55 protein-coding genes, 1 pseudogene and 1 CRISPR repeat array (1 of these 57 cut by a window edge) are annotated in these 54,271 nt (G+C 69.5%); of the genes and pseudogenes, 31 read left to right on the forward strand and 25 right to left on the reverse strand.

What is annotated here, in order from left to right; all coding sequences use genetic code 11:
* Positions 1-139 precede the first annotated feature (139 nt).
* Positions 140-532, reverse strand: a complete 393-nt coding sequence (locus ABZ249_RS22880) for a metalloregulator ArsR/SmtB family transcription factor (RefSeq protein ID WP_355266367.1) — start codon at positions 530-532, stop codon at positions 140-142.
* A 43-nt stretch (positions 533-575) separates the two neighbouring features.
* On the opposite strand from ABZ249_RS22880, the gene ABZ249_RS22885 reads away from it, so the two are divergent.
* Together ABZ249_RS22885 and ABZ249_RS22890 are read left to right on the forward strand one after the other, a co-directional pair.
* Positions 576-1,196, forward strand: a complete 621-nt coding sequence (locus tag ABZ249_RS22885; RefSeq protein WP_355266370.1) for a methyltransferase domain-containing protein — start codon at positions 576-578, stop codon at positions 1,194-1,196.
* Between the two features lie 502 nt (positions 1,197-1,698).
* On the forward strand, positions 1,699-2,172 hold the full coding sequence (locus ABZ249_RS22890) for a hypothetical protein (protein ID WP_355266373.1): 474 nt from the start codon (positions 1,699-1,701) through the stop codon (positions 2,170-2,172).
* A gap of 46 nt (positions 2,173-2,218) precedes the next feature.
* On the opposite strand, the gene ABZ249_RS22895 is transcribed toward ABZ249_RS22890, so the two are convergent.
* The 8 genes from ABZ249_RS22895 to ABZ249_RS22930 all read right to left on the reverse strand — a co-directional run bounded on the left by ABZ249_RS22895 (position 2,219) and on the right by ABZ249_RS22930 (position 9,456).
* A complete protein-coding gene (locus ABZ249_RS22895; protein WP_355266376.1) occupies positions 2,219-3,289 on the reverse strand; it encodes a metalloregulator ArsR/SmtB family transcription factor in 1,071 nt (356 codons plus the stop codon).
* A gap of 47 nt (positions 3,290-3,336) precedes the next feature.
* Complete coding sequence (locus ABZ249_RS22900) at positions 3,337-3,708, reverse strand: metalloregulator ArsR/SmtB family transcription factor (protein ID WP_355266379.1); 372 nt, start codon at positions 3,706-3,708, stop codon at positions 3,337-3,339.
* A 37-nt stretch (positions 3,709-3,745) separates the two neighbouring features.
* The gene (locus ABZ249_RS22905) at positions 3,746-4,420 is read right to left on the reverse strand and encodes a response regulator transcription factor (protein ID WP_355266382.1); all 675 of its coding nucleotides are present in this window, start codon (positions 4,418-4,420) and stop codon (positions 3,746-3,748) included.
* 159 nt (positions 4,421-4,579) lie between these two features.
* Positions 4,580-5,434, reverse strand: coding sequence for a phosphate ABC transporter ATP-binding protein PstB (gene pstB / locus ABZ249_RS22910; protein WP_355266385.1), 855 nt, complete (start codon positions 5,432-5,434; stop codon positions 4,580-4,582).
* Positions 5,435-5,439: 5 nt separating this feature from the next.
* Entirely contained in the window at positions 5,440-6,345 is a 906-nt protein-coding gene (gene pstA / locus ABZ249_RS22915) for a phosphate ABC transporter permease PstA (protein WP_355266388.1), read from the reverse strand.
* Entirely contained in the window at positions 6,342-7,283 is a 942-nt protein-coding gene (pstC, locus tag ABZ249_RS22920) for a phosphate ABC transporter permease subunit PstC (RefSeq protein WP_355266391.1), read from the reverse strand. Before pstC ends, pstA begins: the two co-directional genes overlap by 4 nt.
* On the reverse strand, positions 7,280-8,245 hold the full coding sequence (locus ABZ249_RS22925) for a PstS family phosphate ABC transporter substrate-binding protein (RefSeq protein ID WP_355266394.1): 966 nt from the start codon (positions 8,243-8,245) through the stop codon (positions 7,280-7,282). Before ABZ249_RS22925 ends, pstC begins: the two co-directional genes overlap by 4 nt.
* Before the next feature lie 308 nt (positions 8,246-8,553).
* Positions 8,554-9,456 (reverse strand): metalloregulator ArsR/SmtB family transcription factor, encoded by a 903-nt coding sequence (locus tag ABZ249_RS22930; RefSeq protein ID WP_355266397.1) that lies wholly within the window; start codon positions 9,454-9,456, stop codon positions 8,554-8,556.
* Between the two features lie 93 nt (positions 9,457-9,549).
* Here ABZ249_RS22930 and ABZ249_RS22935 point away from each other — a divergent pair, with 93 nt between their 5' ends.
* The 4 genes from ABZ249_RS22935 (at position 9,550) to ABZ249_RS22950 (ending at position 13,728) form a co-directional block, all read left to right on the forward strand.
* A complete protein-coding gene (locus ABZ249_RS22935) occupies positions 9,550-11,007 on the forward strand; it encodes an NAD(P)-binding domain-containing protein (protein ID WP_355266400.1) in 1,458 nt (485 codons plus the stop codon).
* 38 nt (positions 11,008-11,045) lie between these two features.
* On the forward strand, positions 11,046-12,236 hold the full coding sequence (locus ABZ249_RS22940) for an MFS transporter (protein WP_355266403.1): 1,191 nt from the start codon (positions 11,046-11,048) through the stop codon (positions 12,234-12,236).
* A 72-nt stretch (positions 12,237-12,308) separates the two neighbouring features.
* Positions 12,309-13,406: an NAD(P)/FAD-dependent oxidoreductase gene (locus ABZ249_RS22945; protein ID WP_355266406.1), complete on the forward strand. Its 1,098-nt coding sequence runs from the start codon at positions 12,309-12,311 to the stop codon at positions 13,404-13,406.
* 22 nt (positions 13,407-13,428) lie between these two features.
* Positions 13,429-13,728 carry a hypothetical protein gene (locus tag ABZ249_RS22950; protein ID WP_355266409.1) on the forward strand — a complete coding sequence of 100 codons (300 nt, stop codon included), beginning with the start codon at positions 13,429-13,431 and terminating at the stop codon, positions 13,726-13,728.
* Positions 13,729-13,740: 12 nt separating this feature from the next.
* Here the strand turns inward: ABZ249_RS22950 and ABZ249_RS22955 are convergent, their stop codons facing one another.
* From ABZ249_RS22955 to ABZ249_RS22965, 3 genes are all read right to left on the reverse strand, one after another.
* Entirely contained in the window at positions 13,741-14,829 is a 1,089-nt protein-coding gene (locus tag ABZ249_RS22955; RefSeq protein WP_355266412.1) for an ArsO family NAD(P)H-dependent flavin-containing monooxygenase, read from the reverse strand.
* 85 nt (positions 14,830-14,914) lie between these two features.
* Positions 14,915-15,997 (reverse strand): ACR3 family arsenite efflux transporter, encoded by a 1,083-nt coding sequence (gene arsB / locus ABZ249_RS22960; RefSeq protein ID WP_355266415.1) that lies wholly within the window; start codon positions 15,995-15,997, stop codon positions 14,915-14,917.
* On the reverse strand, positions 15,997-16,281 hold the full coding sequence (locus ABZ249_RS22965) for a metalloregulator ArsR/SmtB family transcription factor (protein WP_355266418.1): 285 nt from the start codon (positions 16,279-16,281) through the stop codon (positions 15,997-15,999). The genes arsB and ABZ249_RS22965 overlap by 1 nt, the downstream gene beginning before the upstream one ends.
* Before the next feature lie 95 nt (positions 16,282-16,376).
* Here ABZ249_RS22965 and ABZ249_RS22970 point away from each other — a divergent pair, with 95 nt between their 5' ends.
* The 4 genes from ABZ249_RS22970 (at position 16,377) to ABZ249_RS22985 (ending at position 19,014) form a co-directional block, all read left to right on the forward strand.
* Positions 16,377-17,030, forward strand: a complete 654-nt coding sequence (locus ABZ249_RS22970) for a three-helix bundle dimerization domain-containing protein (RefSeq protein ID WP_355266421.1) — start codon at positions 16,377-16,379, stop codon at positions 17,028-17,030.
* 11 nt (positions 17,031-17,041) lie between these two features.
* Positions 17,042-17,461, forward strand: coding sequence for an arsenate reductase ArsC (locus tag ABZ249_RS22975; RefSeq protein WP_355266424.1), 420 nt, complete (start codon positions 17,042-17,044; stop codon positions 17,459-17,461).
* Positions 17,462-17,675: 214 nt separating this feature from the next.
* Positions 17,676-18,503 carry a hypothetical protein gene (locus ABZ249_RS22980; RefSeq protein ID WP_355266427.1) on the forward strand — a complete coding sequence of 276 codons (828 nt, stop codon included), beginning with the start codon at positions 17,676-17,678 and terminating at the stop codon, positions 18,501-18,503.
* A complete protein-coding gene (locus ABZ249_RS22985) occupies positions 18,496-19,014 on the forward strand; it encodes a PIN domain-containing protein (protein ID WP_355266430.1) in 519 nt (172 codons plus the stop codon). Before ABZ249_RS22980 ends, ABZ249_RS22985 begins: the two co-directional genes overlap by 8 nt.
* Before the next feature lie 138 nt (positions 19,015-19,152).
* Here the strand turns inward: ABZ249_RS22985 and ABZ249_RS22990 are convergent, their stop codons facing one another.
* Together ABZ249_RS22990 and ABZ249_RS22995 are read right to left on the reverse strand one after the other, a co-directional pair.
* The gene (locus ABZ249_RS22990) at positions 19,153-20,307 is read right to left on the reverse strand and encodes an ABC transporter substrate-binding protein (protein WP_355266433.1); all 1,155 of its coding nucleotides are present in this window, start codon (positions 20,305-20,307) and stop codon (positions 19,153-19,155) included.
* A gap of 204 nt (positions 20,308-20,511) precedes the next feature.
* Positions 20,512-21,054 carry an SAM-dependent methyltransferase gene (locus tag ABZ249_RS22995; protein ID WP_355266639.1) on the reverse strand — a complete coding sequence of 181 codons (543 nt, stop codon included), beginning with the start codon at positions 21,052-21,054 and terminating at the stop codon, positions 20,512-20,514.
* A 14-nt stretch (positions 21,055-21,068) separates the two neighbouring features.
* Between ABZ249_RS22995 and ABZ249_RS23000 the strand changes: the two genes are divergently transcribed.
* Both ABZ249_RS23000 and ABZ249_RS23005 read left to right on the forward strand, forming a co-directional pair.
* Positions 21,069-21,842 (forward strand): DUF2637 domain-containing protein, encoded by a 774-nt coding sequence (locus ABZ249_RS23000; protein WP_083934888.1) that lies wholly within the window; start codon positions 21,069-21,071, stop codon positions 21,840-21,842.
* Positions 21,843-22,263: 421 nt separating this feature from the next.
* Positions 22,264-23,165: a CRISPR direct-repeat array (repeat unit 37 nt; unit sequence GTGGCGGTCGCCCTCCGGGGCGACCGAGGATCGCAAC).
* Positions 23,166-23,386: 221 nt separating this feature from the next.
* Entirely contained in the window at positions 23,387-24,412 is a 1,026-nt protein-coding gene (locus ABZ249_RS23005; RefSeq protein ID WP_106586557.1) for an L-threonylcarbamoyladenylate synthase, read from the forward strand.
* Here the strand turns inward: ABZ249_RS23005 and murF are convergent.
* The 3 genes from murF to ABZ249_RS23020 are packed head-to-tail and all read right to left on the reverse strand — an operon-like array spanning position 24,399 to position 26,226.
* On the reverse strand, positions 24,399-25,787 hold the full coding sequence (murF, locus tag ABZ249_RS23010) for a UDP-N-acetylmuramoyl-tripeptide--D-alanyl-D-alanine ligase (protein ID WP_017568419.1): 1,389 nt from the start codon (positions 25,785-25,787) through the stop codon (positions 24,399-24,401). The genes ABZ249_RS23005 and murF overlap by 14 nt on opposite strands.
* Positions 25,784-25,930 (reverse strand): hypothetical protein, encoded by a 147-nt coding sequence (locus tag ABZ249_RS23015; RefSeq protein WP_017568420.1) that lies wholly within the window; start codon positions 25,928-25,930, stop codon positions 25,784-25,786. Before ABZ249_RS23015 ends, murF begins: the two co-directional genes overlap by 4 nt.
* A complete protein-coding gene (locus ABZ249_RS23020; RefSeq protein ID WP_106586558.1) occupies positions 25,927-26,226 on the reverse strand; it encodes a winged helix-turn-helix domain-containing protein in 300 nt (99 codons plus the stop codon). Before ABZ249_RS23020 ends, ABZ249_RS23015 begins: the two co-directional genes overlap by 4 nt.
* A 161-nt stretch (positions 26,227-26,387) precedes the next feature.
* On the opposite strand from ABZ249_RS23020, the gene ABZ249_RS23025 reads away from it, so the two are divergent.
* Positions 26,388-27,272: a universal stress protein gene (locus ABZ249_RS23025; protein ID WP_017568683.1), complete on the forward strand. Its 885-nt coding sequence runs from the start codon at positions 26,388-26,390 to the stop codon at positions 27,270-27,272.
* A gap of 63 nt (positions 27,273-27,335) precedes the next feature.
* Here the strand turns inward: ABZ249_RS23025 and ABZ249_RS23030 are convergent, their stop codons facing one another.
* The 3 genes from ABZ249_RS23030 to ABZ249_RS23040 all read right to left on the reverse strand — a co-directional run bounded on the left by ABZ249_RS23030 (position 27,336) and on the right by ABZ249_RS23040 (position 29,638).
* A complete protein-coding gene (locus ABZ249_RS23030; RefSeq protein ID WP_355266440.1) occupies positions 27,336-28,355 on the reverse strand; it encodes a TerC/Alx family metal homeostasis membrane protein in 1,020 nt (339 codons plus the stop codon).
* A 105-nt stretch (positions 28,356-28,460) separates the two neighbouring features.
* Positions 28,461-29,333: a DUF6671 family protein gene (locus ABZ249_RS23035; RefSeq protein ID WP_355266443.1), complete on the reverse strand. Its 873-nt coding sequence runs from the start codon at positions 29,331-29,333 to the stop codon at positions 28,461-28,463.
* Positions 29,330-29,638 (reverse strand): winged helix-turn-helix domain-containing protein, encoded by a 309-nt coding sequence (locus tag ABZ249_RS23040; protein ID WP_355266446.1) that lies wholly within the window; start codon positions 29,636-29,638, stop codon positions 29,330-29,332. Before ABZ249_RS23040 ends, ABZ249_RS23035 begins: the two co-directional genes overlap by 4 nt.
* Before the next feature lie 449 nt (positions 29,639-30,087).
* On the opposite strand from ABZ249_RS23040, the gene ABZ249_RS23045 reads away from it, so the two are divergent.
* The 4 genes from ABZ249_RS23045 to ABZ249_RS23060 all read left to right on the forward strand — a co-directional run bounded on the left by ABZ249_RS23045 (position 30,088) and on the right by ABZ249_RS23060 (position 36,548).
* Complete coding sequence (locus ABZ249_RS23045) at positions 30,088-31,662, forward strand: proton-conducting transporter membrane subunit (protein ID WP_017567562.1); 1,575 nt, start codon at positions 30,088-30,090, stop codon at positions 31,660-31,662.
* 148 nt (positions 31,663-31,810) lie between these two features.
* Positions 31,811-34,432 (forward strand): DUF2309 domain-containing protein, encoded by a 2,622-nt coding sequence (locus ABZ249_RS23050; protein WP_017567561.1) that lies wholly within the window; start codon positions 31,811-31,813, stop codon positions 34,430-34,432.
* A 106-nt stretch (positions 34,433-34,538) separates the two neighbouring features.
* On the forward strand, positions 34,539-35,006 hold the full coding sequence (locus ABZ249_RS23055) for a hypothetical protein (RefSeq protein WP_355266449.1): 468 nt from the start codon (positions 34,539-34,541) through the stop codon (positions 35,004-35,006).
* Between the two features lie 96 nt (positions 35,007-35,102).
* Positions 35,103-36,548, forward strand: a complete 1,446-nt coding sequence (locus ABZ249_RS23060; RefSeq protein WP_017567559.1) for an NADP-dependent isocitrate dehydrogenase — start codon at positions 35,103-35,105, stop codon at positions 36,546-36,548.
* 422 nt (positions 36,549-36,970) lie between these two features.
* Here ABZ249_RS23060 and ABZ249_RS23065 read toward each other — a convergent pair whose 3' ends face one another.
* Positions 36,971-38,167: a helix-turn-helix transcriptional regulator gene (locus tag ABZ249_RS23065; protein WP_083934852.1), complete on the reverse strand. Its 1,197-nt coding sequence runs from the start codon at positions 38,165-38,167 to the stop codon at positions 36,971-36,973.
* A gap of 92 nt (positions 38,168-38,259) precedes the next feature.
* Between ABZ249_RS23065 and ABZ249_RS23070 the strand changes: the two genes are divergently transcribed.
* A complete protein-coding gene (locus tag ABZ249_RS23070; RefSeq protein WP_017567556.1) occupies positions 38,260-38,970 on the forward strand; it encodes a haloacid dehalogenase-like hydrolase in 711 nt (236 codons plus the stop codon).
* 319 nt (positions 38,971-39,289) lie between these two features.
* Here the strand turns inward: ABZ249_RS23070 and ABZ249_RS23075 are convergent, their stop codons facing one another.
* Together ABZ249_RS23075 and ABZ249_RS23080 are read right to left on the reverse strand one after the other, a co-directional pair.
* Positions 39,290-39,502 carry a DUF397 domain-containing protein gene (locus ABZ249_RS23075; protein ID WP_017567555.1) on the reverse strand — a complete coding sequence of 71 codons (213 nt, stop codon included), beginning with the start codon at positions 39,500-39,502 and terminating at the stop codon, positions 39,290-39,292.
* 14 nt (positions 39,503-39,516) lie between these two features.
* Positions 39,517-40,392: a helix-turn-helix transcriptional regulator gene (locus ABZ249_RS23080; protein WP_026115261.1), complete on the reverse strand. Its 876-nt coding sequence runs from the start codon at positions 40,390-40,392 to the stop codon at positions 39,517-39,519.
* A 163-nt stretch (positions 40,393-40,555) separates the two neighbouring features.
* Between ABZ249_RS23080 and ABZ249_RS23085 the strand changes: the two genes are divergently transcribed.
* The 8 genes from ABZ249_RS23085 to cofE all read left to right on the forward strand — a co-directional run bounded on the left by ABZ249_RS23085 (position 40,556) and on the right by cofE (position 48,619).
* Positions 40,556-40,843 carry a hypothetical protein gene (locus ABZ249_RS23085; RefSeq protein ID WP_017567553.1) on the forward strand — a complete coding sequence of 96 codons (288 nt, stop codon included), beginning with the start codon at positions 40,556-40,558 and terminating at the stop codon, positions 40,841-40,843.
* A complete protein-coding gene (locus ABZ249_RS23090) occupies positions 40,840-41,256 on the forward strand; it encodes an ATP-binding protein (RefSeq protein WP_355266643.1) in 417 nt (138 codons plus the stop codon). Before ABZ249_RS23085 ends, ABZ249_RS23090 begins: the two co-directional genes overlap by 4 nt.
* 228 nt (positions 41,257-41,484) lie before the next feature.
* The gene (locus tag ABZ249_RS23095; RefSeq protein ID WP_017567551.1) at positions 41,485-43,827 is read left to right on the forward strand and encodes a glycosyltransferase; all 2,343 of its coding nucleotides are present in this window, start codon (positions 41,485-41,487) and stop codon (positions 43,825-43,827) included.
* Entirely contained in the window at positions 43,824-44,957 is a 1,134-nt protein-coding gene (locus ABZ249_RS23100; RefSeq protein WP_184366650.1) for a cupin domain-containing protein, read from the forward strand. The genes ABZ249_RS23095 and ABZ249_RS23100 overlap by 4 nt, the downstream gene beginning before the upstream one ends.
* A complete protein-coding gene (locus ABZ249_RS23105; protein WP_017567549.1) occupies positions 44,957-46,318 on the forward strand; it encodes a hypothetical protein in 1,362 nt (453 codons plus the stop codon). The genes ABZ249_RS23100 and ABZ249_RS23105 overlap by 1 nt, the downstream gene beginning before the upstream one ends.
* On the forward strand, positions 46,315-47,040 hold the full coding sequence (locus ABZ249_RS23110) for a class I SAM-dependent methyltransferase (RefSeq protein ID WP_221318899.1): 726 nt from the start codon (positions 46,315-46,317) through the stop codon (positions 47,038-47,040). Before ABZ249_RS23105 ends, ABZ249_RS23110 begins: the two co-directional genes overlap by 4 nt.
* Complete coding sequence (locus ABZ249_RS23115) at positions 47,037-47,807, forward strand: SDR family oxidoreductase (protein WP_184366651.1); 771 nt, start codon at positions 47,037-47,039, stop codon at positions 47,805-47,807. The genes ABZ249_RS23110 and ABZ249_RS23115 overlap by 4 nt, the downstream gene beginning before the upstream one ends.
* A gap of 8 nt (positions 47,808-47,815) precedes the next feature.
* Positions 47,816-48,619: a coenzyme F420-0:L-glutamate ligase gene (gene cofE / locus ABZ249_RS23120; protein ID WP_184366652.1), complete on the forward strand. Its 804-nt coding sequence runs from the start codon at positions 47,816-47,818 to the stop codon at positions 48,617-48,619.
* Positions 48,620-48,647: 28 nt separating this feature from the next.
* Here cofE and ABZ249_RS23125 read toward each other — a convergent pair.
* Together ABZ249_RS23125 and ABZ249_RS23130 are read right to left on the reverse strand one after the other, a co-directional pair.
* Positions 48,648-49,036, reverse strand: a pseudogene (locus ABZ249_RS23125) (transposase); the annotation flags it as partial.
* A gap of 37 nt (positions 49,037-49,073) precedes the next feature.
* Positions 49,074-50,021: a hypothetical protein gene (locus ABZ249_RS23130; RefSeq protein ID WP_355266459.1), complete on the reverse strand. Its 948-nt coding sequence runs from the start codon at positions 50,019-50,021 to the stop codon at positions 49,074-49,076.
* A gap of 420 nt (positions 50,022-50,441) precedes the next feature.
* Between ABZ249_RS23130 and ABZ249_RS23135 the strand changes: the two genes are divergently transcribed.
* From ABZ249_RS23135 to ABZ249_RS23155, 5 genes are all read left to right on the forward strand, one after another.
* On the forward strand, positions 50,442-50,963 hold the full coding sequence (locus ABZ249_RS23135) for a hypothetical protein (RefSeq protein ID WP_184366654.1): 522 nt from the start codon (positions 50,442-50,444) through the stop codon (positions 50,961-50,963).
* Between the two features lie 374 nt (positions 50,964-51,337).
* Positions 51,338-51,733, forward strand: coding sequence for a hypothetical protein (locus ABZ249_RS23140; RefSeq protein WP_026115256.1), 396 nt, complete (start codon positions 51,338-51,340; stop codon positions 51,731-51,733).
* Positions 51,734-51,819: 86 nt separating this feature from the next.
* Positions 51,820-52,362, forward strand: coding sequence for an SAF domain-containing protein (locus tag ABZ249_RS23145; protein ID WP_355266463.1), 543 nt, complete (start codon positions 51,820-51,822; stop codon positions 52,360-52,362).
* Positions 52,359-53,126, forward strand: a complete 768-nt coding sequence (locus ABZ249_RS23150) for a hypothetical protein (protein WP_017567540.1) — start codon at positions 52,359-52,361, stop codon at positions 53,124-53,126. The genes ABZ249_RS23145 and ABZ249_RS23150 overlap by 4 nt, the downstream gene beginning before the upstream one ends.
* Before the next feature lie 53 nt (positions 53,127-53,179).
* A protein-coding gene (locus ABZ249_RS23155; protein WP_221319753.1) for an ATPase, T2SS/T4P/T4SS family crosses the window boundary here: on the forward strand, positions 53,180-54,271 show its 5' portion. 156 nt of this gene lie beyond the right edge of the window; 1,092 of the gene's 1,248 nt are visible here — the first part of the coding sequence; the start codon lies at positions 53,180-53,182; its stop codon lies beyond the right edge, outside the window.

Here is a 54,271-nt window from a genome sequence, read left to right on the forward strand (position 1 = left end):
GCCCGAGGCGTACCCGGCGCCCAGGAGCAGGGCGGCCACGGCGGCGAAGCGGATCTCGCTCACCTGCCACAGCGTCTCGGGCTCGTGCTCTTCGGTCTCTTCGCCGGTGCGCGGCTCTTCGCCGTCGCATGCGCAGGCGTCACTCACCGCGCACCCCCGTCATCGTCGTGGTCGGGCTGTCGGTTCCGTAGGTGGGGCACAGCGCCACCGCCTGGCCGGTCGCGGCCAGCAGGACCTCGGCCGAGGCCAGCAGGTCCAGCAGTTCGGGGCGGGCCAGGGAGTAGAACACCTGCCGCCCCTCGGCGCGCCCCTCGACCAGACCGCAGTCACGCAGGCACGCCACGTGCTTGGAGACCGTGGACTGCGCCAGCCCCAGTTGGGCCACCAGGTCGGCCACCCGCGCCTCGCCCTGGGCCAGGCGGCGCACGATGGCCAACCGTGTGCCGTCGGAGAGGCTGTGAAAGAGGGCTTCGGCCGCGCTCAGGGTCGTACTCGTTGTGGACGGACACTCATCCGTGCTATTCATCGTCATGAAACGATCATATCCCATTTCGACGATGATTGAAGGTGTGGGCATGCTCATGAACCGCGTGGAGTCGGCGCTGATCGACTCCGGCCCCCGGCGACTGCTCCAGCACTACGAGGCCAACCTGCTCATCAAACTGGGCGGACGCACCCCCGGGGCCCGCGTCGCCGAACTGGGCTGCGGGCCCGGCTACGGCACCGGGCTCATCCTGGACACCTTCGGCGCCGCGTCCGTGGACGCCGTCGACCTGGACCCCAAGATGCTCGCCAGAGCACGGCGCCGCCTTCAGCGCCACGGAGAGCGCGTCTACCTCGCCCGCGGATCGGCCACCGACCTGGCCACCGCCTTCGCCCCCATCGGCGGCGGTAAGGACGCCTCCTACGACGCGGTGTTCGACTTCGCGATCATCCACCACATCCCCAACTGGCGCGACGCCCTGGCCGAGGTCGCCCGCGTCCTCACACCCGGCGGCCGGTTCTTCTTCGACGAGGTCACCGCCACCGCCCTGGCCCGCCCGACCTACCAGGTGCTGTTCGACCACCCCACCGACGACCGATTCAGCGCGGGCGAGTTCCTCGCCGAACTGCCCCGCCACGGCCTGCACATCGGCGAGAACTGGCGCACCCGCATCGGCGCCGATTACCTCCTCGGCGTCGCCACCCGCACCTGAGATCGGTGCGTGTGGCCACTGCCGGGGCCCATATCTCACAGGAGACCTGCACTGGGGCAGGCCCTCGGGCGGGCTTAGGGAGACTTTCCCGTTCACGGTGATGCCCTCGGCAAGGCCGAGCACCAGCCCCCTTGCAGAGCGGGGCAACAACGACTGGCCGGCCGCCATGGGAACCGGGCCGTTCAGCGTGGACCAGGTCCGGTTGTTGTTCTTCGCTCCGGTCGGGGAATGGGGTCGACGAGGCTATCGGTCTACTGGTCGTCGGGATGTCCGTCCTCGGCGTTGAGAACTCCCAGTGGGTTCGTTCGGGCCTGCTCGGGTTCGGTTCCGTTCCGGGAGGACCCGGCCGGATCGAGGATCAGCGTCGTCGTACCTTGTGAGGTCTCTGGTGCGCAGCCTTGACCACTCACGATGGGGTCGTTGACGAATCGTCCCGTGGGTATGGTCGATCGGCTCGCCATCCCGCACTATTGATGCACCACCTTCTCCAGGGGGTGAGGTCATGGTCTTCTCGACGCTCCTCGCCTGCCACGTGCTCGCCGGGCTGACGGCGACGGTCTGCGGCGCCGCGGCCATGCTCGTGCGCAAACGCCCCCGCAGGCACCCGTTCCTCGGCCGGGCCTACGGCCTGGCCCTGGTCGTGGTGGTGGTGACCGCCCTCGGCATGGGCGTCCTGCACTGGCCGCACGTCAACCACCTGCTGGTCGTCGCGGGGGTGGCCGCGGCGTCCGCGGCGGTCGGCTACACGGCGCGGCGGGTCCGCTGGAAGGGCTGGCTGCCCTGGCACATCAGTGGCATGGCCCTCTCCTATATCGCCATGCTCACCGGGTTCTACGTCGACAACGGGCCCCGGCTGCCGCTGTGGAACCTGCTGCCGCCCGTCGCCTTCTGGTTCCTGCCCGCGGCCATCGGCGCACCACTGCTGGCACGTGCCCTCGCCCGCCACCGCACCCGGCCGCGGCAGCTTTCCGGGTAAACCCGCATCGTGCGGTGGTCCCGGTGCAGAGCCCCGGCGCGGCGGGTCAAGCTTCGGTGTTCAACAGCCTCGGGAGGAGAACCTCGCGGATCCGCTGCTCGATGTCCTCCCGGATCTCCTGCACGGTCTCCAAGGGCTGCCCGGAGGGTTCGGGGATCTCCCAGTCCAGGTAGCGCTTCCCCGGGTAGACGGGGCAGGCATCACCGCAGCCCATCGTCACCACGATGTCGGCCGCGCGCACCACGTCATCGGTGAGCGGCTTGGGGTAGTCGATGCTCAGGTCGATGCCGATCTGCGCCATCACCGCCGCGACGCCCGGGTCGATACCGGACTGCGGCATCGACCCCGCCGAGCGGATGTGGACCCGTTCCCCGGCCAGGTGGCGCAGGATGCCCGCGGCCATCTGGGAGCGGCCCGCGTTGTGCACGCACACGAAGAGCACTTCCGGCACCGGTTTCGCCAGGTTCCCCTGGACCTGGGCTATCGCGGCCAGACGCTCGGCCGCGAAGCGTTCGGTGAGCACCGGCAGATGCGCGGTGACGGCGGCGCTGTGGGAGAGCTTCTCGTAGGAGTCGGACAGGCAGCGGCGCACCGTTTCGGGGGAGAAGATCCCGGTGAAGCGTGTCGTCAACCTCTCCTGTACCCGGATGAGCAGGTCGTGGGGGTCCAGGACCCCCGGAAGCGGCGGCGAGGGCGGCCTGCCCCGGGTGTCGGTGCCCGAGGGTGTGCGCAGGGGCTCCAACGCCTCGCGCAGTGTCGGTTCCTCCTTCTCGGCTTCGGCTCCGGAGGAGGCGAGGAGGCTGGGCAGAAGAACGTGCAGGCGTGTGGCGGCCGGCGTGGCCGTGTAGAAGGTGTGGTTGCCCTGCCGGTGCCGTTCGAGCAGTTGGGCCTCGACCAGGACCTTGAGATGGTGGCTCACGGTGGGGTCGGTCAGGTCGAAGGCCTCGGCCAGCTCCCGGGCCGCCGTTCCGTTTCGGTCACCGGTCACCGTGAGGCTGAACAGGCGCAGCCGGACGGGGTCGGCGAGGAGCTTGAGCTGGGAGGCCAGCCTGGTGGCCGTACCGACGGGCAGCGGGGAGACCGCGGCCGGAGGGGTCCCCTGGGGTTGCGAGCTCATGATGGGGTCGCTTTCTCACGCCGGTTCCTGAGTGGGGTCCGCTCGCTTCACACGGAGGGGTCGGCGAGCCCGAGCAGGCTGTGCAGGGCCGGGGCTCGGCCGGGTGCGAGCGAGTACCACGAGCGCTTCCCCTCTTTCCGGCGCTCGACGAGGCCCGCGTCGAACAACTTGCGGAGGTGGTGGCTGGCGGTGGGCTGGCCGACCTGCAAGAGGTCCGCCAGATCCTGCACGTACATGCCGCCTCCGTCCGCCGTGGCGAGGGCGTGCAGCAGGCGCAGCCGGGTGGGGTCGGCCGCGGCCTTGAGGAGGGCGGCGATGCCGTCCGCGCGCTGGGGTGAGTACGCCTCGTCCGTTCCGGAGGCGGGTGCTGCCTCCGAAGCGGTGCCGTCCTCACGTTCATCCAGGTGCGTCCGATCCACACGTGCAGTGTAGGGGCGGGCCCCGAAGGCGCCGACATCAGGCCGCGTCCGCGTCGAGCCGGTACCCCACGCCCCGAACGGTGTGGATGTACCGGGGGGACTCCCGGTCCTTCCTCAGCTTGTCGCGGAGCCGCCGGATGTGCACGGCGATGGTGTTGTGGGCCGGGGGCAGCTCCTTGTTCCACACCTCGCGCCAGATCTGCTCCCGGGTGACCACGAGGCCGGCGTGGTCCAGGAGGTACCTCAGGAGCTGGAATTCACGCATGGCCAGACTGACCGGCTGCCCGTCCACCCGCACCCGGTGGCCGTGGGGGTCGAGTTCGATCCGCCCTGCGCGGACGGAGCCCTGCCACGACCGGGCGGGCTCCGGCAGGTGCTCCGGTGCGGACGCGTGGATGAGCGCCGCGAGCTGCACCGCCCGGTAAGGGCGGGCGACACAGGCCATGGCCCCGGCCTCCAGGGCCCGCGTCGCCTGTTCGGCGTCATCGGGGTCGGCGCCGACGATGATCGGGATACCCAGGGTCTCCCGCACCGCGGCGATGAGCAGTTCCAGCGGCAGCCCCGGGACGTCGACACCGACGATCAGCACGTCGGGCCGGGCCATGCCGATGCGCAGCAGCGCTTGGGCGCTGTCGGTGCACACCCCGATGTCCAGGTTCCGGGACCCCAGGTCGAGGACCATCTCGTGGGAGATGTCGTTCTCGGCCTCCACGAGTAGAACTCTCGCGGGAACGGGCAGGGATGCGTGAACGGCAGCGTTCCTGCGGATCGGGGGGCGTACCGCCGAGGTGGCGCCGGGTGCGGGCATCGGGACCTCCGGGTGTTCTCCTGTGGTGTGCCGTGTTCCTTGTTCTGCGGGTGCTGCGGGGGATCAGCCGAAGCGGCCGGTGATGTAGTCGTCGGTGCGCTTGTCGGCGGGCTTGTTGAAGATGGTGGTGGTCAGGTCGTACTCGACCAGGCGGCCGTGGCGTTCGCCCTTGTCGTCGACCTCCGCGGTGAAGAACGCGGTGCGGTCGGAGACCCGGGCGGCCTGCTGCATGTTGTGGGTGACGATGACGATCGTGAACTCGGTGGCCAGCTCGTTCATGAGGTCCTCGATCTTGAGCGTGGCGATCGGGTCCAGCGCCGAGCACGGCTCGTCCATGAGGATGACCTCGGGGTTCACCGCGATGGTCCGCGCGATGCAGAGCCGCTGCTGCTGGCCGCCAGAGAGGGCGAAGGCGCTCTCCTTGAGCTTGCCCCTGACCTCCTCCCACAGGGCCGCCTTGGTCAGCGCCTCCTCCACGATGTCGTCCAAACCCTTGCGCACCCCGTTGACACGAGGGCCGTAGGCGACGTTGTCGTAGATCGACTTGGGGAACGGGTTGGGCTTCTGGAAGACCATCCCGATGCGGCGGCGCACCTCGATCGGGTCGATGTCGGGGGCGTACAGGTCGTATCCGTGGTAGCGGACGGCACCGCTGACCCGGGCGCCGGGGATGAGGTCGTTCATCCGGTTGAGCGTGCGCAGCACCGTGCTCTTGCCGCAGCCGGAAGGGCCGATCATCGCCGTGATCTGGCGCGGGCCGACCTTGAGTTTGACCCCTCGGACCGCCTCATAGCCGTCGTAGTGGACCGACATGCCGTCGATCTCGAAGACGGGGTCCTCCAGCCCGGGCACGTGGCGGTTGTAGACGGTCGGGGTGAAGGGAGCGCGGGTGCCGTCGAAGGTGGATGTGGTGGACATGGGCCTCACCGGTGCCTCTGGTAACGGTTGCGGATGAAGATGGCCGCGGAGTTCATCGTCAGGATCACCACGAGCATGAGGACGATCCCGGCCGAGGCCAGGGCGTGGAACTCCGGGCGGGACTGGGCGATCCATCCGTAGATCTGGATGGGCAGGGCCGTGTACTGGCTGAGCAGCCCGTCGGGGTTGAAGGAGACGAAGGTCAGCCCGCCCAGCAGCAGCAGGGGAGCCGCCTCGCCAGCGGCCCGGGACAGGGCGAGGATGGAGCCGGTCGCGATCCCGGGGACCGCGGCGGGCAGGACCGTGCGCCACACGGTCTGCCATCGGGTGGCGCCGAGTCCGTAGGAGGCCTCCCTCAGGGAGGAGGGCACGGCCCGGATCGCCTCGCGCGAGGCGATGATCACCACGGGCAGGACCAGGAGGGACAGGGTGAGCGCCCCGGTGACCAGGGTGAAGCCCAGACCCAACCCGCGCGCGAGGATGCCCAGGCCCAGGATGCCGTAGACGATGGAGGGGACGGCCGCCAGGTTGGAGATGTTCAGTTCCAGCAGCCGGTTGTACCAGGTGTTGGGGTTGGCGTACTCCTCCAGGTAGACGGCGGCCAGGACACCGGTGGGCAGGCAGAACAGGGCGACCAGGCCGATGAGCCAGATGGTTCCCCACAGTGCCGCTTGGGCACCGGCCTGCTCGGGGCGGCGGATGGAGGCGAACTCGGTCAGCAGGCGCAGGTCCAGGCGGGACCAGCCCTCGATCAGGACGTAGCCGATCAGGACCACCAGGAACAGCACAGCGGTGATCACACAGGCGCGCAGGACCAGGGAGAACAAGAGGTCGGCCCAGCGGATCCTCTTCCGGCCCAGTCCACCCTCGGGGGCGGAGAGCCGGGTGCCCGATGCGGCGGTCGCCGTCATTCGTACACCTCCCGGTATTTGCGCACCAGCCTGGCGCTGATGAGGTTCATGACGAAGGTGATGGCGAACAGCAGGGCGCCGACGGCGAAGATGGTCTGGTAGCTCAACGAACCGAGCGGCAGGTCCCCGGTGCCCGCTGCGGCGATGAACCCGGTCATCGTCTGCATGCCTTCCAGGGGGTTCAGGGTGAGGTTCGGCTGTCCGCCGGAGGCGATGGCCACGATCATCGTCTCGCCCACCGCGCGGGAGACGGCGAGCACGAAGGCGGCCACGATTCCGGAGAAGGCTGCGGGGACCACCACGCGCAGGGCGACTTGGCGCGGCGAGGAGCCCAGGGCGTAGGCGCCTTCGCGCAATCCGGCCGGAACCGCGCTCATCGCGTCCTCGGAGAGGGAGGCGACGGTGGGGATGATCATCACGCCCATGACCAGACCGGCCGAGAGCGCGTTGAACACCTGCGGTCCGCTCTCCCAGGGCCAGTACTCCTGGAGGAAGGGGGTGATGAAGCGCAGCGCGAAGAACCCGTAGACCACCGTGGGAACACCGGCCAGGACTTCCAGGATCGGCTTGACGACGGAGCGGGTGCGCGGGTGAGCGTACTCGCTGAGGTAGACGGCGGCCCCGAGCCCCAGGGGGAGGGCCACGCACAACGCGATCACGGTGATCTGCAAAGTTGCGCTGACCAGGGGCAGCACCCCGTAGGAGGGGTCGGCGAACAGGGGGGTCCACTCGGTGGTGAAGAAGAACTCCACCCAGCTCACCTGACGGAAGAACTCCGCGGTGGTGGGGATGAGAGCTCCGATGATGCCCACGGTCGTGGCCACTGAGACCAGGGCGGCGACGAGCAGCAGGGCCTGGACGGCCAGCTCTCCGTAACGAGGGCGGGACCGCCGCAGCGGCGCAGCCGCGTCGGCGGTCCTCGGTGACGTGTCCGTCATGAGGCGGAGCTCTCCTTCAGTGCCTCCAGGTCGGCGTTGAGCTCCTCCTCCTGCTCGGGGTTGAGCGGGATGAACAGCGCGTCCTCGGCGATCTGGGCGTGCTCGGCGACGAAGAACTCCACGAAGGCCAGGGCCTCGGGGCGCTCCAGAGCGGTCGCGGTCGGGTAGATGAACAGGGGTCGACCGAGAGGGGCGTAGGAGCCGTCCTGGACGGCTTCCACGCTGGGGGAGATACAGCCGTCGCCGTTGTCGATGGCCACGGCGTTCAGGGTCTCGGCGTTCTCCTCGTAGTAGGAGAAGCCGAGGTAGCCCATACCGCCGGGGCTTCCGGAGACACCCTGGACGGTGACGTTGTCATCTTCGCTGGGGGTGTAGTCGGTGCGGGTGGCGCCCTCTTCTCCGTTGATGGCCTCGGTGAAGTAGTCGAAGGTGCCCGAGTCGGTGCCGGCCCCGAACGGCTCCAGCGGCTCGTCGGGGAAGGAGTCGTCGACCTGGTTCCAGTTGGTGACCTGCGAGTCCGGTTCCCAGATCGCGGTGAGCTGCTCGACGGTCAGGCACTCGGCCCAGTCGTTCTCCTTGCTGACCACGACGGTGAGCGCGTCGTTGGCCACATGGAACTCCTGGTAGGCCACACTGTTGGCCTCACAGTTGGCGGCCTCGTCCTCCGCCATGGGCCGGGAGGCGCCGGTGACGTCGAGTTCGCCGTTGCAGAACTTCTCCATCCCGCCACCGGTGCCGGAGATGCCCACGGTCACCTGCACTCCGGGGTTCTCCTCCTGGAAGAACTCCGCGGCGGCGGTGGAGAGTGGGCCCACCGTGCTGGAGCCGTCCACCGTCACGGTTCCGGACAGTCCTCCGTCATCGCCCGCCGCGGTTCCCTGGTTGCCGCCGCAGGCGGTCAGCGCGGCCATCAGTGCCGTCGCTCCCGCGAGGCCAACGAACACACGCTTGTGGTTGGTCACGACCTTTGTCCCTCATCTCGAATTTCCACGGAGCCGTCATCTTGCACGATGACGCCAAGACGTATGTAAATGTGTCTAAGTGAATCCAAGATGAACGAAGCCCATCCCCTGTAGGAAGAGGTCGCATGTTCCGTGCCCGTAGGCCCTGAAGCCCGACATCGCGTGGGCGCCCGGTCACGCCGGGTCGACATTCCCGGGGTCGGCCGCCTGGAAGAGCAGTGCTCCGCAGGGAGCGGGACGGCCCTTCAGGAACGATCGGGAGAACCGAGGAAGGAGTAGCTCTCTAGGGGCGGGGTCGCAGCCCCAGGTCAGGGGGTCGTGTGGCCGGATCCGTCGGCGCAGGACGCCGCGCAGTCGCCGCCACTCTCGCCGGTGTCGCGTCGGCGCTCCAGTAGGACGGTGTCGCGCCAGCGGTCGTGGCGGCGGGCGATGCGCTCGCGCACCCCGACGGTGCGGTAGCCCGCCTGGTGGTGCAGGGCCAGGGAGGCGCGGTTCTCGGGGAAGACCGAGGTCTGGAGCGTCCACAGGCCGTCGGCGTCGGCCTCGGTGACCTGGCGGAACAGCAGTGCCTTGCCCACGCCGCGGCCGCGGGCGCCCTCGGCGACGTAGACCGAGGTCTCGGCGACCCCGGCGTAGGCCTCGCGGGCCGAGACCGGGGAGGCGGCGGCCCAGCCGACCACGGCGCCGTCGAGTTCGGCGACCCAGCGGTGGCCGGGGAGCCACCGGTCCTTCAGGGCCCGGGCCGGGGGCGCCTCGGTCTCGAAGGTGGCGTCGCCGGTGGCGATGCCCTCGGCGTAGATGTCCCGGACGCGGTCGAGGTCGGCGTCGGCCATCGGGCGGGTGGTGACGTCCTCGGGCAGGTCGGTGGGGCAGCAGGGGCGGGCGGCGAGCAGGCCCATGACGGCGTCGGCGGCGTGCGGCAGGCCGACGCAGCAGGCGGGGTTGACGGCGACCCGGGTGGAGGTGCCGACCCTGGTGAGGGTCACGAACCCGACGTCGGCGAGTTTGCGCAGGTGGTGGGAGACGGTGGGCTGGCGCAGGTCCACCATCTCGGCCAGTTCCCCGACGCCGACCGATCCGGGGGTGGTGGCGATGGCGTGGAGCAGCCGGACGCGCATGGGTTCGGCCAGGCAGGCGAACCAGGCGGCGTAGGTCTCGGCCTCAGTGGTGGAGAGAGAAGGCTCGGCGTGTTCGAGCGATGCAAGGGCCATACCTCCATTATCGACCATGATCTATGGTTGCGTCCATCGGCGAGCGTCGATAGAGTCCCAATTCATAGACACAGATCGATGAAAGGACGTGTCATGAACGAGGGACTTCCCGTCGCGGTGATCGGCGCCGGACCCGCAGGGCTGGCGGCGGCAGCGGAGTTGGTCGCACGCGATCTTCCGGTCCTGGTCCTGGAGAAGGGCGACCGGGCGGGGGCGGCGGTGTCGGAGTGGGGGCACGTGCGGCTGTTCTCGATGTGGCGCGACCTGGTCGACCCCGCGGCGGAGAAGCTGCTTACCGCGACCGGGTGGGTCCGTCCCGCCGACGGCGGGTACCCGACCGGCGCCGAGTGGGTCGGGTCCTACCTCGCCCCGCTGGCCGCCGCCCTGGGCGACCGGGTGCGCTTCGGAGCGCAGGTGACCGGGGTGAGCCGCCGGGGACGGGACCGGGTGGTGGACGCCGGACGCGCCGAGGCACCGTTCACCGTACGGGTGCGGACGCCCGACGGCGAGGAGCGGGTGCTCGCCCGCGCCGTCGTCGACGCCTCCGGCACCTGGGACTCACCGAACCCGGTGGGCGGTGACGGGCTGTCCGCCCTGGACGAGGCCGCCGCGACGGAGAGGATCTCCTACCGCGTCCCGGACACCGCTGCCCCGGGGACGCGCGCCCGGTACGCGGGGCGGACCACGGCGGTCGTCGGCAGCGGGCACTCGGCGCTGACCGCCCTGGTGGCCCTGGCCGCGCTGGCCGAAGAGCACCCGGGCACCCGCGCGCTGTGGGTACTGCGCCGTGGGGAGATCGGCGACTCCTTCGGTGGTGGGGCCGCCGACCAGCTGGCCGCGCGCGGCGCTCTGGGGCAGCGGGCCAGAGCCGCGGTGGAGGCCGGGCACGTTCGGGTGGTCACCGGGTTCCGCACCGCCGAGATCCGAACCGAACAAGACGGCCGCCTCCTGTTGATCGATGAGGACGGCCGGGAGTTGGAGTCGGTGGACCAGGTGGTGGCTCTGACCGGGTTCCGGCCCGACCTGTCCTTCCTGTCCGAGATCCGCCTGGGCCTGGACCCGACCCTCCAGGCTCCGGTGGAACTGGCCCCCCTCATCGACCCCAACGTGCACTCCTGTGGCACCGTCTACCCCCATGGGACGGCCGAGCTCTCCCACCCCGAGTCCGGGTTCTTCCTGGCGGGCATGAAGTCCTACGGGCGCGCCCCCACCTTCCTGGCCCTGACCGGGTTCGAGCAGGTCCGCAGCATCGCCGCCCACCTGGCCGGGGACCACGAGAGCGCTGCCCGGGTGGAGCTCACCCTGCCCGAGACCGGGGTGTGCGGCGGCGCCGGGTTGTTCGACGACCCCGACGCCACCAAGGCCGACGCCGGGGGCTGCTGCGGCCCGGCCGTGTCGGAGGAGTCCCCGGTCACGGTGACCGGTGTCGGCGGCGGGCTCGCCGTCTCGACGCTGCCGCTGGTCTCGGCCGCCCCGGCCTCCTCTGCGGGCGGCGGATGCTGCGGTGGCGGGGAGTCCTCGCGTGTGTCCGAGCCGGATCGGGTGTCGTGACCTCGGAACCCGAAATCGCTCCCGGCGCGCATCCGTCCGTGAACGCGGCCGCTGCGCGCCGGGGCCTGTGGGTCCTGTGCGTCACCGTCACCACCGGCTACGGGGTGCTGTTCTACGCCTTCCCCGTGCTGGTTGCGAGCATCACCGCCGACACCGGGTGGTCCCTGACGACGGTGACCGCGCTGTTCTCCGCCTCCCAGGTCATCGCGGGGCTGGTCGGTATCCCGGTGGGGCGCTGGGTGCAGGCCCGGGGCCCGCGCCCGGCGATGACGGCGGCGGCCCTGCTCGCGGCTCCGGCCGTGACGGTCATCGCCCTGGCCCCGAACCTGTGGGTCTTCGCCGCTGCCTGGCTGGTGGCGGGCGCGGCGATGGCCGGGCTGTTCTACCCTCCGGCCTTCGCCGCACTGACCCACTGGTACGGCGACGCCAAGGTGCGGGCCCTGACCGCTTTGACGCTGGCCGCTGGCCTGGCCAGCACCATCTTCGCCCCCCTGACCGCGCTCTTGGAGGGGACCTGGGGGTGGCGCGGCGCCTACCTGGTCCTCGCTCTCGTGCTTCTGGTCGTGGTCGTGCCCCTGCACGCCATGGCCCTGCCACGAGGCTGGGCCCCCAGCGGTGTCGAACACCGCAGCGGCCGAGGGCGCAGCGCGCGTGCCGTGGTGCGCAGCCGGACGTTCTGGGCTCTCACGGCGGCTCTGGCCCTGGGGTCCTTCACCGTCTACGCGGTGGTGGTCAACCTCGTTCCCCTGCTGGAGGAACAAGGCTGGGGCACGACGGAAGCCGCCTGGGCCTTGGGGGTGGGCGGAGTGGGTCAGGTGCTCGGCCGTCTGGTCTACGCGCCCCTGGAACGGTGGAGCGGCCCGGTGCTGCGCACGGTGGCCGTACTGGGGGCCTGCGCGGTGACCACCCTGTTCCTGGCACTGGTATCAGGGCCTTGGGGGCTGGTCCTGGCCGTCGCGGCATTGGCGGGCATGGCGCGGGGCATCCTCACCCTGCTCCAGGCCACCGCCGTTTCCGACCGGTGGGGCACGACGCACTACGCCACCCTCAACGCCCTCATGCACACCCCCCTCATGCTGGCCATCGCCGTCGCGCCGTGGGCAGGCGCGGCGCTGGCCGGACTTCTGGGCGGTTATCCAGCGGCGTTCGTGGCGTTGGGAGCCCTGGCAGGCCTCGGCACTCTGACCGGTCTGTTCACCCGCGCCGAAACCGGTCCGCTCCGGAGCTGAGCCCCTTCTCAAGCATCCCCTGCTCTCACCCCTGCGAGGTTCGGGCCTCGCAAGAACGAAAGAGTCCTTGACATGGAAGACGTTTTTCTCGCCGTCATCGGTGCCGGTCAGGCGGGCCTGGCCACAGCCCGGGCCGCCAACCGGCGCGGTGTGCGCCCCCTGGTACTGGAGGCCGCCGAAGAGCCGGGGGGCTCCTGGTCGCACTACTACGACAGTCTGACCCTGTTCTCCCCCGCCCGCTTCTCGTCACTGCCCGGACATGCGCTGCCCGGTGACCCCGAGCGCTACCCGCGCCGGGACGAGGTGGTGTCCTACCTGCGTGAGTACGCCTCGCGAGTGGACGCGGACCTGCGCTACGGATGGCGTGTGGAGGGGGTCGAGCACGATGGCGAGGAGTTCGTCCTTACGACCGGGGACGGAAATCGGGTGCGTGCGGCGGCGGTGGTCGCAGCCACCGGCGGCTTCACCCGGCCCCACCGCCCCGCGCTGGCGGGACTGGACGGCTTCACCGGGACGGTGCTGCACGCCGCCGAGTACCGCTCACCCGCGTCCTTCACCGGTCAGCGGGTCGTGGTGGTCGGTGGAGGTAATTCCGGGGTGCAGATCGCCGCGGAGCTGGCTGGCGTGGCCCGGGTGAGCCTGGCCACCCGTTCCCCGGTGGCCTGGGCGAACCAGCGGCCCCTGGGCCGGGACATCCACTGGTGGTTCACCCGTAGCGGTCTGGACGCAGCCCCGCTGCGCCGTGTCTGGGAGAAGGGCCCCACCCTGGTCAACGACGACGGTCGTTACCGTGCGGCCTTTGCCTCGGGCAACCCCGACCGGCGCGAGATGTTCACCCTCCTGGACGGGGACAAGGTCATCTGGGCCGACGGCAGTACGGACAAGGCCGACACCCTCGTCCTGGCCACGGGCTACCGGCCCGCCCTGGACTACCTCGCCCCCACCGGAGCCCTGGACACCGCAGGCTGCCCCCTGCACCGCGGCGGAATATCCACCACGGTGCCCGGGCTGGGATACGTGGGGTTGGAATTCCAGCGCAGCTTCTCCTCGGCCACCCTGCGCGGGGTCGGCCGCGACGCCCGACATGTCATGCGACGCTTGCTGAGCCGGGAAGGCCGTCACGGGTCCGCCGTCGCAGGGCGCGCACGCGGGGAGAACCGGCCCGGATGAACCATCAGCGGAGAAGAGCAGCATGCGGCAGCAAGAGGCCCTAGAGTCGGGATCACGGGACACCGAGTCGGAGAAGGTGATCTCCCGGCGCCATCTCAGCGGCGCCCGCCGCCGGGCCCTGAGGACCTTGTGCGATGACGGGCCGGCCTCGGCCGAGGAGATCGCCGACATGTGGCGGGACAGTACTCCGCGCACCGCTCGGGCCGATCTCATCGTCCGGCTGCTGTGGATCCTGGAGGCCTTGGACTACGCCGAACCGACCGAGACCGCGGGTGTGTACCGGGCCACAGCGCTCGGTGCCCGTGCCCTCCAGTGGCACTGAGGGGCGCAGACCTCATGCGGTTCCGGTCCGCGCCTCGTGCTCCAGCTCCCCGGTGATCTGAGCGACGGTCGCCTTGGCGGTCCGTGCCGCACCGATGAGGGTGGCCGAGGCCGCCCCCGTCCAGTCCCCGTAGCCCAGGAGATGCAGACGGGGTTCGGCCACCGACCGTGTGCCCTCCACGGCCATCTGGCCGTGTTCGTCCAACGGGGCCAGGGAACCGAGGTGGTCGAGCACCGGGCGAAAGCCCGTGCACCATAGGACCACGTCGCACTCCAGTGTGGTGCCGTCCGCCCAGACCACGCCGGTGCGGCTCAGGCGCGCGAACATCGGCTCGGCCTTGAGGGCTCCGCGTTCGCGCGCCTCGCGCACGCTCGGCACGACCACGATGTCACCCAGGCCGGCCACGCCCTGCTGCTCCGACGCTCTTCGCCCGGCGGCCTGCTGGGCGCGTGTGGCGATGGCGAAGAGCGCACGGCCGTCGATGTCGTCGGGCAGGAAGCGGGGCGGACGGGCGGTGGCCCAGGTGGTCGTGGCGACCGTGGAGAGTTCGGCGAGGATCTGAGCGGCTGAGTTGCCGCCGCCCACGACCACGACTCGCTGTCCGGTGAACTCCTGGGGGCCTCGGTAGTCCGCGGTGTGGAGTTGCGTGCCCGCGAACACGTCCCGGCCCGGGACGTCCGGGGTATGGGGGGCGTTCCAGGTGCCGGTCGCGCTGATGACCCGCCGGGCCAGCCATGTGCCCGTGTCTGTGTGCAGCCTTAGCAGGCCATCGGCTCTCTCCGCCCGTCGTACTCGGGCCGGGCGGTGCACGGGGAGGTCGTAACGGCGCTCGTACGCGGACAGGTACGACGCGACGTGGGCGGCCGAGGGGTATTCGTGCCCCTCCTCCTCGGGCATCCACCAGCCGGGCAGCATGCTGTGTGCGGCCGGGGAGAACAGCCGCAGCGAGTCCCAGTACAGGGGCCAGGAGCCGCCCGGCCGATCGGCGGCGTCCAGGATCACGAAGTCGGCCCCTGCGCGACGGAGGAAGTACCCCGCGGCGAGTCCGGCCTGGCCTGCGCCGATAACGGCGACGTCGATGGGGTGTTCTTCGGTGGGCATGGTCGTTGCTCCGCTGATGGACGGGGTGGGCGGCTGCCGAGGAGCGGGGATCGGAGCCCTGGGTGAGCGGCTCCGATCCCCCTCCCTATCGGCGTGCGGGGGCGAAACGCTTTCGCCAGGCCAGGGACACGTACACCAGCCCCACCAGCACGGGCACCTCGATCAGCGGCCCCACCACCCCGGCCAGCGCCTGCCCGGAGGCCACGCCGAAGGTCGCGATGGCCACGGCGATGGCCAGCTCGAAGTTGTTGCCCGCGGCGGTGAACGCCAGTGTGGTCGTGCGCCCGTAGTCCATCCCGAGGGCCTTGCCCAGGGCGAAGGTGCCGAACCACATGATGGCGAAGTAGGCCAGCAGGGGAAGGGCGATACGCGCAACGTCCAAGGGCTGGGCGATGATCCTGTCCCCCTGGAGGGCGAAGAGCAGCACGATGGTGAACAGCAGCCCGTACAGGGCCCATGGGCCGATGCGGGGCAGGAAGGCGGACTCATAGCGTTCGCGGCCCATCCTCTTTTCGCCGATTCGGCGGGTGAGGAATCCGGCGGCCAGCGGGATGCCGAGGAAGATGACCACGTTGAGGGCGATCAGCCAGGGGGAGGCGTCGAGCCCGCCGGTGTCCAGCCCCAGCCACCCGGGGAGCAGGTCCAGGTAGAACCAGCCGAGCAGGCCGAAGACCAGGACCTGGAACACCGAGTTGAGCGCCACGAGCACCGCGGCGGCCTCCCGGTCCCCGCAGGCGAGGTCGTTCCAGATGATCACCATGGCGATGCACCGGGCCAGACCCACGATGATCAGCCCGGTGCGGTACTCGGGCAGGTCCGCCAGGAAGATCCAGGCCAGGGCGAACATCACCGCGGGGCCCACGACCCAGTTGACCACCAGGGAGGAGACGAGCAGCCGGGTGTCGCGGGTGACGGTGTCGAGCCGGTCGTAGCGGACCTTGGCCAGCACCGGGTACATCATGACGAGCAGGCCCAGGGCGATGGGCAGGGAGATCCCGCCGACCTCCAGCGCGGCCAGGACCTCGTTCAGGCCGGGGACCAGGCGGCCCAGTCCCAGCCCGACGGCCATGGCGAGCAGGATCCACACCGCCAGGAAACGGTCGAGGAAGGAGAGCTTCGCGACGACGGTGCCGTCCATACTGCTGGCGGTCTTGTCAGTCGAGGCCATCAGCAGGGCCTCCGGTTCCGGGCGGCGTCGGTGGAACGGGCTGTGGTGACCAGGTCGGCCAGGGACTCGGACAGAGCTTCCAGGGCTTCGGGACAGAGCCGGTAGTAGGTGAACCGGCCGCAGGGTTCGGTCTCTACCACTCCGGCTTCGCGCAGGATCCGCAGGTGGTTGGACAGGTTGGTCTGCCGAGCCCCGGTCTCCTCCATCAGGTGCGTCGTACACAGGGTCTCGCGGGCCAGGAGGGACACGATCCGCATCCGGAGCGGATCGGCCAATATCCTCATTATCTCAGTGTCGACTGATATCAGCATGTGCTGATATTATCTCATCATCTACAGCTGATGCGTGACCCAATGGCCCATCTCTCCAGGGAACCGGCATGACCAGACCTGATCCCCACCCCTTCCTGCATGAACGCACCGAAGTCGGAGCCGCACGCCTGGCCGCACGCCACGAAGGGCGCTTCTCCGTCGAGACCGTGCAGGCCCTGATCCTCGACTCGCGCGAGCGGCTGGCCGCCACCGCCCGCGTCACCGCCCACCTGGACGTGCTGGCCGAACGCCTGACCGCCGAGCGCCTGGACGCCTTGGCCGCCGCCGGGGAGCCGATAGGCATGCGCCCGCCCCGGGTGCTGTTCGTCTGCGGCCACAACTCCGGCCGCTCCCAGCTCGCCGCCGCCCTGCTCGCCCACCGCTTCCCCGGACCGGTCACCGTCTCCTCCGCGGGCACCACGCCTGCTTCCGAGTTGGACCCCCGACTGGGCGAGGTGCTGGCCGAGGTCGGCGCCGACCCGGGCGACGCCTACCCCAAGCCGCTGACCGAGGAGGTCGTCGGCGCCGCCGACGTCGTCATCACCCTGGGCTGCGGCGACGCCTGCCCGGTCGTCCCCGGGCGGCGCTACCTGGACTGGCCGGTGGCCGACCCGCACGAATCCGATCTGGCCGGATGGCGACGCACTCGCGACGCGATCGACGCCCACGTCACCGAACTCCTGAACCTGCTGGCCGCGCCCACCACCACTGAGACGAAGTAGAGAGCCCCGCCATGACCGTCGATGACAAGCCGTCCGTGCTGTTCGTGTGCGTGCACAACGCCGGGCGCTCCCAGATGGCCGCCGCCTGGCTGACCCACCTGTCCGAAGGGCGGATCGAGGTCCGCTCGGCCGGGTCCGCGCCCGCCGACACCCTCAACCCCGCCGTGGTCGAGGCCATGGCCGAGGTCGGCATCGACATCACCGACCAGCACCCCAAGCTCCTCACCGTGGACGCCGTCGAGGCCTCCGACGTGTGCGTCACCATGGGCTGCGGCGACACCTGCCCGTTCTTCCCCGGCAAGCGCTACCTCGACTGGGAGCTGCCCGACCCCGCCGGGCGGGGCGTGGACGCGGTGCGCCCCATCCGCGACGAGATCCGCACGCGCGTGGAGGGGCTCATTGAGGAGCTGTCTTCGCGAACCGAAGGCTGACCTGGCCGAGCAGCGCTTTCGAGTGACGTGCTGGGAGTAAGTGCAGCGCTACCTGGCCGGATCTGGTCAATTTTTACTGTTCCCCTGCCGGGCTTCGGTCCACTGCGGCACACTGGCGACTTGGAGTCGAAGTGCCGAGCTAGCAGCAGGAAAGTTCACGAAACGCTTCATACCCCCCTCTGGGTGGTGGAGGGTCCCGAGTTACGGTGGAGACATGGACGCTCTCACAGCACTTGAGGTGAAGATCCGCCCAGATCGCGAGCGGCCTGAGGTGTCGCGCTTCCTGCACATCTTCCACCAGTTGCAGAACGCGCTCCAAGAGATCGATCATGCCTACCTGATGCGTGGCAGCCGCCCTGTCTGGCGCTTCGGCTTATTCGATACGGACTCTCAGGGGGTCATCGTCGTCCGTATCACTGCGTCGGGCATAGCCGCGGGTCGTCCCCGTCAAGACCTCCTCTTCCCCGTGCGCGCCCTCGTCGATGGAGTGGAGCAACTTCGGGAAGCCCCGCGTGTGCCGAACTACTACTTCGAGCAAACGGTCAACCGCATCGCTGATGTCGGCCAGCCGCGGCAGGGCGTTCAGGCCGTCTCCGTCGCGCTGGTGAACGGCAAGCCAGGGTCGCATGTCGCGCTGTCCGAACCCGTACGTGACAACGCCCGCAAAGCGGTACAACCGAAGACACATGCTTACGGTTCGGTCAGGGGCACCCTGGATCTGATGAACGCTCGAGCGGCCAGACGCCGGCACGTGATCGAAGTCGGGATCACCGAAGCGCGGACCCGCCACATCATCAAGGGCATCGTCTCTGAAGAGATGGCCGAAGAGGTGCAGGGCCTTTGGCGTTCTCGCGTCATGGTCGGTGGCGTTATCACGCGAAACGAGCAGGGGCAGGCGTTGCGCATCGATGTCCGTGAGATCGAGGCGCTACCGCCGGCCGGTGCGCCTCTTCCCGCTCCGGAAAAGCTCCTGGGGGCCGACCCGGATTGGATCGGTGGCCGAGATGTCGACGAGTTTCTAGCGGAGGCGAGGCGTGGCTGATGTCCCCTTGATCTTTGTTGACGCTGATGTCTATATGGATGTGATCACGCGCAGCGAAAAGCCGCACCCTGAAACTCGGGATCCTCGATGGAAGATGGGGCTTGAACTCTTCAAAGCGATCCATGAGGGGAAAGCGCGATTGGCCGTTTCATCTCTTCTGGAAGCCGAGGTTCTCACCAACGGCAAGACCCGTGAGCGCAGACAGAGGTCCGCAGTGGTGGAGGATCATCTCAGCCGGTGGTTTGGCGATGCCTCGGTGGAGTGGACAGACATCGACCGCTACCTCGTGCGCCAGGCAACGAGGATCGCTGAAGAATTGGATGGGATCAGTCGCACACAGGGACAACAGTGCTCTGCGGCCGACCGACTTCACCTCGCTGCGGCTGTGCGCCTGGGGTGTGGTTTCCTGATGACGTATGACCAGGGATATCCTATCGGTCGAAAAGTCAGAGGGATATCGATTATGTATCCAGGTGTGGTCTGGCCGGAAGATCTATTCAGCACTTCCTAGCATTGGCACCTGATGTCACGAGCCGCAGAGGCGTGGCAATTCAAGTATGGCCGATTTTCTTGGCTGTCAAAAATACCTCTGTCCGGGCTTCGGTGGACCGGTGCGAATTTTGCTGTCAACGGTCGCACCTGCGGTGGGTCACACGGTGCAGGCTTGTTGGTCGACTTCGCGTAGGAACTTGTGGTCGGTGTCGATGAGTGCGGGCTCGGGGATCGCGGGCAGGTCGGAGAACAGTTCCGGGTTGTTCTCCTGTACGGACAGGATCAGGCTCGGGTCCACTAACTCGTTGATGTCGAAATCGTATTCGACCACCTCTTGCTCCTCCAGCAGGATCGCGACTGTGTCCAGGGCCAGGTAGTTGCAGGCGGAGAAGCGCGGGTCGAGTTGGGTGACGTTGTGTTCCATGGCGGCCTGGGCGACCTGGAGGTCGGTGCCGGTGAGCCACCGGGTCACGGCTTCGGCGGCTTCGTCGGGGTGGCGGCGGATCCACTGGTCGGATGCGGCTCGGGCGGTGAGGAACGCCTCGATCAGCTCCCGGTTGTTCTCCAGGTAGCGCGGGGTGGTGACGATATAGCCGACGTAGGGGATGTAACCGCCGCCGCGCACGACGTCATAGCTGCCTTCGACCTGGTCGGTGGTGATGATTGGCCATGGATCCCAGCTCGCGATGGCGTCCGCTCCACCGGTCTCCAGGGCGATGGGCATGTCCGGTGGGGCGGTGTTGACCAGGTCCACCTCGTCGGTGTCGATCCGCAGGTCTCTGAGCATGCCGAGCAGGTAGAGGTGGTTGATGGTCCCGACGCTCGTGGCCACGGTGGCGCCCTTGAGGGTGGACAGGTCGTCGGGGTCGATCCCGGAGCCCTCGGTGGCGATCACCGAAAGGGTGTCGTCGACGCTGCGTTGCACGGACGAGCCCGAGTAGTTGCCCACGAACACCAGGTCGATGTCGTTGTGTACTGCGACGACGCCGGGGACGCCCACCTGGATGATGTCCACGTCTCCGGCTTCCAGAGCGTTGATGGCTTCGACTCCGGTGGGGAAGGGATCAGCGAGGGTCACGTCTAGGCCTTGGCCTTCAAAGAGGCCGAGTTCGGTGCCGATGGGCAACCCGAGTTGATCGATGCCCGCGACGTAGCCGGCGACCAGGGATCCGCTCACAGGCTCCACAGCTCCTTCGACCTCGTCGTCGATGGTCGCTCCGCCAGAGCAGGCGGTCAGAGCGAACGCCAATGTGGCGGCGGTGACAGCGCGACCGGAACGAAAGGACTTCTTGCTACTGAAAGTCATCTGCATGTCTCTCTTTGTGGTTGGCGAAGGGCGTGTTCGTGCCTTGGCTGTGGGGAGTGGGGTGGCCTCGCCCCGATCCCACAGGGGGCGAGGCCACCGTCAGGTACCCGCCTACGGGTTCAGGGCGAGGCGGGGCATCCGCAGGGGGAAGTCGTCAGCCGAAGATGCACGGCCCGGTGGCGTCAGGGCAGCGGCATCGTCAGTGGGGGTTCACAAGTGGCCGACACCGCCCAGCATCCAGACGTGTGCAGGCGGCCAATAGGGATCGACGATGTGGGGCCGCCAGAGGATGTGGGGTGTCCAGTCGCACACGTAGCTCAACCCGGGGTGCACCGGCTCGGTACCGTCGAAGAAGTGGGCGATCTGGTGGCGGCCGCGGGTCTGTCGTGGAGCGAGGGTGTGGGAGTAGAACTCCTCCAGCAGGGAAGCGCGGTCCGGGTCGGCCTCGTCGGTGATATGGCTGATCGCTATGAAGGAGCCCGGAGCCAGGGAGTTGAGGAAGGTGCGCATGACGTCGTGGGGATGGTCGGTGTCGGGCAGGAAGTCCAGGACCTCGGCCAGCAGCAGCCCCACGGGTCGGTCGAAATCGAGCAGCGCAAGGGTGTCGGCTGCGGTGAGGATGCCGTCGGGGTCGCGTAGGTCCGCCTGGACCATGGCAGTGCGGGGCACACGGCAGATGGGAACGCGCGGCTGGTCATCGAGCAGACCGTTGAACTGCCCGAGTACGGGCGGGGTGTCCGTGTCAACGGACAGGGCGGTGAGCGGTGATGACGGAGCCCCGTTGGTCGCGGTGGATCACCATCGCCGCCGTGCTGATGCTCGCGGGTATCGCGGCGGTGGTGTCGTACTCGCACATGTACGAACTCGCCTTGCGCCACGGCGAGCCGGAGTGGCGTGCCGCTCTGTTCCCGCTGTCGGTGGACGGCATGATCGTCGGCGCGTCCATGACGCTGCTGAGCGATGCCCGCCACGGCCGCAAGGGCGGTCTCCTGCCCTGGACCCTGCTGATCATCGGGTCGGCCGCGTCGTTGGCGGCGAACGTTGCCGTGGCCGACCCCACGATGTGGTCGCGGATCATCCACGCATGGCCGAGCTTCGCGCTGATCGGTGCGTACGAACTGCTCATGCGCGAGTTCCGCACGGCGGCCAGGAGCGTACGCACTGCTGACGCAGAGCGTACACACGAACATCCGGCTCCTCTCCCCGAGGGCGAACAGGCGGACGATCCGGGGCTGTACGTCGTCCGCGAGCAGCACACGGACGCAGCGAACGGAACTTCATCGACTCGCGCTATGCCCGCTGAACTCCAGGTGCGTGCCTGGCAGTGGGCTCTGGAACATCAGGGCGAGCACGGCTCGTTGCCCACGGGCGAGCAGATCGCGTCCGCTTTCGGTCGAAGGCCGAGGTGGGGGAGGCTGGTCAGCCAGTGGGGACGCCAGGGGCGGTTCGATGACGCTCTGCTGAGCCTCGGAGACCGAAGAGGCGAATCCGAGCTCAGCGTTGACGATCGAGAAGCTGTGAGCACCACCGTGTCAAGGTAGGCCAGGTGTACCAGCGAAGACGGGCCGACGCGGGGTCTGCGGAGCGGTTTGAGCTTTCTCTGTGGCGAGGTGCGTACGCTACGCGCATGGTGCGTCTTTACAGTTCTTTCCTCTGTCTTGGATCTGAGGGAGGATGCAACCACCAAGGTTCTCGAGTGCAGTTGTCGCTGCGAGCCTTGCATCTGAAAAGTCTGTGTCCTCTGCTAGTGCTTTGCTTGGCAGGCAGGGGTCGGCAACGGTCCTGTGCAACAGACTCGATTGAAGCTTGTCCGCTTGGTTGGGAACCGGAAGTGGTCAGAGAAACCCGGGGCGGTACCGAACGGACTATGGGGGTCTCCCTCCCGAATGTCCGGATTGCTGCTCTGTGTTTGTTGATATGGAGAGGTCGTTTTCCCACTTCGCGGGCCGTGGCGGTCACCCTGTGGCGGTCGCCCTCCGGGGCGACCGAGGATCGCAACGTCCACGGTGACCGCGTCGTTGACGCGCATCCGCCGTGGCGGTCGCCCTCCGGGGCGACCGAGGATCGCAACCAGGACCTCTACGGCTGGGCGGGGCATCTACGCTGGTGGCGGTCGCCCTCCGGGGCGACCGAGGATCGCAACCCTCCTGCCTGGTGGCGCGGCGCGCGGGGTTCCGGGTGGCGGTCGCCCTCCGGGGCGACCGAGGATCGCAACGTGGCCACCGACTCGTGACGGCCTCGGGGGTGCCGCGTGGCGGTCGCCCTCCGGGGCGACCGAGGATCGCAACACCCCGACCGGAGAGCGGGTCGCGGCGGCCACCGAGTGGCGGTCGCCCTCCGGGGCGACCGAGGATCGCAACGTCCTTCGGGTAGTCCTTCAGGGACAGGGTACGGAGTGGCGGTCGCCCTCCGGGGCGACCGAGGATCGCAACTTCGCTGGTCAAACGGTGACGTAGGTACGCCAGGGGTGGCGGTCGCCCTCCGGGGCGACCGAGGATCGCAACGTCATCTCGTCCTCCTGGAGTGCCGTGCTGATAACGTGGCGGTCGCCCTCCGGGGCGACCGAGGATCGCAACCTGGACGACATGGCCGTGATCGTCGGCCGTGACGCGTGGCGGTCGCCCTCCGGGGCGACCGAGGATCGCAACAAGGTGGGGTGGCGGCGCCGGGTGATGGTGGAGACGTGGCGGTCGCCCTCCGGGGCGACCGAGGATCGCAACCCCGACCACGCCGTGCGCCCGCCGCGGCGCACCACGTGGCGGTCGCCCTCCGGGGCGACCGAGGATCGCAACCAGTTCCCGGACGCGCGCCACCAGTGCGGGCACGTGTGGCGGTCACCCTCCGGGGCGACCGAGGATCTCGGCACCACCGCCTACCAGATGACTGTGGTGCCCAGGCGGACCTGGTGCGGATGGCGGTGGAGACCTTAGTCCCAGCGGTGGGGGCGGCGTCGACCGGCTGAACGCCGTAGCGCCCGTCGACGATAGGCTGGGATCGCTGCTCCCAGGAGGGCCGACGGCATACGGCGCGGCACCTGACCACACTGAACGCCGGTGCGTCAGATTGTTGTTACGAGGGGTGAACGGTGATATCGGATCAACCAGAACTCGCGCTCGACCGCATCGAGTGCGCCGCTCGCACCCTGGGTGCGGGTGGTCTGGTCGCGTTCCCCACCGAGACCGTGTACGGGCTCGGCGCCGATGCCGAGAACGTCGGCGCTGTGGAGCGTGTCTTCGCGGTGAAGGGGCGGCCCACGACGCATCCGCTGATCGTGCACCTGGGCGGCGCGCATCAGCTCGCCGAGTGGGCGGCCGACGTGCCCGACACGGCGCACCTCATCGCCGAACGCTTCTGGCCGGGTCCGCTGACGCTGGTGCTTCGGCGAGCGGACCGTGTTCCCCGCGCGGTCACCGGTGGCCTCGACACCGTCGCGCTGCGGGTGCCGAACCATCCGGTCGCCTTGGAGACGCTGACGGCTTTCGGCGGCGGGGTGGCGGCTCCGTCGGCCAACCGCTTCGGCGAGGTCAGCCCCACGACGGCCCGTCATGTCCGTGAGGGGTTGGGCGCGGACGTCGACTATGTGCTGGACGGTGGCCCGTGCTCGGTCGGCGTCGAGTCCACCATCGTCGATCTCACGGGTGAGCCGGCGATCCTGCGCCCCGGCGGTGTGAGCCGAGAGGATCTCGAACACGTACTGGGCCGTGCCGTGTCGGTGCGGGCCAAGAGCGCTGTTCGGGTTCCGGGCCAGTTCCCGTCGCACTACGCGCCGCGGGCCCGGGTTCTCCTGGTCGAGCCGGACCGGGTGCTCGACAACGCCGAACTCCTGGTGGGGCGAGGGCGCCGGGTCGGTGTCCTTCTTCCCCCCGAGTTCGCGGGTGACGCCGCTTCGTGTTCCGCGCGACACGTCATCGCGGTACCGGACTCGGCCGCACAGTACGCGCAGCGGCTCTATGAGTTCCTCCACGACTTCGACCGGCACGAATGTGAGGTCATCGTGGCATCGCTTCCCTCCCCGGAGGGGATCGGATCGGCGATCGCGGATCGGCTCGGCCGGGCGGCCGGGCCCCGTGATCAGGCGAGTCGCGACTCCGACCGATTCAACGGTCGTTGAGGGCGGCGACGAGGTCTTCGAGGCGGGCGGCCCGGGAGGCCTTGATCAAAACGAGATCGCCGGGGTGAAGGCCGCGGTGGAGGGCGTCGTGGGCCTGCCGTGCGTCACGGACGGAGACGATGTCGAGGTCGTCGCGTGCGGCGCGGGCGGCGTCGGCGATCAGGGCTGCGTGGTCATCGCCGACCACGACCAGGAGGTCGAGAGCGGCCTGTGCGGCGAGCACGCCCAAGTGGCGATGGGCGTGAGCGGCGTGCTCTCCGAGTTCGGCCATCTCTCCCAGGACCGCGATGCGGCGACGCGCGGTCACCGAGGCCAGCGCGGTGAGTGCGGCCGCCATTGAGTCCGGGTTCGCGTTGTACGCGTCGTGGATGAGGGTGACGCCGTCATCGCGGACGATGGTCTGCATGCGTCCGGCGGATCTGGGTCGCGCGTCGGTCAGAGCTTGGGCGATCATCGCGGTGTCCAGGCCCAGGCCATGAGCGGTCGCCGCGACGGCGAGCGCGTTGCCGATGTGGTGTCGGCCGGTGAGCGAGAGTGTGACGGGCGCGGCGCCCTCGGGGGTGCGCAGGGTGAATTCCGCGCGACCGTCCGGGGTGAGGCGCACGTCGCGGGCGTGCACGCGTGTCGGGCCGGGATGGTGGCTCCACCACAGGGGACGGGCACGGGTTCGGTCCGCCATGGCTGAGACGAGCGGATCGTCGGCGTTGAGGACGGCGAGGCCGCCGTGGTCGGCATCGGGGAGTCCGGCGACCAGTTCGCTCTTGGCCGCGGCGATCCCGGCCTGCCCGTCGGGGTACTGGCCGATGTGGGCGGTGCCGACGTTGAGCACCACGCCTACATGGGGCGTGACCAGGTCGCACAGGTAGCCGAGGTGCCCGCGGCCCCGGGCGCCCATCTCCAGGACGAGGTAGCGCGTGTCGGGGGTGGCGCGCAGGACCGTGAGGGGGAATCCGAGTTCGTTGTTGTACGAACCGTCGGTGGCGGTGACGGGACCGTGGTGCGCCAGCACCTGGGCGGCGAGATCCTTGGTGCTGGTCTTTCCGTTCGATCCGGTGATGCCGATGACGGTCGCCGACAGCTGGCCTGCCACGTGGCGGGCCAGCGCGCCGAGCGCGACGGTGACATCGGCGACCTGGACGGCCGGGGCGGCCACCGGCCGTGAGGCGAGTACCAGCGCCGCGCCTGCGGCGATGGCGGCCGGGGCATGGTCGTGCCCATCGGTGTGCCGACCGGGGACCGCGGCGAACAGGCCCCCGGGGTGGACCCGGCGTGAGTCGATGCTCGCGGGTGCCGTGACCGGCAGCAGGGGGTCGGTGCCAGCGGTCAGGTGGCCTCCGGTGGCCGCGGCGATGGCGGTTGCGGTCAGAGGTATCACGTGGTCGGGCTCCTGCGCGCGAAGGCTCTCGGCTCGTCGGTGTCGACGTCGTCGGCGAGGGCCGGGACCGGGGCCCGCTGTTCGGCGTGTCGGGTGGCCAGTGCGGCGTGTGTGTCCGAGCAGGGCTGGGCGGTGGCGATCACGCGACCTGGTCAGGGTCGATGCGGGTGCCGATGAGCACGGCCACGAGTTCCCCGATGGCGGTGTCGCGGTCCATCGGATGCCGCAGCGGCAACTCGGCGTGGAGCCGGTAGCGGTTGCGGCGCCCTTCGCGCTCCCGTTCCAGGTATCCGGCTTCGACGAGGTCCGCCACGATGCGCTGTGCGGCCCGTTCGGTGATGCCCACCTGCTCGGCGATGTCCCGCAGCCGGGCCTGGGGATCCCGTACCACGCACAGCAGTACGTGGGCGTGATTGGTGAGAAACGTCCACTCCTGCATGCTCAGTACCTTACCCCACCTCCCCGTAGTGAGTATCGCGCTTTCTGACACGCGTATTTCATGTCGTACAATTCGTGTTGTGTGCCTCACACGTCGCCGATGGCGAGGGAGGTCATCGGGTGTGCGTGTAGGCGACGACCTCAACGAAGGATCGGATCGCCATGACCGCCACCATCGTCGTCGGTGTCGACGGTTCGCCCGGCTCTGTGGCCGCTCTCGGTTGGGCTGCCGCGGAGGCCCGCTTCCGTCGCTCGAATCTGCGCCTGATGTACGCCTTGCAGGTGCCGCTCACCGTTCGCTCCTTCGGTGAATCGGATGCCGTGCAACCTACGGCCGCCCTTCGGGAGCGTGCGGAGTGCGCACTGGTGGAGGCTCGTCATCGGCTCGCCTTCCAGGCACCCAGGGTGCAGGTCGAGACGTCGGTGGCGTTGCGTCCGGCATTGGACGCTTTAGCGCTCGCGTCCCACGATGCCGAGCTCGTGGTGGTTGGCACGCACCGGTTCGGCGTGCTGGGCGGGCGTGCTTTCGGCTCGGTCGGTGGCAGATTGGCGGCCCGCGCCTGCTGCCCCGTGGTGGTGGTGCCTGCCGGTTGGGTGTCGCCGGACCACGGCTCGATCGTGGTGGGAGTGGACGGGTCGGCACACGGCGACGCCGCGTTGCGGTTCGCCCTTGCCGAAGCCGTTCACCGGTCGGCCGGGGTGGTGGCCGTCCGCGCCTACCACGTCACGTTGCCGGGAGCGATCGACAACCCGTACGCCTACAGGAAGGCCGCTGAGCGGGAACACCGGTGCGCTGAGGATCTGGCCCAGGAGGCCGTCGAGCGGGCTCTGGCCGTGACGGGGCTGGTCGTGCCCGTCGTCGCGCGCGCAGCGGTCGGCCGCCCCGCCGACGTGATGATCGCTGCGTCGCGCGGAGCGGAGCTCCTCGTGGTGGGTTGCCGAGGGCGCGGTCCGCTCCACAACCTGCTGCTGAGGTCGGATGGTCAAGGAGTGCTCCGCCGCGCCACCCGTCCGGTGGCGGTCGTCCGAGCCGACTCGGCCTCGTGACCACGCCGCCGGCGGGCGGCGGACTGTGGCCGTGCATCGACGTTCTGCGGCGCTCGGCCCGGCTCACGGCTCTTCGGTGGTGTCGTCGGGCCCGGCCTCGGCGTCGTGCGCGCGAAGTGAGCCCGCGTGGGCTTTGGCCGTCGGGTCGCGGCGGGTCTTGGCCAGGCTCGCCACGGTGACCACGACCAGGATCACGACGATCACCGCCAGGCTCGCCAGCGTCGGGATCTCCGGGACCCGTTCGTCCAGGTCTACGTGGGCCCAGTGCAGGAGCAACTTCGCGCCGATGAACATCAGGATCAGCGCCAGCCCGGTCGAGAGGTACACCAGCCGGTCGAGCAAGCCCTTCACCAGGAAGAACAGTGCGCGCAGCCCGAGCAGGGCGAACGCGTTCGCGGTGAACACGATGTAGGGCTCCTGGGTGATCCCGAAGATCGCCGGGATCGAGTCCACGGCGAACAGCAGGTCGACGGTGCCGATCGCGATCAGCACGATGAGCATCGGCGTGACCACACGGCGGCCGTCGACCCGGGTGAAGAGCTTGCCGCCGACGAACCCGTCGGTGACCGGCAGGACCCGCCGGGCCAGACGCACCACGGAGTTGTCCTCGATCGCGGGGTCCTCGTTGCGGTGCCGGAACAACTGGATCGCCGTGTAGATCAACAACAGGCCGAACACGAGGAACATGAAGGAGAACAGCGCCAGCAGTGCGGCTCCGAGTGCGATGAACACCGCCCGCATGGCCAGGGCGAGCACGATGCCGAACGTCAGCACCTTGTGCTGATGCTCGGTCGGCACCGCGAAGGTGGTGATGATGATGACGAAGACGAAGAGGTTGTCGACGGACAGGCTCTTCTCCACCAGGTAGCCGACGAAGTACTCGGTGCCGAACTCGCCGCCGTAGCGCAGGGTGAACCACACACCGAAGATCAGGGCCACCGCGATGTAGAAGACCGACCACGCGGTCGCCTCCCTGAACCCGACGTGGTGCGGTTTCAGCCAGGCGATGGTCAGGTCGGCGGCGAGCAGGGTCACGATCACGGCGATCGTGACGATCCACGTGGTGATGCCGATGTCGAGCATGTCAGTCCTCTCGCGACGGCCGGTGGGGCACCGTACCGGGAATCCGGTGTCCGCCGGCGGGTCCTGTCGACGGTCGAGTCGGCGACGCCGGACCGCGGGTTTCGATCATGGATTGCACCCGTCGCAGAACGTGGGGTCGGTGCTGACCCGCCCGTCGTCTCGGGGGTGGCGGCTGCGGTGAGGACACCGCGGGCATCCGTGGATGACGGCGAGGGTCAGGGACGTGGGTTCGGAGCAACTGTCGCACGGAAGGCCGGGTTCTCGGTCCACCTGGCCGTATCCGGGGGTGCCGCAGGCGGGGCACAGCGTGGCGAGGCGGTCGGTGAGCCGGTCGGCGAGCAGGCCGATCTCGCGCATGCGCGTGGGATTGAGGTGGGCGCGCATGTCGGTCTCCAGCCGGGCCAGGCCGTCCGCCGACCGTAGGGCGCACTCGTTGATCGCGGCGGCCAGTTCGGCGCGGGTCCGGATGCCTTTGCTGATAGGGCCGGGGTCCTGCGGATCGATTGGGGTGTGGGGGCGCACGATCATCGCGTGGGGGCCGAAACCGGTTCGGCCCAAGAACGCCTCGGTGGTCTCATCGAGGCGTCGGGCGGTGGTGTGGGCGAAGTTGGTGGGGCCCAGGCGGCGCTCCACGATGCACAGGTCCCGGGTGGTGTCGAGGAAGGCGAGGATCTCGTCGCCGGCACTGAGCATCGGAGCCATGGGATGCGGACCGAAGGAGCCTTCGCTGGCCACGGCGAGCCCGAGGCCGGTCGACCGTAGACCGAGGCGTGCCTTGCGCACGGCGGTCACGGACGGCGATGCCGCGCGTGGGACCTCACCGGTGAAAGTGCCCAGCTCGTCGGTGTCGACGTCGTCGGCGAGGACCAGGCGCAGACCCGGGATGCGGGCCAGGGCCGGGCCCAGGACCCTCTCCTTGGCGTGTCGGGTGGCCAGTGCGACGCGTGCGTCCGCGTAGGGGTGGGCGGTGGTGGTCACAGGGCCTCGTCAGGGCCGTTGCGGGTGCCGATGAGCACGGCCAGGAGTTCTCCGATGGCGGTGTCGCGGTCCATCGGATGCCGTAGTGGCAACTCGGGGTGCATCCGGTACCGGTTGCGGCGCCCTTCGCGCTCTCGTTCCAGGTATCCGGCTTCGACGAGGTCCGCCATGATGCGCTGTGCGGCCCGTTCGGTGATGCCGACCTGCTCGGCGATGTCCCGCAGCCGGGCCTGGGGATCCCGCACCACGCACAGCAGTACGTGGGCGTGGTTGGTGAGGAAGGTCCACTCCTGCATATCCACCATGGCACCCCGTCCCAGGTAACCCGTATCACGATTTTCAATACGCGCTATTGGTGTCGTACGATCCATGTCGTGTATCGTAACACGCGTCATCAGTGTCGTGCTTGGGAGGTGGGTGTCATGGGTGTCATGGGCGGCGTCGGGATGACGTGTGTGCCGACCCGGGGTGAGCCGACGGCCGACGAGGCTTCGCGGGGTCGGGTGCACCGGTGGCCCCCGTCACCGGACACGGCGATCGGCACCGGCTTGCCGGGCGCCCTCGGGCCGGAACGAGGACGGCCACTGCGCCGCGTGACCAGCGGTGAGCCCGAACGGGTGCGGAGCAGCGGTTTCCACGGGTGCGCTTTGCCCGCACATCCCCCGGAAGCCCTCGCCACCGACGTCACCGCGGCCCCGGCCTCGGGTCGCGCCGCGAAGGGCGCTGAGACGGAAGGTGCGGCCGCGTGACGGGGATGCTGCTGCTGGCCCTGGTAGCCCTTCCCGCCGTCGCTGCGGCGGCCGGATCGATCCGGAACCTGCGTCCCCTGGCTCCCGTGCTGGGCGCGGGCGCCGCACTGTCGGCGACCGCACTGGCCGGGGTCCTGGCCGTTTCGGTGGCCCTCGGCGGGCCGGTGGCGATGGTGCTGGCCGCTCCGGACGGACGTGTCTGGACCGGGTTGGCAGCCGACCACCTCGGGGCGATCGTGCTGTTGCTGGTGTGCGCGGTCAGCGCTGTGGTCCAGGTGTTCGCCCTGCGCTACCTGCGCGGCGACCCGGCCGCGGCCGGGTTCGCCATCACGGCCGGGGCGCTGACCGCCGCGACCGCGGCGATGGTGGCCGCGGTCACGCTGGTCACCCTGGCGGTGGCGTGGTCGCTGACCGGTGTCGCCCTGTGGCGACTCGTGGGGATGTACCGGCCGGCCCCTTCGGCCGTCGAGGCCTCCCGCCGCACCGCACGTGTGGTCATCATCGGAGACGTCGCGCTGTGGTCCGGGGTGGTTCTCGCGGTCGCCGTCTGGGGCGATCTCGACCTGCGCGACCAGAGCGACGCGGCCGTCGGCGGCGCGGTCGGCACGGCGGTGGCCTGCTTGCTGGTGATCGCCGCGGCCGCACGGTGCGCGCAGTTGCCCTGGCACCGGTGGCTGTCGGCGACCCTGGCGGCTCCGACCCCGGTCTCGGCGCTGCTGCACGCCGGTGTGGTCAACGCGGGCGGGGTGCTGCTGGTGAAGCTGTCGCCGATCTTCGGTGCGGCACCGGTGGCGACACACCTGGCGTTCGCCGTTGGCGCCGTCAGTGCCGTGGCCGCCACGGCGGTCATGCTGGCCCGTCCCGACGTCAAGGGCGCGCTGGTGCACTCCACGATCGGGCAGATGGGTTTCATGCTCATGACCTGCGCGCTCGGCCTCTACGCGGCGGCGGTGGTGCACCTGGTGGCGCACGGGCTGTTCAAGGCCGCCTTGTTCCTGGGCTCGGGGTCGGCGGTGCAGCGCCACACCCAGCGCGTCCTGGCTCCTCCCGTCCCCCGGCTGACCCCCGCGCGTTCGGCACAGGTGGCCGTCCTCGCCGTGGTCGTCGCCGTCGTGGCCGTGGCCGTGGCGGTCTGGTGGCTGCCTCCGCACGCCGCAGGCGCGGCGCTGCTGGTCTTCGCCGCGGCCACCGCAGCGCGGCTGGCGTGGGGATGGCTGCGGCGCCACCCGACCGTGGGGGCGCTGGCCACCGTGGTGGTCGTGCTGCCGGGCGCGGTGATCGGCTACCTGGCCGTGGTGGGGGCGGTCACGGAGTTTCTGGCCCCGAGCGTGCCCGCCGCCGCCCCTGCCGCAGTTTCGGCCTGGTTGCCGGCGATCGTGGTGGCGGTGTCGGTGGTCGGAGCGCTTTTGGTCCACCGGGCGCCCGCACGCGGTCTCGGCCGCTGGCGCGACCGTCTCTACGTATTGGCGTTGTCCGCCGGGCAGCAGCGTACGCACACCACCGCCCCGGGTCTCCCGCCACGGCCGGTGCCCGCACCGCACCCGCGGCCGGTGCCCCTACCGGAGGAAGTCGGGGCGTGATCGGACGGCCCCGAGCCCTCGACGGCACGCCCGGACGGCTTCCGGCGCTCTGAGGGGAGCCGCTGGAGCCTCCCGGAAGCGCGGTCCCCGGGGATTCACCCGGTCGCGCGTTCCGCCACCGTCATCACAGCAGGAGGAGTCGCAACCCATGACCACCGGACCCATCACCAAGGCCGCTCCCGACACCGCCACCTCGGCGGCCGAGGTGCGTGCCGTGGTCGCCGACGCCGCAGCGTTCTTGGCGCCGACCTGGCCGCTCGCCGACTTCATCGCTGTCAACCCGCTGTCCGGCCTGGTGGACCGGCCGTTCGCGGACGCGGCCATCGCCGCCGCGGACCTGTTCGGAGCGCGGGTCACCCCGGAAGAGGCCTGGCTGCGGGCGGCGTGGCGGCACGGGCGGATCACCGACGACGACGTGCGTGCCGCGCTGATCCGCCGCCACCCCGAGGCGCTGCGGTGCCCACCGCTCACCCTCGGCGGCCGGACCTACGAGCCGGTCGACCTCCTGTCGGCCGATCTGCACCAGGGCATCACGAACCCCCCGCCGATCCGCCGGGCACGCACAGCGACCGAAGTGCTGGCCCCGGACATGGCCGCCCTCCTCGACACCCACACGATCCAGTGGTGTTCGGCCTACTTGGACGAGGGCCAGTCCACCTGGCGGATGCCCGGCCGCGACCGAGGCTTTTACCACGCGTGGCGGGCTCTGGCCGCACACGACGTGACCCTGCCGCGGCGTCTGCGCACACGTCTTGGGGACCTGCCCGAACGGGACGAGCAGGCCGTCGCGGAGGCTCTGGCCGCCCTGGGTGTCCCGGAGGACCAGCGCACCCGCTATCTCCAGGCCCATCTGGCGTGCCTTCCCGGCTTCGCCGCCCACATCCGGTGGCGGGGTGAACGACAGGACAGCGGTATCGACCTGGTCGCCTACCTCGCCCTGCGGTTGACCACCGAAGCCGCCGCGCTCACCGGGACCCACACCCACGGTACGGCGTGGAACTCGGCCTCCGCCGACCTGCTCGACACCCGGCAGGCCACCACCGGACCCGAAGATCGGGCCCGCCACCTACTGGAGGCCCTGGAGATCACCGGCACCGACGCGGCACAGCGGACCGAGTTGGCGCGGTTGCTCGACCGACTCCCGGTGGAACAACGGACCCTCGTCTGGCTGGACGCCTACGAGGACCACTACCGGAGCCGACTGCTGCGCACCCTGAGCCGCTCGGCGCCCGAGTGGACCGACGCCCCGCCGCGGGCACAGGTGGTGTGCTGCATCGATCCCCGTTCCGAGGGACTGCGTCGCCACCTGGAAGCGCTCGGCGACTACCAGACCCTGGGATTCGCCGGATTCTTCGCCGTCGCCATGCGCTACCGCGACCTCGCCGGAGGGGCCGCTCGCGCCCAGTGCCCGGGCCCGATCACGCCCCGGCACACCGTCACGGAACGCCCCAGCGAGGGCCGACAGCGCGCGGCCGAACGGTCGCTGACCGGTCGCCGGGTACTCGCCGCGGCCGACCACTCCCTCCACGCCGCCAAGGACGACCTGGTGGCACCGTTCGTGCTCGCCGAATCGGCCGGTTGGCTCCTGGGCCCGTTGGCCGCGGCCAGGACCTTCGCCCCCGGTGCCGTCGGCGCCGCCCGCGCGTGGTGGACGCGCCGCATCACCGCCGACCCTGCGACCGAGATCTCCCTGGAGGACGCCCTCACCCCCGAGGAACGCACCGCGACCGCCGAGGGCATCCTCACGCTGATGGGCTTGACCCGGGGGTTCGCACGCCTGGTCGTGCTCTGCGGGCACCGCGCCCACACCGACAACAACCCCTACCAGGCCGCGCTGGACTGCGGTGCATGCGGGGGGCACCCCGGCGGCCCCAACGCCCGCACCGCCGCCGCACTGCTCAACGATCCGCAGGTCCGCCGACACCTCTCCGAACGCGGCATCGGCATTCCCGACGACACCCGGTTCGTTCCGGCCGAACACGACACCACCACCGACACCGTGCGCCTGTTGGACACCCACCTCCTGCCCGACACCCACGGCCAGGACGTCGACCGGCTCACCGCCGACCTCCGCACGGCCGGCGCACACCTGGCCGCCGAGCGCTGCGCCACCCTACCGGGCGCACCCTCCCACCCCAGCCCACGGCGCGCGGCGCGCCACACCCGCACGCGCGCCCGCGACTGGGCCCAGGCCTTCCCCGAATGGGGTCTGGCCGGCAACGCGGCCTTCCTCATCGCGCCCCGCGCCCTCACCCGCGGCATCGACCTGCACGGCCGTCTGTTCCTCCACGACTACGACCCCGACCTCGACCCGGCCGGCACCGTCCTGGAGACCATCCTCACGGCACCGCTCGTCGTCGCGCACTGGATCAACAGCCAGTACTACTTCGCCGCCACCGACCCCCAGGCCTTCGGCGCCGGCAGCAAGGCCCTCCACAACGCCGTCGGCGGCGGCCTCGGCGTCATGACCGGTCCCACCGGCGACCTCCGGTCCGGCCTGCCCTGGCAGTCCCTCACCGACGGCCACCGCGCCCGGCACGAACCGCAACGCCTGCTCACCATCGTGCAGGCACCCTTGCACCGGTTGGACACCCTCATCGGGCGCCACACCGTGCTGCGGCACATGTTCGATCACGACTGGGTCGGTCTCGCCGCACGTGAGCACCCCGATCAACCCTGGCTCCGCTACACCCCTACAGGTTGGCGGCCTTGGTGCCCGGCCGCAGCCGCTCCGGAGGACGGCCGTCCTCCCGCACCGCTGCGCACATGACGACCGGGCACGTGCAGCGCCACTTCACTCCAGAGAAGGGAAGTATCCGATGAATACGCTCCTGTTGGTCCGAAGCGTGGACGACGTCAGGTCCGCGGTCGAGAACGTGAGCGACTACCTGGTCAACTATCGACGGCAGTTCGGAGATGAATCGGGAGCGAACCGGCTGCTCGGGGTGTGGATCCGCCCCGAACTCGAAGCCGGACTGCCCGTGTCGTATGCGGAAGACACCGACGCCGCCCCCTCACAATCACACACCGTGAAGGCGGTGTGGATCGAGAGGTCGTTCTCACTGGCGGGCATCTGGACCCTGTGCTGGATGGACGGACCCGCCCTGCGGGAAACACCGGATCCGTTCGAGTGGCAGAACCGGATTCTTGACTCCCTGGTGGCGGGCCCAGTGCCCGAACCGGGCTCTCCGGAGGTGTTCGTGCCCGTCTTCGCCGAGGGTGACGCCGTGGAGACGAGCATGACGGCGCTGCGGGCCCGGCAGCCGCACCTGATCACCGAACACTGGTACGTCCATGACCGAGAACACGGCATCGTCGGGCCGCTGAAGCCCACGGAAGAGTGAGCGCTTCTCTCCTGCCACCACGTCACCCATCGCATCAGACCAGCCGACCGACCGGGGAACCCGTCCCGGCCGTCGATCACGAGTCGAGGAGAGATCATGACGTCGTACCCGACACCCGTACCGATCACCGTTGCCCACGGTGACGGAATCGGTCCGGAGATCATGGAGGCCGCGCTATCCGTGCTCGACGCAGCCGGAGCGGCCCTCGATATCGACACGATCACCATCGGAGAGTCGGTCTACCGGGCCGGTAACCCCGCCGGCGTCACTCCCGAGGCGCTCGAATCCATCCGCCGCACGGGCGTGTTCCTCAAGGCCCCCATCACGACCCCGCAGGGCGGTGGATTCAAGAGCCTCAACGTCACCGTGCGCAAAACGTTCGGCCTCTTTGCCAACGTCCGGCCGTGCGTCGCCTACGCACCGTTCGTCGCCACCAGGCATCCCGGTATGGACGTCGTCATCATCCGGGAGAACGAGGAGGATCTCTACGCGGGCATCGAACACCGCCAGACCGACGAGGTCGTCCAGTGCCTCAAGCTCATCTCCCGGCAGGGGTGCGAGCGGGTGATCCGTTACGCCTTCGAGTACGCCACCACCCATGGGCGGACCAAGGTGACCGCGTTCACCAAGGACAACATCATGAAGATGACCGACGGCCTGTTCCACAAGGTGTTCGACGAGGTCGCCACCGACTATCCCGAGATCCGAGCCGAGCATTGGATCGTCGACATCGGTGCGGCCAAGCTCGCCGACACCCCCGAGGCGTTCGACGTCGTCGTCCTGCCCAACCTCTACGGCGACATCCTCTCCGATGTCGCCGCCCAGATCGCCGGATCGGTCGGCCTCGCCGGAAGCGCCAACATCGGTGAGCGGATCGCCATGTTCGAGGCCATCCACGGATCCGCCCCCCGGCGGGCCGGCCAGGACGTCGCGAATCCCTCGGGGCTGCTGCTGGCCGCGGTGCAGATGCTCGTCCACATCGGACAGACCGACGTCGCGAGCAGGGTGCACAACGCATGGCTGCGGACCATCGAGGACGGCGTCCACACCTATGACGTCCACCACCCCGACACCAGCACCGCCGAGGTCGGCACCCGGGCGTTCGCGACCGCGGTCATCGAGCGTCTCGGCCAGGGCCCCGAACGGCTTCCGGCGGCTCACTACACGCAGCGCGGGCCGATCACGGTGCAGCTGAAGGACCGGCCCCCTGCCGCCAAGACCCGGCTCGGCGTCGACGTGTTCGTCCACGAGAACGGGACCACCCCGGCCGAGCTCGCCGACAGGCTCGTCCCGCTCGCCGGACCGTTGCGGCTTGACATGATCTCCAACCGGGGTCAGAAGGTGTGGCCGGGCGGCGCGGCCGAGACCCTGCTCACCGATCACTGGCGATGCCGCTTCCTCGACCCGGACGGTTCCACCACCGCCGCCGAGATCGTCGCCCTCCAGTCCCGGATGGTGGAGCACGGCATCGAACCCATCAAGACCGAAGGTCTCTACGCGTTCGACGGCGAGCCCGCCTTCACCCGTGGCCAGGGCCAGTAGCCGCCGCGGGCCGGGACGGTCGCCCGGCCGGCGGCGGGAGGTCGCGGTGCGCGGGCCCCGGCCGAGCGTGTTCCCGTGCCGTACCACCTGCCGGTGGGCGGTACAGCGGACTGTTCGAGGATCCTCGTGACTCGGTGTGAGCTGCCGCGGCCGGATCGACACGGAGATGCATGGCGGTAGTCTGCGGCCCGTGAGGGCGGGGACCCGGACCACCAACCATTGGAAGGCCGGGGAGATTCACGGGGGCGGTCTCCCCAAGTTGGCCCTGCGCTTCCTGTTCAGGCGCTCGTCTCCGCACGCGCGGGGCTGGTCGTCGGGGGTGAGTCTGCGGGGGCGGCGTCCACAGAGCCATGGCAGTAGTGCTCCCCGCAGATGCGGAGGTGAGTACAGCGTGCTGACAGTGGTGGGGTCTAGGGAACAGCTCAACTGGACAGGATGGTCCCTTCCAGGTTCAGGCGCCTGGTCAGCGAGATGGCCTGGGTGCGCAGCGCGGGTCGGGCGCGGTGTACCACGCGGTTGAGGATCGTGTGGGCGTCGGGGTTGAAGCGCAGGTCCTCGGCGCCGGTGATCTCGGCCTGGAGCAGGTACAGCATCGCCGCGCCCGGGTCGTGCTGGAGGACGTGGCCGCGCGCCAGGTCCAGGGCCCAGGTGGTGTGCCGTTCGCGCGAGGCCAGGGCGGAGGCGTCGACGCGGTCGGCCATCGCCAGCGCCGAGGCGGCCTGACCTTGTTCCAGCTCGATGTTCATCATGTGCATGCCCACGTTGACCGGGCCGAAGCAGGTGCGCCCCACGTTGGTCTCGCCGGTACGGTCCGCCAGAGGAGCGGCGTGTTCCTCGATCCACCGCAGGGCACCGAAGGCGTCACCTGATCGGGCGCGGGCGACCGCGGCGGTCAGCCACAGCGCCCCGGTGATCGCGGCGACCTCGCGGCCGGAGGCGGGCCCGATGCGGGAGGCCGCCTCGCGGGCGACCTCCAGGGCCGAAGCGTGTTCACCGAGACCCAGGAGCGCGTGCGCGAGGTTCCACCGCGCGGTCGCCACTCGCACGGGATCCTCGGATCGCTCGGCCGCCCGGAGTCCGCGTTCGGCCGCCAGCAGAGCCAGGTCCGTGAGGTTGATCCGGCGTGCCACCGTGCGCAGAAGCCCGTAGGTGTCCGCAGCCAGGGCCCTGTCCGCGGGGGATGGTTCGGCAGCGCAGTACCGGACCACGTCCCTGGTCAACGGGACGATCAACGGGAAGAGCCTGCTGTAGCGGTCGGGCGTTCCCTGCCAGATCTCCCATGCCCGGTCGACGCGCTCGCGCAGTTCGGGAAGGTGAAGATCGGTCGCGTCACCGGCGGTGGTGCCCGAGTGGAGTGCGCTGTGCAACTGCGTCGCGATATGCCCATCGGTAGGCTCGGCCGGGATGTCCTTCACCTCACCGAACAGTTCTCCGACGGGTACTTCGAGGGCACGGGAGATGGCCTCGACGGTGTCGAGGGTAGGGGTGCGCTGCCCGCGCTCGATCTGCCCCAGATACTCCGGATTCAACCCGGCCAGCCCCGCAATGACCGCCTGGGACTTGCCCTGACGCCGACGATGCCACCGTAGTCTCTGCGCGAACGACTTCCCCAGCGACATGTCCGGCCTTTCAACGTGAGGGGCGCGGGCCAGAAGCCCATCGTAGAACGGCGCTTTCGACCACCGGCCGCCTTTTCCCCATCGGAGGCACGATGCCCGACACCCTGCTCGTCCTCTGGGACGTGGACCACACCCTGATCGAGACCCGAGGCGTGGGTGGCGAAGTGTTCGCCGAAGCCTTCGAAGCCGCCACCGGGCGTCCCCTGTCCGCGGGGATGGCCAAAGCCGCCGGGCACACCGAACCGGTCCTGCTGCGTAAGACCCTCCACCTGAACGGGATCACTGATCCGGGACCGGAGGTGTTCGAGCGGTTCCTGCGGGAACAGGCCGACGGATACCGGCGACGCCAGGACCGGCTGCGGACGCAGGGCCGAGCCCTGCCCGGAGTCACCGAGGCACTCCAGACCTTGAGCCGACGACAGCACATCGTCCAGAGCGTGCTCACGGGGAACACACGGGCGGCGGCGGAGATCAAGCTCGCTGCCTTCGGCCTGGACCGATGGCTGGACTTCGATCTGGGGGCCTACGGCGACGATGACGACAACCGCCCAGCCCTGGTCGAAGTCGCACACCGACGCACTGCGGAGAAGCTGGGGAAACCGATCAGCATCTCGCAGATCGTCCTGATCGGCGACACCCCTAAGGACGTGGAGGCCGCGCTGACGTCCGGAGCTCGTGTCCTCGGAGTGGCCTCCGGGGCGAGTTCGGTCGAGGAACTCCGCCGGGCGGGTGCTGACCGGGTGCTCGCGTCCCTCGCCGATACGGACATCGTGGAGCTGCTCTCCGAACTCGTCGAGAAGTGACCATTCCTTCGCCATCTCAGTCTTGCCGGGTGTGCGGGGTCCTGGCCCCCCGCATGCTACCGACCGGGCCCGTCCGCCGGGAGCACGCGAACACCCAGCTCATCTGCTGCGGGGCCGGTGTCGATCCATGTCGGACGTTTTCCTAGCTCTGCGCTCACCCTTGCTCGGGGCCAGAACCATCGACCGGCCACAGTCGTAGCGTCGTTCGTTCATCGCGTGACGAAGATGGGCGACCCGGTGCGGCTGTATTTCGATAAGGAAGAACGGAAGGGTCCCACCAACCGGTGGGACCCTTCTTCCTGGTCAGGTAGAGCGGACGCTAAGAACGCACCCGTTTCGCGGCGGCCACGAGGCCCGACCACTCACCCGACGGGAACAGCAGAGCGCCCAGTTCCCGATGCCGGGTGTCGCGCACGGCCGACACTCCGGGAAGATCCCCGACCTCCACGCAGTCCTGGCCGTGGGACGTGGAGTAGCTGGCCTTGCGGAACACGAAGTCCCGGTCCGCGGTCCGGCGGAGAGGGTGAGTCACGGCGGACGTCCTTTTCACAGGTTGTTCAGTACTTCTTCCAGATGGGCCACGGTCTCGTCGGGAGAGGCGGCCCTGGCCGATATGTGATGGAACACCAAGTCATATCGGTCGGTCTTGGAGGTCTCCTCCAGCAGGAGGCTCTCGGTCAGGGTCTCCAGGTGCACCACCGGGCGTTCGGTGGGTTCGAAGTTCAAGATGGCGAACGGCGAGCCCATACCGGGGTGGGCGCCGGTGCTGTCCAACATCACCTGGAGCGTGAGGTGCTCCGCTTTGGTCAGCTCGATCAGGTGTCGGATCTGCTCGGCATGTACCTCGGAACTACCAACGGGTTTGCGGATCGCCGCCTCGTCGACGACGGCCCACACCTGGGGCGGCTCCGGGCCGCTCAGGATCGACTGGCGCTTCATGCGGGCTTCAACTCGCCGCTTGATCTCGTCCTCGTCGCGGATCCCGCCTCCGCGCACGACCGCCGTGGCGTAGCCGGGAGTCTGGTACAGCCCGGGCACCAGATACCCCCACGAGCGGATGCGGCGGGCGGCGGCTTCGAGACCGATGTAGTTGGGGGAGCCACCGTAGAGGTCCTCGGTCTCGCTCCACCACGCCTTGCTACGGCCCTCGGTGACCAGGGTGAGGATGTACGCCCGGCGGTCCTCGTCTTCGACGCCGTAGTAGTCCAGCAGGTCCTTGACGTCCCGTGGCGACGGGCGTTTCCACTGGTTGTTCTCGATCCGGCTCAGCTTGGAGCGCGCCCATCCGAGGGTCTCGGCCACATCGACGGATGTGGTCCTGCGGCCGTCCGGCTGCACGTGTCCCTCTCGCAGTGCCCGCAGCTCTGCGCTGAGTCGGCGGCGGCGCGCCGTGGGGCTGGAATCGCTGGAACCGGTCGTCATGGGGCCTTCTCGCCTGATCTGCATCCTACGGTCCGGACGAACTCCAAGAAGCAAAAATCAGACAGTCTAAATAAGGCATTGCTTTTTAGACTGTCTGAGTTCATGATGGAGTCTCGTTCACCCCAGCCGGGAGTTCAACCCGGTATCCGTACAGGAGGTCGCTGTGCGCCACCTGCTCTTCATCGTTTCGGGGGTGTGGCTGCTCGTCCGAGCCGTGGCTTTCAAGGCCACCCGGGCGGTCGACCGGACCCGCCACCACGCAGTGCCCGAGCCTTCGCCGGTCCACGCCACCCCCGTCCGCCTCGTGCTGCCGAGCGCGACCACGGGTCGTCCCGCGCCCCGGCTCCCCGACCGTCCGCAACTGCCCTGGGAGAAGGCGGGCGCCGATCGGGGAAGGCAGACCCTCGTCGCCACCGCTTCCCCTCACAGCCAGGAAGGCCGGGAGTGGTGATCACCTTGAGCGCGACGCAGGCGCCCTTGCGCCAAGGGAGGCGCACCTTGCCGGGAGAAGACCTCGGGTCGGTCTCGAAGGCCCGTTCCTGGGTGACGGGGACCCTCCTCCGCTGGGAGGTGGAGCCGCCCGAGGAACTCCCCATGCTCGTCTCGGAACTCGTGACGAACGCGATCAAGCACACCCGCAGCGGTCTGCCCGATGGCCGGGTCACCCTCCGACTCGACATCTATGGAGATCGGATCCGGCTCGTGGTCAAGGACGCTGGCCCCAGACCCGGGCGCCGCGTCCGGCGCGGCGATCCGTCTCCGGAGGACACACACGGCCGCGGCCTCCTCCTGGTCGAGGCCCTGAGCCTGGCCTGGGGGCCGATCAACACCGGCTCCGGCGTGTTCGTGGAGATCTCCCGATAACAAGCGCCCTGCGCATCCGGGGCGATCCCCGACCCCATGCGCGGGCCGAACGGCCGCCGCCTGCCGTGGGAACCCCGGTTCCCCGAAGAGGGCGGACAGGAGCGACGGCGGCCCCTCCCCGGGACCGTCCCCCGGGGCACCGGGTGGGGTCATCCGCAACGCGATGCCCCCACCCGGACCACGAACGAACAACCCTCCGCCCGTACCGGGCGCGCGAGGAGGTCATAGATGCGCAGACACACGAGTGCGGTCGTCGTCGCCGTCCACGACGGCTGGTACGGATGCGGCACCGGCGCCGGGCACAGCAACCGGCGCCTGATCGAGATCCTCGACGGCATCCCCGATCCGGCCGTGGACCTTGTGGTGCTTCCGGTGGAGGTGTCCGCCGGAAGCCGACACCATGACCGGGACTGGCACCGAGCTCTCACCGACAGCCTCGGTACGTCGAGGACCGTGCGCGTTCACCCGCTGGCCAACGGCACCGGGGGCCGGAGCCGGTTCGGTGGAATGCCCGCGTTCGCCGCTCTGACTCGGGACACCCTGTTGGCGCTTGAGCAGGTGATGGGCTCCTACCAGCGCGGATTGCTCCTGCTCCTGGACGTGCCCTTTCTCGAAACGGCGGCCCGAGCCCCGAGACGTTCGGGGTGGGAGAGCTTGGTGCTGCCGCGTTCCAGCGCGGCCCTGCACTGCCCCGGGAACCTGGGACGCACCGCCTGGGAGGCCAGCAGCCTCCGTGCGGCGGCCGCCGCCGGAGTGCGCATCGGCGCGATCGCCCCGTTCATGCGCCGTCACCTGACCACGGACCTCGGGGTTCCGGATGCGTGCGTCGTGGAGGTGACCAACGGTCTCACCTCTGCCGACCACCTCTTCCATCCGTCCCGAGGCGCGGAACTGCTTCCCGAAGGGGTGGGAGAGGAGGGGTTCGTCCTGGCGCTGGGGCGAGCGGTCCCCCGCAAGGGCTTCGAGGACCTGCTGGAAGCATGGTCGTTGCTGACCTGCGCCGGAGCGAACCTGCCCCACCTGGTGCTCGCCGCGGTCTCCGAAGCCCCGATGACCGCCCACCAACGCGAGTTGGCTGCGCTCATCCGCGATCGAGCCCTCGACGCCAGCCTGATCACGCGCTTTTCCGCCCGGGCTCGTTCCCTGATGGCCCACCCCGGGGTCCGCGCGCTGGTCGTGCCCTCCCGTGTGGAGCCCTTCGGGCGAATTCCGCTGGAGGCCTACGCCGCAGGAGCGGCTCCGGTTGTCGCCACCACCGCTGGAGGACTCGCGGACCTGGTGACCAACGGCGTCTCCGGGTTCACCTGCCCCCCTTCGAACCCCCGCTCCCTGGCCGACGCCCTACGCCGGTCCCTGCTGTTGAGCGAACCCGAGCGCGAGCGGATGCGCACTGCCGGACGGGGCATCCTCAGGGCTCACGACTACCGGAAGACCCTGTCCCGTATGGTCCAGGGACTGGCCCCGTGGGCACTGTCCCAGGGCAGAACCGTCGTCGACATCGGGGAGACCCGAAGCGGGGTGCGGGTACTCCAGGTTCCCGAACTCTGCGGCTGGAATCCCTACGTGCAAGCGGCCGAGACGGCGCTGTGTGAGGCCGGACTGCACGTCATTCACCCGGGCCTGTGCGTGGATTCCCCTGCGGCACCGCTGTTCCGTATCGGCGGATCGGTGACCGGAGAGGCCGACGTGGTGCACCTGCACTGGCCTGAGAAACTCGCCCGGCAGCACGGTACGCGCGCCGCACTGGACCTCCTGCACCGCATGGTCACCTCCGGGGCGGTACTCGTGCAGACGGTGCACAACACCACGCCGCACGAACCCGATCCAGAACTTTGGGGATACCTGTGCGAGGTGGACCGCCTCACCCACGGCGCCCACTTCTTCTCACCTGACCACGAACGCGCCGTCCGCGCCGCGCGCCCCTGGTTGCCCAGCGGGACCGTGCACCTGCCCCACCCCCTGTTTCCCGACCCTCGCCCGGTGCCCCCGACGCGTTCCGGCGGCTTGCGGATGGGCTGCTTCGGAAGAGTCCGTGGCTACAAGCGCACCCTCGACTTCGCGAAGGTGTTCCTGGCCGCCGCCCCGCCGGGCGCAAGCCTGCTCGTGGCCGGGCACCCCGACTCGGCTACCGCGGATTGCGCCCTGGCCGACCTGGCGGGAGACGACCCCCGGTTGGACTACCGGCCGGGATTCGTCACCGACGCACGGTTCTGGGAATTGCTGGGCGAGGTGGACTGGGTCGCGTTGCCCTACACACACCTGTACTCCTCGGGGGTCCTCGTCTCCGCACTCCAGGCGGGGCGTCGCATCCTCAGTTCCACCCCTGTCGGCGGAACCGCCTTGTACACCGCCGAACCCGCGCCGCCGTGGTGGATCACCACCGACCCCTTCGACCACCGCACCGCACTGACGCGCTGGGCGGAGACCGCCCCCGCCGTGACCACCGGACCCGATCGGCTCCGCCTGCCCTCCTGGGAGCAGGCCGCGACCGCACTGACCGGCTTCTACACGCATCTGCTCACCACCGCTCCGACCACCACGCGCCCCCCGGCCCGCCTGGGTGCCGCATGAGAGCGAGGCTCACCATGATCTTCACCGCCCCCATCCACACCCCTGCAACCGGCGGCGCCACCTACGATTTCGGCACCCACGCCAACGACTTCCTCGTCCGCCGTGAACAGGCGGGGGCGACGGAGGTGTTCACCGTTCGCGTTCCGGGCGGCGGCGCCGTGCCCGAACACGTGCACACCGACATGGAACAGACCTTCGTGTTCCTGTCCGGTGTCGGCACCGCCACCCTCACCCACGGCACCCGCCGCGCGCGGTACACCTGCCGCCCCGGGGACACCCTGTTCGTGCCCACCGGGTGGCAGCACACCCTGGCGGCCGACTCCCTGAGCGGCGTCACCTACGTCTGCGTGAACGCCTTCCTTCCCGACCGGGAACGGGTCGGGGACACGGCGGTGGAGCACGCCGATCTCGTCGCCCCCCACTTCCCACCGCTCTCCACCCGCTCCAGCAGGGAGGAGGAGCTGCGGGTGGCGCTCGCACGAGCGGCGGAGACCGGCTTCACTACCACCCCGGAACGCATGGTGCCGGCAGACTTCACGGCCTTCGACGCCACACTGCTGTCCGACCCGAGCACCTACCGGGTCCGCCAGGTGGGTCCCTTCCTCTACCCGACCCGGGTCGCCCCGGCGCCCCGGGTGGTTGGGGTCCGCGAGGCGGACCTGCTCCACACCGCCTCGGCTGCAACGGGATTGCGAGTGTTCGTAGAAGGCAGCCAGTCTCCGCTGTCCGTCAAGCCGCCCTGCGCGGCCTCGGACGTGGACGTGCTGGTGGCGGTGCAGTCCGCTGAGGAACTCGACTCCGCGCGTCTCTTCGCGCCGGTGCTCGTCCAGGCCCTGCGCCACTTGGACGCGGAGGTCTCGGTCGGTGTGATCCACATCGGCTGGCTCGGTCTACCGGGGTTCTACTCGGCGATCTCCACCGACCCCGCCGACCCGGATCGCACCTGGTGGGAGGCCGACCAGAAGTCGCGATTGGCCGAAGCCGAACACCGGATGCGCAATGCCCTGGACAGGGTCACTGATCCGGTCTGGTGCCGTCGCCTGTTGGAGCAATCCCAGACGCTACTCGAATGCACGGAGCAGGCGCTGGGCGAGTTCCAGATCTCCCCTCGCTGGAAGGGGTACCTGTGATGCTCCCCGACCACCTGACGCAGGTGTTCGCCTGGCTCGACCCCACCGCACCCGCGCACACACCGTTGGCCGATCTGCGCACCACCACCCGCCGCAGGTGGGATCCCACCTGGGACGAACGCTCGGCCGCGGTGCGGGAACCCCTGCTCTTCCCCCTGCTGTACACGGCCAAGCCCCAGCTCAACCCGACTGCGTTCCACCAGCTCGTGGACTCCGCTTGCGAGGCCGCACGCTTGGGCACCCACGTGCTGCTGGTGTCGGTACCGGCCGCCCGGCGAGGCCCCTCTGCGCAGGCCGCCGAGCGGGTCAAGCTGATCGCTGCGGCTTTCGCCGACCACGGGTTCGATGTGCGCGCCGGCGGAGACGCCACTACCACACACCCCGCCGACCTGGTGGGTAGAACGTGCGGATCACCCATGAACCGCCGCACCATCGATCAACCCGGCCTCCTGGTCACCGCGGCAGCCGACACCGCCCACACCACCCACGTCGTTCTGAGCGACGGGCTGGCCGCCGGAGAACAGCTCCGTTCCCTGCGTCTGCACGCGCCTTGGGCCCGTCTGCACGACCCCCGCAATCCCTTCGCACCACCACCGCCCGGCGCCAAGCGACCTCCGGCGGGCACTGACGCCCTATGGGCGAGCGCCCTCACCCTGGAGTTGACCGACACCTGCGACGGGGGCGTGCACACCGAGTCGATCGGCACGAGGTTGGGGCCACTGTGGCACCGGCTCCTTACGACCGGACTGGTCGGCCAGCGCACCGCCCCGCCCCAGCAGGAACCGACCCGCCTGCACAGCCGCACTCACGCCCTGGGCGACCCCGTGACGGTGCCCCTCTTCGGAGCCCCCGCGCTGTCGCAGCAGACCCGCACCCTCATCACCTGCGCGGCCCTGGCCGGGCCCATCACCCTGGTCATCGACGACCTCACCCCGCCCCTGGTCTACACCGGACACGATCCTGCCGCCGTCCGCGACCTCTACACCGCCACCGCACACGAACACGGCGGCGACACCGTGTTCCTCAGCGACCTGGACCGGCTACCCGAACTCCTGAACCACGCCTTGGAGACCCTGACCCTGGTCGACCTGCACCGAGCTGTCGGCCCCCGCTCCCATCGCGTCCGCGGCCACCTCACCGCGTTCGACGCCCTGCACCTCGCGGTGATGGGCCTGGCCTGCACCCAGCGCCCCCAGAGCACCCTCGCACTCAAAGCCGCCAACGCCGCCGACCTGCGAGCCCTGACCCCGATGTCCCCGCCCTCCCGCACCCTCACCGTCACCGGCCACGCCAGCGCCGATGACACCTACCTCCAGGTCCCCGCCCACTGGGCGACCACGCGAAGGGAAACGCACTCATGACCGAGGCCCTGACCGAAGATCCGATGGCCCTGGCCTTCACCGACCGGGACCTGTTCTCGGCCCCGCTGCTGGTGGAACGCACCGACGGGCACACCAGCACCACGGACCTGGCGTGGTGGATGGACCAGCCCGGCGCTCGCCCTCCGGGAGACCTGGCCGCGCTGGCCTGGGTCCGGCCTGGCACCGCCCTGGACATCGGCTGCTCCACCGGGCGCCACCTGGCCATCCTCACCGAACGCGGGATCGGTGCCCGCGGCATCGACACCTGCCCTCCGGCCGTCGAGCTGGCCTACGAGCGTGGAGTCGAGGCACAGCTCGCCGACGCCCACACCTACACGCCGATCCACCCGGTGGACTCCGTCATCGCCCTCGGCGGCGGGCTCGGCATCGCCGAGACCAAGGACGACGTTCCCCTGTTCCTGGAACGGCTGGCCTCCTGGCTCGCGCCCGGTGGCACGATCATCACCTCCAGCGTGAACTGGAAGACCACCGCCCACGCCCACCGCGCCTGGGTGGACAACGCCCTGGCCCAGGGACGCTACCCCGGCGATGTGCGCCTGCGCCTGCGCTACAAGAACACGGTGGGGGACTGGTTCGACTGGACCTGGATCGACCCGGACACCCTGCGCACCCTCGCCGCCGAGGCCCGGCTCACCGTTACCCGCACCCAGACCTTCGGTCCTGCCTGGTACGCCGCAGAGCTCACCCGGGAGGCGTGGTGAATCGGCGGACCGTGCTGCGGGTGGTCACCGGAGCCGCGGGGCAGATCGGCGGCTCCCTGACCACGCACCTGCGCGCCCGCGGTCCGGTGCTGGCGGTGGACCGCCGTCCAGCTCCCGGCGTCGTCGAGGTGGACGTGGCCTCGGAGGAGTTCGCCATGCTGCTCCGTGAACGCCTCACCCCGATGACCGGCCGGGTGGAGCTGTTCCACACCGCCGCCCACCTGGGCCCGCGCATCCCCATCGCCCACACCTCACCAGCGGCGTTCTCTGCTCTGGTCCACGACAACCTCACCGCCGCGTACGTCGCTTTACGTGCCCTGGTGATGGTGCTGGAGGAGCGAGACCTGAAGGCCTCTGCGGTGGTCCTGTCCTCCGTCGGTGCGACCCGGGCCCACCGCTACCAACCGGCTTACGACGCCGCCAAGGCCGGAGTGGAGTCGCTCGTCCGCTCCTTCACTCTCGAACACGGTGCGCGGCTCTGTCCTCGTGCCGTCGCCGTCGGTCCCTTGGCCGAATCGGCGAGCACCGCAGCCGACGGAGAACGAGCCGACGACCTCATCGCCCTGGTTCCCCGCGGCACCTACATGCACCTCGCCGAACTGGTGGAAGCGCTGGATGCCTTCGCCTCCCCAGCCTTCGACGGCGCCTGCGGGCACACACTCACCCTCGACGGCGGCCTGAGCAGTCAACTGCGCCCCGCCGCCATCGAACGCCCACCCGACCGGTCTGCCAAAACTCCTGCACCATCGGCTGCTAACTCGGAATAGTGAACACCATGAGCAACTGGGACATGACCCTGCGCGCCCTTCCCGGCATCCCCCGCATCACCGTGGGAGACGACCTCGGGCAGATCATCGTCGACGCCGTCAACGCCGATGGACACCGTCTCCACGAGGGCGACGTCATCGTCGTCGCCCAGAAGATCGTTTCCAAGGTCGAGGACCGGGTCGTGCGGCTGAACACCGTCACCCCGACCCCCCGCGCCGAACGCCTGGCGGAGCTGACCGGGCGCGACGCCCGGTTGTGCCAGCTGTACCTGGACGAGTCGAAGGCGGTCGTGGAGATCATCGGACGCCACGTCGTCACCGTCGACAACCGTGGCATGTACGACACCGCCGCTGGAGTCGACCTGTCCAACAGCGGGGTGTACGAGGAGGGGTGGGCCTGCCTGCTCCCCGTCGACCCCGACGCCTCGGCACGGACCATCCGCGACCGCATCCGCGACCTCACCGGCACCACCGTGGCGGTCATCATCTCCGACAGCCTCGGCAACCGATGGCGGGAAGGCTCCGAGGGCCAGGCGATCGGCCTGGCCGGGATCGCGGCCGTCGAGAAAGCGGCGCCCGATGCCATGGACCTGTACGGCAACCCGAGCTGGGGAGACCTCAACCGCGTAGACGAACTGGCCGGAGCCGCACACGCCCTCATGGGCCAGACCAACGAAGCGATCCCCGTGGTGCTGATACGTGGTGCCCCGTACACCATGGACGAGTTCGCCAGCATGCACGACCTTTTGGTGGAGGTGCCGCTGCCTGAAGTGGACGCCGACATCGAGCTCACCCGGCCGCCGAAAGGCTGACCGGAATGCAGTGACAGCCGGGCGGTTACCCATTCTTGCCCCGATCGACAAGATTCGGGCCTGTCAGGTCCCTTCTTTGAGAGCCCGCATCTTCACCCAGTCGATCGCGCACCGCGACCAGTCCAGCTCACCGCGGGAACAGAGCTCGTCCAACACGAGCCGGTGGAACTTGGCCCAGACCCGGGTCCGGGTCCACTCGGTGAAGCGCCGATGCGCGGTGGGCCCGGAGAGGCCGAACACCGGCAGGAGCCGGGCCCAGGTGCAACCGGACGTGGTCACGAAGATGATCGCGGCTGGCACCTGGTGGTCGCAGTGTCTGCGCCGCCCACCACCTTGAGGTCGGGTGGGTGCCTGGGGCACCACCCGCTGGAACAGTTTCCACAGCTCGTCGGGCACCAGCCGTTCCACCATCGACACAGGAGCAGGCTACCGAGAACCTAAATGAGATGGGCTCTTACGCCTGTCGATGCTCTTGCTGGTTGAGAGCAGCAAGCACCCGCGCCGGATTCTCGATTAGCCTGAACAGGCCGCTCGTCCGGCGCGCCCATCGCTCGGGATCCTCTCCCTCGGAGAACGCTGCGGCCGACGCGAACTGGTTCCGGAGGTTGACCGGCAGGCGGTCAGCCAGAACCGCGCCGAGCTTGCGGCCCAGCGCGGCTCGCGGCGAAGTAGGCCGCATAGATCGCCTCAGCCTGCCGGTTGCGGGGGTGAGGGCGTCAGAGGCACTCTTGAGGGGCGCGACGACCTCACACACCCAGTTGCCGTCCCAGGCATCGGGCAACGGGACCGCGACCTGCTGGACGCCAGCGATCGCTTCACGCCCCAGGGCGAGGGAGAGCCCGCCGGGGTCCTCGTGGTAATTGAGGTAGCGGGCGATGTCCACGCCTGGAGGGCAGACCTCGTCGAGGACGACGTCGCCGACGAAGTTGCTGGGGTCGATGAGCCAATCCTCCCGCACCACAACTGATGGCTTGAGGTACACCCGGTAGAGGTGGAACTGGCTGCCGTGGTCGGCTTGGTCGCGCATCCGCCTCAGCATGTTGTGGACCGCGGCCTCGTACGTGCCGACGTGGAGTGCCTTCGGCCGCTGGTCGCCGCCCATCATCATGCGGGTCTCGGGCGTGAGAACGGCTGCCGGGTCGAAGTCCCTCGTCGGCCAGTCCGGCTGCGTGCTGGTGTGGTACCAGGAGAACTGCGCGATATTGGAGTCGTCGAGCGCTGGGTTTTCAGGGTCGACAGTCACCCGGGGCGGGTCCTCGTGCTCGCAGGTCATGCCGCAGCCGGGGCAGGTCTCCTCCGCCTGCTCCCACCGGTCGATCCAGTCCAGATCGACGCGCCACCGATGATCGCAGTGCCCACAGAACATCCACCGCTCGCGTGAGAAGTCGCCCCGTCGTTCCATGGCCTCATTCTCCCGTCGCGCAGGGCATGATCGCGAAGGTTGGACAAGACGGGGTACGACGTCTTCAGATCGGCATCGGACAGGTCGGTGGGATAGGTGGGTCGATCGGCCATCGCAGCTTCTCCGGAATGGAGGACTCCCCTGCCATTCTGCGCCGCCCTGACCCTTTTCAGACACCTTCTAGGACTCGCGAAAAGTTGGGCCTCGCCATGTTGATGAAGGCCGATTCTGTGCATCGATCTGCCTGTGTACTTGGTGCCAGCGCTTTTGCCGTGACCGAATTTGGACTTTCGACCCTGGCTTGGTGGTGAGATCTTCCTTGCCTTGTGGGGTTGGAGGGTGCCTTGGGTCTTGGAGTGGGCGCAGTCCGGTATTAACATCGTCACTCCACGTGAGGTTCTAGTGGGGTTGTAGGTGGACATGAAGACGCACGTCGTGGGTGGTGCGGGGGTTCTGTTCGCTTGTTTGGTAGCGGCCTGTTCTGCCTCTGGCGGTGGGGATCCGCCGGAACCTGAGACCCCGACACCTTCCCCGACTTTTGCCTCAGAAGAGCCTGAAGCTGCCGCGCTTGAGGCTTATGAGGCCATGTGGGGCGTGGTGATCGAAGCCTCTCATGAAGGTGACGCGGACCCTCCGGAGCTGAAGCTGTACTCCTCAGGTGAGGCTTTGGCCCTGATGCTAAGCACCTTGGAGGGTGCGGCCGAAGACCAGGCCGTGGTCACCGGGGAGCCGGTGCTTTCGCCTCAAGTGGTCGATGCCTCGGATGATGAAGTGACCCTTCTCGACTGTATGGACAGTTCCGACTGGATCGAGTCCGATGAAGGCGGCGAGCAGGAGGCTTCGCCTTCCGGAGGATTGAGAAAAGTGGATGCCCAAGTCGCCCATGATGGGCTCGTCTGGAAAGTAGTCGACCTGCGCATATGGGAGATCGGATCATGCTGAGGCGATCCGCTCCCGTTCTTGCTTTTCTCCTGTTCATTGCCGCTTCTGCTCCTGCCTGGGCAGATGACTTCATCGGCCGCGCAGAATGCGGAAGTGCTGGTGGTCCGGGCTGCGATGTGTCCGCCGAGTCCGGTGTAGGCGGCGGTTCTGGAGGTGGCGGCGGATCGAATGGTGAGTCGGGTACCGGTGGCGGTACCTCGGCCGGCGGTGAGGCATCGGCTGAACCCGCCTGTGGCCTTGATGGGCTCGTGGCCTGGTGCAGTGCCACCGTGGGCGGCGGTCCCGTCGGTGGAGAGGCCGTACCCCAGGTCGACTACGAGGCCCTCGCCTACGAGGCGCGGGCGTCCCTGAGTTTGGGTACCCCTGGAATCTCGATGTCCCCCAGTGCCGATGCTCCGATTCTGGTGCGGGTGCCGGTGTGGCTGTGGGTGGACGACTGGGACGCGCAGTCGGCCACAGCGTCGGTCCCGGGCGGGTCGGTGACGGTCACCGCCACGCCGAGTGCGTTGTCCTGGGATATGGGGGACGGCACCACCGTGGAGTGCGAGGGCCCCGGAACCGCCTACACCTCCCGTGTTCACGACCCTGCGGAGGAATCCCCTGACTGCGGGCACACTTACACCTCCCGCGGTGACCGTGAGGTGGCCGCGAGCATGGCGTGGTCCATCGAGTGGTCCAGTACCTCCGGTGAAGGCGGAAGCCTGCCGGATCTGGTGACCACTTCCTCCGTTTCGGTGCGGGTGGTCGAGTCCTCCGGGGTGGTCACATGAAGACCGCGACCGACACTCGGCCCCGTGATACCGAAGCTCCTCTACGTCTTCCCGGTCGCCCGCGCCGGTGGCGGTCCGCCCTGGTGGTGCTGGCGTTGATGGCGGCCGGGGCCACCACAGGGGTGGTGGCGCTGGCCCAGGTCGATCAGCGTTCCCCGGTACTGGTGGCGGCCTCGGATCTGTCGGCAGGCCATGTGCTCACCCCGGAGGACGTGCGGGTGGTGGAGCTGGCCGGGGCCGAAGGGCTGTCCACGGTCTCCGATCCGGCCCAGGTGGTGGGCTCCGTGCTCGCCCTGCCGGTAGCCGAGGGCGGGCTGCTGTCGCAGGAGATCGTGGGGGCCGATGGCTCGCAGTTGGCGGCGAACGAGGTCGCCATCAGCGCGCAGCTCGGTCCGGGGCGGGTGCCGTCCTCGGTGCGCACCGGGTCGCAGGTGGTCGTGGTCATCACCGGCGATGACGAAGGGGACATCTCCTATCCCGCCGTAGTGCAAACGCTCACCGCTGCTGAAACCGGTAACGGGACCCTGGTCGACCTGGTGGTCGACGCCTCCCACGCCACGATTTTGGCCAGGGCGGCGGCTGAGGAGCAGATCGCCCTCGTCCACACTCCCTCCGGGAGCGAGGGATGATCATCGCCCTGTGCTCGCTTTCCGGCGCACCCGGGACAACGACGCTCGCCTTGGCGCTGGCCGGGACGTGGCCGACCCAGAGCCCGGTACGGGTGGTGGAGGCCGACGCCTCCGGAGGTGACATCGCCGCCTGGTGGAACCTGCCGTTGTGGCCGGGGGTGGTGGATCTGGCCGCGGCCAGTCGCAGCGGCCAGGACCACGACACCCCGCCGGAGGAGTTCTCCCGGTTCTTCCAGGTGCTGCCCGGTGGGCTGCCGGTGTGTGTGGCCCCGTCCACCGCTGATCGGGTGGGCGCTGCTCTGGATCTGCTGGCCCGCAACCCCAAAGCCCTGGCAGGGGAGGGGGTGACGGTGGTGGACCTGGGGCGGTTGTACCCCGAGACCTCGGCACAGGAGCTGCTCGCAGGGGCCGACGCCGTCGTTGTGGTGACCTCGGGAGATGTCGGGCATCTCAAACGCCTCAAGGACGCCTCCCACGACTTGAGGGAGCGGTGCGCGCGGGTCGGTGCGGTGGTCGTCGGTCCGTCCCGGTCCGCCGGGGAGGTTTCCGAAGCGGTCGGTCTGCCCGTGTGGGCGATGCTCCCGCGCGATGTGGTGGCGGCGGAGGTGCTCACCGGCCGCCGTGAGCAGGGTCGCCGCCTGCGTCGGCGCCCGCTGATCCGCCAGGCCCGATACCTGGGACACCTGCTCGCGGAACAGGTGCACTCCGCTTCTGCATCCGCACCGGATCCGGCGGTGACGACGTTCCTCGGGGAGACACCGTGACCGAGGACACTGCCCGGCAGGTGCACGAGGTCGCTGCCGAGGTCACCAAGCGGTTGAGCACGGCGGCCTCCGACACCGATCGCGGACCGGCTGCGGGGGAGGAGTACCGGGCGTTGGCTCGGCGGGTGATCCGGCAGGTGCTCGATGAGCGGGCCAGTCGGGCGCTGGTCGCCGGGCAGCGGGTGCCCGACCGGGTGGTGGAGGAGACGATCGCCCGGCAGGTGCTGGCCCGGGTGGGCGGGCTCGGCCCGCTGGAGGAGCTGCTGGCCGAGGAGGACATCGAGAACATCAACCTCACCGGTCGGAATGTGTGGGTGCGCTACGCCGACGGCCGCCGCGAACAACGCCCCCCGATCGTCGACACCGCCGAGGAGCTGGTGACTCTGGTGCGCCGGATCGCCGCCGACTCCCCAGCAGGGGAACGCCGTTTCGACCCGGCCGCCCCGATCCTGGACATGGTGCTGCCGGACGGGTCCCGGCTGAACGCGATCCTGGACGTGTCGCACCTGCCGGTGGTGTCGATTCGCCGCCACCGGTACCGCACCACCGGCCTGGGCCAACTCCGCCGCCTGGGAACCCTGGACCCGGTGTCGGTGGATCTGCTGCGGGCGGCGGTGCGCGCACGGCGCAACATCGTGATTACCGGAGGCACCGGTGCTGGCAAAACGACGTTGCTCCGGGCGCTGGCGGCGGAGATTCCTCCCGAGGAGCGCATCGTCACCATCGAGGATGTCCCCGAGTTGGGACTGGAGCGGGATGTGGACGCACATCCGGATGCGGTGGCTCTGCACGCCCGCCCTGCCAACACCGAGGGTCAGGGCGAGGTCACCGTCGCCGACCTGGTGCGGGCGGCGTTGCGGATGTCCCCGGACCGGGTGATCGTCGGCGAGACCCGCGGCAGTGAGACCGTACCGTTGTTGACCGCGATGTCCCAGGGCAACGACGGCTCCCTGACCACGTTGCACGCTCCCGATTCCCAGGGCGCGTTCACCAAGTTCGGTGCGTACGCAGCGCTCGCTGACGGCCTGCCCTTGGAGGCCACGTCGTTGCTGGTCGCGGCTGCGGTGCATCTGGTGGTGCACGTGTCGGCGACCCCGGCGGGGGAACGGAGGGTCACCAGCGTCCGTGAGGTGGTCGGCGCCGAC

It is taken from the genome of Nocardiopsis sp. NPDC006139, from assembly GCF_040614155.1.
Taxonomy (GTDB): Bacteria; Actinomycetota; Actinomycetes; order Streptosporangiales; family Streptosporangiaceae; genus Nocardiopsis; species Nocardiopsis changdeensis.

What these genes read in the sequence shown, in the direction of transcription:
- ABZ249_RS23045 (WP_017567562.1), top strand. Translation starts at nt 30,088, where the DNA reads ATGCTGCTGCTGGCCCTGGTAGCCCTTCCCGCCGTCGCTGCGGCGGCC.
- ABZ249_RS23060 (WP_017567559.1), top strand. Translation starts at nt 35,103, where the DNA reads ATGACGTCGTACCCGACACCCGTACCGATCACCGTTGCCCACGGTGAC.
- ABZ249_RS22935 (WP_355266400.1), top strand. Translation starts at nt 9,550, where the DNA reads ATGAACGAGGGACTTCCCGTCGCGGTGATCGGCGCCGGACCCGCAGGG.
- ABZ249_RS23050 (WP_017567561.1), top strand. Translation starts at nt 31,811, where the DNA reads ATGACCACCGGACCCATCACCAAGGCCGCTCCCGACACCGCCACCTCG.
- ABZ249_RS22895 (WP_355266376.1), bottom strand. Translation starts at nt 3,289, where the DNA reads ATGAGCTCGCAACCCCAGGGGACCCCTCCGGCCGCGGTCTCCCCGCTG.
- ABZ249_RS22885 (WP_355266370.1), top strand. Translation starts at nt 576, where the DNA reads ATGCTCATGAACCGCGTGGAGTCGGCGCTGATCGACTCCGGCCCCCGG.
- ABZ249_RS23070 (WP_017567556.1), top strand. Translation starts at nt 38,260, where the DNA reads ATGCCCGACACCCTGCTCGTCCTCTGGGACGTGGACCACACCCTGATC.
- ABZ249_RS22965 (WP_355266418.1), bottom strand. Translation starts at nt 16,281, where the DNA reads ATGAGGATATTGGCCGATCCGCTCCGGATGCGGATCGTGTCCCTCCTG.
- ABZ249_RS23105 (WP_017567549.1), top strand. Translation starts at nt 44,957, where the DNA reads ATGCTCCCCGACCACCTGACGCAGGTGTTCGCCTGGCTCGACCCCACC.
- ABZ249_RS23130 (WP_355266459.1), bottom strand. Translation starts at nt 50,021, where the DNA reads ATGGAACGACGGGGCGACTTCTCACGCGAGCGGTGGATGTTCTGTGGG.
- ABZ249_RS23100 (WP_184366650.1), top strand. Translation starts at nt 43,824, where the DNA reads ATGAGAGCGAGGCTCACCATGATCTTCACCGCCCCCATCCACACCCCT.
- arsB (WP_355266415.1), bottom strand. Translation starts at nt 15,997, where the DNA reads ATGGCCTCGACTGACAAGACCGCCAGCAGTATGGACGGCACCGTCGTC.
- ABZ249_RS22955 (WP_355266412.1), bottom strand. Translation starts at nt 14,829, where the DNA reads ATGCCCACCGAAGAACACCCCATCGACGTCGCCGTTATCGGCGCAGGC.
- ABZ249_RS23110 (WP_221318899.1), top strand. Translation starts at nt 46,315, where the DNA reads ATGACCGAGGCCCTGACCGAAGATCCGATGGCCCTGGCCTTCACCGAC.
- ABZ249_RS22970 (WP_355266421.1), top strand. Translation starts at nt 16,377, where the DNA reads ATGACCAGACCTGATCCCCACCCCTTCCTGCATGAACGCACCGAAGTC.
- ABZ249_RS22880 (WP_355266367.1), bottom strand. Translation starts at nt 532, where the DNA reads ATGACGATGAATAGCACGGATGAGTGTCCGTCCACAACGAGTACGACC.
- ABZ249_RS22890 (WP_355266373.1), top strand. Translation starts at nt 1,699, where the DNA reads ATGGTCTTCTCGACGCTCCTCGCCTGCCACGTGCTCGCCGGGCTGACG.
- pstA (WP_355266388.1), bottom strand. Translation starts at nt 6,345, where the DNA reads ATGACGGCGACCGCCGCATCGGGCACCCGGCTCTCCGCCCCCGAGGGT.
- ABZ249_RS23150 (WP_017567540.1), top strand. Translation starts at nt 52,359, where the DNA reads ATGATCATCGCCCTGTGCTCGCTTTCCGGCGCACCCGGGACAACGACG.
- ABZ249_RS23040 (WP_355266446.1), bottom strand. Translation starts at nt 29,638, where the DNA reads ATGGTGGATATGCAGGAGTGGACCTTCCTCACCAACCACGCCCACGTA.
- ABZ249_RS23065 (WP_083934852.1), bottom strand. Translation starts at nt 38,167, where the DNA reads ATGTCGCTGGGGAAGTCGTTCGCGCAGAGACTACGGTGGCATCGTCGG.
- ABZ249_RS23080 (WP_026115261.1), bottom strand. Translation starts at nt 40,392, where the DNA reads ATGACGACCGGTTCCAGCGATTCCAGCCCCACGGCGCGCCGCCGCCGA.
- ABZ249_RS22980 (WP_355266427.1), top strand. Translation starts at nt 17,676, where the DNA reads ATGGACGCTCTCACAGCACTTGAGGTGAAGATCCGCCCAGATCGCGAG.
- ABZ249_RS22975 (WP_355266424.1), top strand. Translation starts at nt 17,042, where the DNA reads ATGACCGTCGATGACAAGCCGTCCGTGCTGTTCGTGTGCGTGCACAAC.
- cofE (WP_184366652.1), top strand. Translation starts at nt 47,816, where the DNA reads ATGAGCAACTGGGACATGACCCTGCGCGCCCTTCCCGGCATCCCCCGC.
- ABZ249_RS22945 (WP_355266406.1), top strand. Translation starts at nt 12,309, where the DNA reads ATGGAAGACGTTTTTCTCGCCGTCATCGGTGCCGGTCAGGCGGGCCTG.
- ABZ249_RS23025 (WP_017568683.1), top strand. Translation starts at nt 26,388, where the DNA reads ATGACCGCCACCATCGTCGTCGGTGTCGACGGTTCGCCCGGCTCTGTG.
- ABZ249_RS23020 (WP_106586558.1), bottom strand. Translation starts at nt 26,226, where the DNA reads ATGCAGGAGTGGACGTTTCTCACCAATCACGCCCACGTACTGCTGTGC.
- ABZ249_RS23140 (WP_026115256.1), top strand. Translation starts at nt 51,338, where the DNA reads ATGTCCCCCAGTGCCGATGCTCCGATTCTGGTGCGGGTGCCGGTGTGG.
- ABZ249_RS22990 (WP_355266433.1), bottom strand. Translation starts at nt 20,307, where the DNA reads ATGCAGATGACTTTCAGTAGCAAGAAGTCCTTTCGTTCCGGTCGCGCT.
- pstC (WP_355266391.1), bottom strand. Translation starts at nt 7,283, where the DNA reads ATGACGGACACGTCACCGAGGACCGCCGACGCGGCTGCGCCGCTGCGG.
- ABZ249_RS22930 (WP_355266397.1), bottom strand. Translation starts at nt 9,456, where the DNA reads ATGGCCCTTGCATCGCTCGAACACGCCGAGCCTTCTCTCTCCACCACT.
- ABZ249_RS23000 (WP_083934888.1), top strand. Translation starts at nt 21,069, where the DNA reads ATGACGGAGCCCCGTTGGTCGCGGTGGATCACCATCGCCGCCGTGCTG.
- ABZ249_RS22950 (WP_355266409.1), top strand. Translation starts at nt 13,429, where the DNA reads ATGCGGCAGCAAGAGGCCCTAGAGTCGGGATCACGGGACACCGAGTCG.
- pstB (WP_355266385.1), bottom strand. Translation starts at nt 5,434, where the DNA reads ATGTCCACCACATCCACCTTCGACGGCACCCGCGCTCCCTTCACCCCG.
- ABZ249_RS23030 (WP_355266440.1), bottom strand. Translation starts at nt 28,355, where the DNA reads ATGCTCGACATCGGCATCACCACGTGGATCGTCACGATCGCCGTGATC.
- ABZ249_RS23095 (WP_017567551.1), top strand. Translation starts at nt 41,485, where the DNA reads ATGCGCAGACACACGAGTGCGGTCGTCGTCGCCGTCCACGACGGCTGG.
- ABZ249_RS23135 (WP_184366654.1), top strand. Translation starts at nt 50,442, where the DNA reads ATGAAGACGCACGTCGTGGGTGGTGCGGGGGTTCTGTTCGCTTGTTTG.